The sequence below is a fragment of the Legionella sp. km772 genome (genome assembly GCF_003989735.1).
Taxonomy (GTDB): domain Bacteria; phylum Pseudomonadota; class Gammaproteobacteria; order Legionellales; family Legionellaceae; genus Legionella.
In genome coordinates this window covers 1-42,226 of record NZ_RZGQ01000009.1, presented here as the reverse complement: position 1 = coordinate 42,226, position 42,226 = coordinate 1, and the positions used below count along the sequence as shown (strand labels likewise).

Genomic DNA, 42,226 nt, shown 5'->3' with positions numbered 1-42,226 from the left:
GGAAAATCAAATAATCACTATAAAGATCAAGCATATCCATTTAATTCCCTCCCTAAAATTAAGGGCGGAATTCTAATGCTTTTTAGTCAAACTACAAGTTTATGTGCGTAACATGAGTTATTAAAAAATAGTCTATAGTTTAAATAGTCGACTCTCTGCACAAATAAAAGATCAACTGTATTTAGCTAAAAATTAAAATTGAGTGCTTGTAGGTGGCAGTAAGAGTCAGCGTCAAAAAAGAGGGTGAAGCAATTTAAACTATGCTTATTGCGTAAGAGGGAATATCCAATATTCGTTTTACATTCAGCTGTATTAATGGATTTTATACAAAGGAATGGCGATTAGGATGAAAAAAACATTATTTTATAAATTTGGGGCGCTCATCTATCCAATACGATGGCTTATTATCGTTCTCTGGTTTTTAATTCTTTTTGCCTGCCTTCCCCTATTGCCGCATATAATTGCTCCATTTAAAACTACTGGATTTATTGCTGAACATTCTGAAAGTGCAAAAGCCGAGCAAGAGCTCAACAAAAGCCTCAATTATGACCACCATAATCAGTTAATGATTATGTATACCAGTAAAAACTTAAAAGCGACTAGTAAGCAATTTAATAAAAGAATTAATGATTCACTGAAAGACTTAAAAAATTTTTCTTTACCTTATGAGCTGCTACTCCCTAGTGCAAACAGCAAACAGATATCCAAAGATAAACATACCGCCTACGTCGTGGTTATTGTTAAAAGCTTAGAGGCCCTGCATGGTGAGCGGTTAAAGGAATTAAAATCATTGATTACCATTCCTCCTGACATGACTGTCCAAATAGGAGGGGAGCCCATTTTTGTTGAAGATGTCAATCAACAAACGCAAATAGACCTCTATAAAGCCGATATGATTGCAACGCCGGTTGCCATTGTTACCCTGCTTTTTGTATTCGGCTCTGTAGTGGCCGCTTTCCTGCCCATTTTTTTAGGCGGCGGCTGTGCATTAATGATTTTAAGTTCACTTTATATCATTGGCCATGCTTTCACTTTGTCGATTTTTACCATCAATATTGCCCTGCTTTTAGGCTTATGCCTTAGTTTGGATTATGCGTTGTTTATCATTAGCCGCTTTAGAGATGAATTAGTCAAACAAAAAACCATTATCGATGCCTTAGCTGCCACCCAAGCAACGGCAGGCAAGGCTATTTTTTTTAGTGGCCTGGCGGTCTTTGTAAGCCTTAGTGCATTGTATTTCTTTCCTATCAATATTTTATTTTCGGTTGCTGTAGGAGGCATGATGGCAGTATTTGTGGCGGTAGTCACCGCCCTTGTGTTTTTACCGGCAATTCTTGCGGTATTACAACAGCGAATAAATTTATTGGCGGTAAAAATTCCTCATCCTTTTAAACATTTTAGATTTTGGCGATGGATGGCCGAGCGGGTCGTCAAACGACCCTTGGTATTTTTTATTCCTATCTTCATCTTTTTACTGGTATTGGGTTATCCCTTTCTTTCGGCTGAATTTGGCTTGTCTGATTATAAAATATTCCCAGAGCAGTCAAAAAGCCGGGCTTTTTTTGACACTTATGAACAAAAGTTTAACGGCCAGGAGCTAAACCCCATCCTCCTGCTCGTTAAAACCGATGCGCCTCCTCTCTTAAGCAAAAAAAATATTTATAAAATCTATGATTTTACCCAAGAGATAAAAGAAAACCCTTTGGTAAAACAAGTGAATTCCATTGTCACAACGAGCCCTGAGCTTTCTCGATATCAGTATTACCGCCTGTACACGCAAAAGAAAATTAAGGATGAGGACGTAAAAAAAATGCTTGATACCACCACAAGCCAAGACAGTACCCTTCTTAATATTGTCAGCAAGTACTCGTTAAATTCCGAACAAACGAATAAATTGATCACTAACTTAGAAACCTTAACACCACCAGCAGGCATGCGGGTCTATCTAACGGGAGTACCCGTAATTAACGAGGATATTTTTGATAGTATTTGGGAAAACCTCCCTTATGCCCTATTATGGATTATGGCTTCAACTTACCTAATTCTACTAGTACTCTTGCGCTCATTATTTTTACCATTTAAAGCCATCTTAATGAATTTACTTAGCCTCTGTGCTTGTTATGGAGCCTTAGTGTTTATTTTTCAGGAGGGGCATTTAGCTGCCTGGCTTAATTTTCAACCGCAGGGTATGTTAGATCTTAGCATTTTAGTTATTATCTTTTGCGCTTTATTTGGATTTTCCATGGACTATGAAGTGTTTTTATTGTCGCGCATTAAAGAATATTACGAGGCCACCAAAAGCAATCATCGCAGTATTATTTTCGGCATAGAAAAAACCAGCCGCATTATTACTAGCGCGGCACTCATCGTAATTTTTCTATGTGGGTCTTTTTTAGTGGCCGACGTCTTGATGGTTAAAGCATTTGGTCTGGGCATTGCCGTTGCTATCTTTGTCGATGCCTTTTTAATCCGAACCCTTTTGGTTCCCTCAACGATGATTTTGCTAAAAAAATGGAATTGGTATTTACCCAGATGGTTAAATAAAATCTTACCTAAATCTACGGGCGAATAGATTAACAAAAAATTAGAAGAGGCTTTTCCCTTCCCTTATGGAGCCAAAGTTTGACCGCAATAGATTTTAGTTAAACTAAAAATCAATATCGTGGGCAAGCAAACGCCGATTAGCACGAAAATAATTAAGCGGCGACAGTGCTAATAGATCGGATAGTTTTTCCATATAAATACAGGCAAAACGATCTACTTGGTAAGCAAAATAACTTTCTTCAGCACCCGCTCTAAAAATTCGTTCCCACTTTGGATTGTAAAAAGCACTCTGCTCTTTTAATAACTTAGATATCTCTACATCTAAGGCAGTAAGCTGGGACTGTAAATTATAAATTTCTCCATCGTAGGCAGTTGAATGTTCATCAATACCCCGTGTGCATAAAGCAACATATTGCTGTTCTAAGCCTTTTTTGACATCCATGGCTTCGGCAATACTTTTTTCAATCGGCATAGCCTGAACCTGAGCTGCGATTTCTTGGCCAAGCTCTTCAACCACTAAAGCCGTGCGCCAATTACAGTCTTTCTTCAAGCGTAAGATATCACCATAAATATGATCACCAATGTATAAAATTTCATCCCCGCGAATATTCAATGACTCAGTAAATTTTTTCGCATTTCCACCTTGATAAACTCCAGGTCCAATAGGACCCTCTGCATTAGTCATTAAACCCGTCTCTGGATTTACCGATAAGAAACGCAGGTTATCATAAAAAAATCGGGGTTTATTGGCTAAAGTAACGACGTATTCGAACAGATCCTGCCATGACTCGCCTTTATCGAGAAAGGGAGTAATGGCATAATCTAACAGCAATTTAGTGTAGGAATATTCTGAATTAGTTAAAATAAATATTTTCTTTCCATGGCGAAGGTAATGTTTCAACCCATCCACCACTGCTTTTTCTTTTATGACATATTTTTTTAAATTTTTGGCAATAATCTGTTTTAAACTCCCATCGGAATGGACTTTGTCCACACAATATTGCACATCGGCTGCGATGGTTTGATAACTAGGCATTCTAATCCCTAACTCATCTTTTAAGTCGACTAATTGACTATATAAAACACAAAAAGAAATAGAAAAGGAGGTATCAATAGGCATGTAATTCGGATCGCCTAAGTCTACATAAATACTGCGGTAAAAATTTTGTTGATCGCTAAAACTAATTGATTTAGTCCCATGATAGCTTTGTCGAATGGCTCCATAACGACTTAGTTTTAAAATATTGCCATTTTTGGTATCAATTACGAGACCACGAATTGCATCATGGTAATTAAATTTAAATGATTTAATTTGCTCAGGATAGTTTTTTAACTGTACTAAACGCTCGGTAATGAGCTGATAAACTAAAGCTTCAAACTGTTCGGAATTATAACGAATCAAGGTGTGATCCATATCTACACCGATTAATTTTATTTTCCTCATATTCAAAATACGGTTTACAAATACTTTTTGCGTATCCATGAGCGCTTACCTGTCTTATTGATGCGTTTTTTTCTCGATCTTCACACAACGGAGCTCTTGTTCCGAAGCCACTAAAATTTTATCCGCCCGGCGATGAGCAAAGAGACCATTTTCTACCACCCCAGGAATAATATTAATGCTGTTTTCCAGCTCAAGGAGTGAGTGCATGGGCAAATTAAATACATCCAGAATAATATTACCATTATCGGTTATAAAGCCCTCTCGATATTCTGGATCACCACCTAATAAAACAAGTTGTCTTGCCACAAAACTTCGTGCCATCGGGATCACTTCTACGGCCAGAGGAAAATCACCTAAATGGGTGACCATTTTTGACTCATCCACAATGCAGATGAATTGTTCCGCCACATTCGCTACAATTTTCTCACGGGTTAAAGCACCACCCCCACCTTTAATCATCTGGCCTTGGGCATCCACTTCATCAGCACCATCGATATATAAAGCAAGTTCTGCAGTAGCATTTAAATCGATGACCGGAATACCCGCTGCCTTTAATAAGGCTTCAGTAGCCCGTGAACTAGCAACACAAGCATCAATGCGATGTTTTATTTGCGCAAGTTCTTGAATCAAACAATTCACGGTAGAACCAGTACCAATGCCCAAAGTCATATTATCTTCAACATACTGAAGTGCTGCTTTAGCTGCTTTAATCTTTAATTCCTGCATCATCCTGCCTTCTGTCTTTGCCGAACCACTTCATATAAAGAAACACCAGTGGCTACAGATACGTTCAAGCTTTCCACCGTTCCTAGCATGGGTAAAGAAAAAAGACCATCGCAATGCTCGCGAGTAAGTCGCCTTAAACCCTCTGCTTCGGCACCCATTACAATGGCCAGCGGTCCACTACAATCAGTCTGATATAGACTAGCCCTTGCTTCACCTGCTGCGCCATAAATCCACACCCCTTGCTCTTTTAAGGTATCCATTGCCCGTGCTAAATTAGTAACGCGCACTAAGGGCACCGACTCTGCAGCACCACAGGCAACTTTACTCACAACTGGGGTGATGCTTGCACTCTTATCTTTAGGGATCACTAAGAAATCCACCCCGGTTGCATCCGCAGAACGTAAGCAAGCCCCTAAATTATGGGGATCAGTAATACCATCTAAGATTAGAATTAAGACAGGGGTCTTGCTTGCTTCTAAAAGAGGGATGAGATGCCCCTCATTATATTCGGGCAATGCAGAGGCTTCGGCCACTATTCCTTGATGATTATAACCAGCGAAGCGCTGATTCATTTTTTGTATAGCCATAGGCTCTATAGGAATCGCCGCTTGCTTTGCCTGATTAACTAGATCGTGGACGCGCTTATCATCCCGCTCTTGGCTGAGATAAATTTTAAATATCTTGCGATGAGGGTTATCTAATAAGGCCGCTACCGCATGTACTCCATAAACAAAATGCTCACTCATTCTTTATATTTTCTTCTACCGGTTCAAAATCAATTTTGCGTTCATCAAGATCGACTCGCGCTACTAAAACGGTCATTCTATCGCCTAAATGATAGACATTGCCCCCACGAGTACCCACTAATCGATGCTTGCTAGCGTCATAATTATAATAATCATTTTTCAAGGAAGTGATATGCACTAAACCTTCAACATAGACTTCATCGAGTTCAACAAAAATACCAAAGCTTGTGACAGCCGAAATTCGTCCAGTGAAAACCTGTCCTAATTTATCCTGCATGTACTCACATTTTAACCAAGCCACTACCTCTCGTGTCGCATCATCAGCGCGACGCTCTGTCATGGATGTATGCTTGCCAAGGCGATTCATATCATCATGAGTGTAACTAAATTCATAGACGGGTTTATTATCCAGTAAATGTCCTAAGGCGCGATGAATTAATAAATCCGGATAACGCCTAATTGGCGAGGTAAAATGGGTATAGGCAGAGTAGGCTAGACCAAAATGCCCCTCATTGGCTTCAATATATTGGGCTTGTTTTAAAGAACGTAACATCACCGTTTCAATAAGGTGTTTCTCAGGTCTATCGCCGATGGAATTCATAGTGCGTTGGAAGTCTTTAGGCCCAGGCTTTTTACCCCCACCTAATTGCAAACCTAACTCCCCTAAAAATTGGCGTAGAGCAGTAATTTTATCTTCTTCAGGCGCCGCATGAACACGGTACAAAGTAGGAATCTCAGCTTTTTGTAAAAAGCGCGCCGTGGCAACATTAGCAGCTAACATGCATTCTTCAATAAGCTTATGAGCATCATTGCGTATTACAGGAACAATACATTTAATTTTTTTATTTTCATCAAATTCAATACGTGTTTCTGTAGTTTCAAAATCCATTGCCCCCCGCTCTTTACGCGTCGTCAGCAAGACTTGATACAGGCTATAAAGCGCCTCCAAAGAGGGCCACAGATCTTGATAGGCTGGGTCAATTTTTCCTGCAGCCAACCAAGCCCCAACTTGGGTGTAAGTCAGGCGTGCCTGGGAATGAATCACCGCGCGGTAAAATCGGGAGCGGGAAATTTTTCCTTCCGCACTAATGGATAGCTCTGCAACCATACAGAGGCGATCCACCTTAGGATTTAATGAGCACAGGCCATTAGATAAAGCCTCTGGCAGCATCGGCACTACTTTGCCTGGAAAATAAACGGAATTACCACGCCGCGCCGCTTCTTTATCGAGAGCCGAATCTTGAGCAACATAATGGCTCACATCAGCAATCGCTACATATAATTGAAAACCACCTTTGGGTTTAGTGTAGCAATACACCGCATCATCAAAATCTTTGGCATCATCGCCATCAATGGTAACAAAGCCTAAGGAACGTAAATCCGTGCGTCCTTTGATTTGTGACTCAGTGACTTGTTGAGGAATTTTTCCCACTTCGCTAAGGACATCACTAGGCCATTCAAAAGGAATGCCATGGGCATGTATAGCTACTTGAATCTCCATACCGGGAGCCATATGCTCGCCTAAGACATGCATTATTTTACCCACAGCTTGGGCATGTTTACTGGGAAAAGCAATAAGCTCCACCAAGACCATTTGCCCATTTTTAGCATTGCCGATTAATTCCTGGGGAATTGAAATATCTTGGGTTAAACGTTTGCTATCGGGGATAACGAAGCTTATACCATGCTCACTGAAAAAACGACCCACAACCGTTGCATTAGCGTGCTCTAAAACCTCATGGATTTTACCTTCTGGCCGCCCGCGGCGATCCATACCGCTTTGATAAGCAAGGACCAGATCACCATGCATTACCGTTTTCATTTCCTTGGCCGAAAGCAGCATGTCTTCCCCGCCGTCATCAGGAATAAAAAAACCATAGCCGTCAGGATGGCCTTGTACTGAGCCACGCCGTAAATTAATTTTTTGTAAAAGGCAAAACCGTCCTTTCCTGTCCTGCATGATTTGGCCATCGCGCAACATCGCCTTTAAGCGAAATCCTAGCGACTCCTTTCTGCTCTCTTGCTCTAAGTTTAATTGATCAAATAATTTATTGCGTGACATAGGTTTACCATAATCGTTAAGTACCTCCATGATGTACTCACGACTCGGAATTGGATCCGCATATTTTTCACTTTCTCTTTTATAAAAAGGATCTTTTGACTTTTTACTCACCCATCACCACGCATTAATTATTGATTGCTTTAATATTATATATCTTGTTCTACCACTTATCGTTGCTAGTGGCAAGACAGATACTTTTATCTTCTTATTTATCCAGCCTTTAAAAACACTATTTATTGGCTGGCAATACAAATCCTCGTCCGCCGATTGCGGCTGTGAGCTCAGCTAAAGGTAGATCCTCGCCGGCCCAGAAGGTACCCTGGCTATTTTCGGGAAATTTTGCCCCCTTCCATTGGCAAACTGCAATAGCCCCTTCACAGGGAATTTCCTGCTCATGGCCTGGCTTGGACTCAATACAACTGACGACAAAAGAGGGTTTATCCACCGCTAATGCCGACCAATGATCTGCTTGGATACGGCTTGTCCATCCAGCACTCGCACTAGGATCAGTGACGGGATGGGTTAGCCATAAATCACTTTTAGACAGATTATGAATGAACACCACTTTTGGCTTTTTAGCCTTCAAAGTCACTGAGTCCCCTTGTACTGCTACTGCCTCACAACCAGCAGGTAAAGTCGCTTCCGCATAACTAATAAAAGGAAGTAAGCCCAAATAAAGACAAATTAAAAATCGCATTTTTTCTCCACAGAAAATGAACTACGAACCATTAAAATTACATTAGAAAGAACTACTTACTATGATTATATGAAGCTTCTATACGCAAACGATAGAATGACGAGCTTTTAAGAATTATACATGCGCCTCCAGTTGTTTACTAGCAACCTCCGGTAAAATATGAGGTGCGGAATTCGCTGGTGCAAATAGAGTTTGCTTTATTTTTCCGAAGAATTCTCTCTCGTTTTTATTAAGGGCACTACGTATAACCTCAGACAATAAAACAGAAAACGCTGAAGCGCGGTCCACCTGGACTGGCTTTTCCTCCACTTGCCACTGCGGATGTTTTATCTGGGGCTTGGCGAAATACAGAGGGGAAATATAATGATCTGCCTCATCCGCAAAGACAAGCAGCCCTGAACGGGTGGCGGGCCATCGCACTCCATAATGCCATAACCGGCTACACCACTTGATAAGCTTATGGTGTAAAGAAGGACTGTTTATCCGTCCTTGTAATTGAGCCTCGAGCCTAGACTCCAGCTCTACCTTATTTAAACGAAGTTTTAACGATTCATCTTGGCACAGCGGTAATAAAATACCTACGCTGTGGTTGACCAGTTGATAATTACCCGTTTTTCCCCAATAACTTAATAATTGAATGTGTCCATCCATATCAACCCTACCTAGGCCTGATTTTTGCTGGGTATAGTAACGCGTCAAATGAGCAAAAAGAGCTGCATTCAAATAGTGGGGATTATTAAAAATAAATTTTTGCAAACTATCAAAAATAACCGCAGCAATACTACGCTCTGCGAAATCAGATAAAAGCGCGGCTAAGGGGTAGATTAAGGTCGGTTTGTCTGCATAAGTTATAAAATAATGGCCAAGTAACTGCTCAAGGGCCGCACTCGGTCCCTGATAATACAGTAAATAAACCCCAAGGACAGGAATAGGAGGTAGAAGTTTAGTTGCCCCTCTTGCACCAGCTTCATCAGGAACAGTAAATAATGTACATAAATAACTTTTTTGCGCTGCGGAACTAGCTTTAGTAAAGTCATCGGCTAAGCGTATCAATAGGTGGCGAGGTATTGAATAAGTAATTAACCTGTTGAATTGCCCCTCGCTGTTAAAAAATAATTTAGTATAACCCGTCGCTGCACAGTAAAAGAGCAGAAAGCCTAATAGTTTAAAACCCAATGAACTATGCTTATCCCAAAGATTATTTTCACTTAAATGACGTTCTATAAATAATGCCAGAACGGCTAATTCCTCATCACCCCAGAGGGATGTAGCACCGAACAAGCGCTGGTGTTGACTGTGGAGGAAGATTAAAGCGAAGCGGTAGTAAGGGTTGTTATCCCAAGATGAAGTTTGATTTAATGTTTTGAGTAAGAATACTAAGTGTTGTTTATTAAAATAAGTACAGAGCTTGGCCAAGAGATTAAATTTTAATTGTTGAATCGCAAGCGTTTGATCATCTTGGCCAAACTTATCTAATAACACACTCACCCCTTTGGCGGTATTTATTAAGGTGAATAATAGAGTATTCCATGACTCGCCCGCTAATTCATCTTCATAGACCCCAGCCAATGTCTCGATGAGCAATAATTCTTGCCCAAACTCTTGCCCAAAACGGGCGAAAAGCGTTAAGCCGTCTAAAAACCAAGGTTGTTCATGGAAGCTGGTTAAATAGGTGCGCAAGACAACCGCTGGGGACTGTTGCTTTAAAAATCGGGCGAAATGGCTCCCATAGTTCCCTAAAAGTAAGCGATCCCGACATTTATCATGAAGGAAAAGAGCATGAAAAAAAACAAGGCCTTGGTTAGGATCCGGGATCTTAAGCCATAAGGAAAAAATATCTTTGCTGTCTAAATGGCGAATTAAAGAGCTTAAGCAAGCTGCATCAGCCAGCTTATCTAAACCATAACTGTGGTATAAAGCAAGCGCGCGTAAGTCCTTTTTTAAAGGAACCCCATAGGGATGATGGGTTTGCAGTTTTTCAAGCTCATACGCGATAGGCCTTTTTTTAAAATCTTGGACTAGGTTTGCTGGTTCATTATGAGAATTATCTTGCTTCACCTCATTGTGGGCAATAGCCTCAGCAAGCTTATTTAATGCTTCTTCAATACGAGATCGCAGAGGAAAGCCGGCGTGGGAATGCAGGATGAGTAAAATATCGCGGTAGGCTTGTTGCGATTTAGGCTCGCACCAAAAGAGATCCTCCATTCCAAGCTTCAGCAAATTCGATAAGTCGAAAGCGCTTAAATGGCTAATTACCGTCTGTTGCTCGGCTGACTTAAGATTTTTCAGCAGTTGGCTAAGTAGCCGGATGAATTCGGTATTAGTGGCCCGCACCACACTCTTACTCAATTGTCTTAAGTAGGTAGTAATAAATTGATTTAAACCTAAAGGTGGCAGCGTCAAGGGGTATTCTTCGCAAAAATCTGCTAGCTCTTGCAAAGACGCATCCGTATCAGTTTTGGTAACGGTCAATAGTTGAAAACCCAAGGTGAATAAAATTTGCGCTTCTTGCATAGAAGTTTTTAATTCTTCTAACCAACTAAGATCGCGCAAAAAATTAATACATTCTCTCCGCTTAAGTTCGGATAGGCATTCATCTCTTCCCGTAACCACTGTTATTAATGAAGTCCACTGCGGGCTTAGACCTAAGCCCTGGAGAGCTTCTAAGACGGGCATTGAACTATTTCTCAACACATCGATAAGGCTCTGTGGTTGTTCGAGTATCTGATTTATTAAGGGTTTGGCACTACAAAAGCGGCGCAAGAGAGGCTTTATTTTCTCAAGTAGGTCTTGATGCACTACCGGTGTTTCTGGCGTCGATATTCTGGAAAAAATTGCAGCCAATCCATTTGCTTCGCGTGAATTCGCTCCACCCAGAGTCTTAGAAGCATAAGGCTCACTTAAATGAAGCGGAGCAAGTAAATCAGGCCTCAACTCAAGGTGAGCTTGTTGGCCAAGTTGGAGGCTAATAGTCTCAATCAACAACTTCATTCCGACATCCCTAAAACAAACATCTAATTTTCCTAAACCAAAACACCACCGAGGTTAAATAAACCTGGTTAAAAATACTATACAGTGAATTAAGTTCATGAAACAATATACTCTTAGTAAGATTTTCCACTTAAAAGAATCAAAAGGTCATAGATGCATATTTGGGTCGACGCTGACGCTTGTCCGAAATTAATTAAAGAAATCTTATTTCGCGCAGCAATGAGAACCAACACCCCACTTACCCTTGTTGCCAATAGTTATCTTAGCTACCCAAGCTCTCCTTTGATTAAATCCGTTAAAGTAGAGTCAGGCTTTGACAAGGCCGATTGCTACATAGTAGAGCATTTGCATCCTAAAGATTTAGTCATTACTGGGGATATTCCCCTGGCAGCGGATGCAATCGCCGCAGGCGCTTTTGTTATTAACCCTCGTGGCGAGGTATATACTGCAAATGACATTAAACAGCGTTTAAATTTAAGGGATATGAATGAGCAATTGCGCTCTTCAGGAATGAAAGTGGGTGGTCCTCCTAGCTTATCGGTTAAAGAAAAAACCGCTTTTGCTAATGCCTTAGACAAATGCCTTGCCAAAAAATTACTCTAATTACCCCGCAAACCCATTTATTATTGACTATCCACTGTTGTCAAATTTTGACAAATTGCTGTTTACTTTCTAAATTTAACACAACAACTTGTAAATTATTTGCATTAGCTTACCTAAGGATATGGTATGAAACTCTTCGTTTTCCTTATGCTCTTTTTAAACGCTGTTTATGGTTTTTCCAAGGATCTGCGCGTCGGAGTCATTACAGGAGCCCCTCCCTTTTCTGAAATGTCCGATGATGGTAAGCAACCTTATTTCTTTGGTTTTAGTATTGATATGATGAATACTATGTGCAAGTTGATAAAGATGCATTGCGTCTTTAGTCCTTTAACGCTTAGCAATCAGTTTTCAACACTCGAACAAAGAAAAATTGATGTGGTTCTTTTGGCATCACCTTATCAATTATCCCAATTAAGCGAGTATGCGGTGAGTCTTCCTTATCTGGTTAGTAGGTTTCAATTCGTCACGACTCTGGATAGCCCCATTCCCAAAGGAAGTGAGATCAAAAACTATAAAATTGGTGCACTTAAAACGACCTATTATGATTTATTAATGAGCAGTCCCTACCACAAGGACAATACCATCCTTTCTTTTGATACCATAGCCAATCTAGTTAGCGCATTAATTGAGCACAAAGTGGATATTATTGCCCTCAATAGCGCTATTGCCTTTTATTACATTAATAATAATACCTATGGAATAAAAACGATCAGCAAAGAAATTACCTTAGGGGATGGTTATGGCATTATTGCGCTACCAGATAATGAGCAGATAATTAAAGAAATCAATCAAGCTATTTTGACTATGCAAGCTGATGGAACTTATTTAAGCATCTATAACAAATATTATAATGGGATGTAATTTGGATTAAATCATATCTTACGCTCTCTAGTTGCGCTAAAATAAGCCTTTTGCTTTGAGATAAACCTATGAGTATTGATTTCAATCCCAATTTTATAACTAAACTTCATAAAGAAGCTATTGAGCGCTGGAAGGCCACAGGAATTAACTACCAACATAGCGGTATTTATCAACTAGCAGAAGAAAACCACGCTTTTAATTATCAACTTTGGCATGCTGAGGATCGAGCCAGGCGGGATGATATGGGCGCTGAATACGTATACCTTGCTAAACGGGAAATCGATGGCTTCAACCAACAGAGAAATAATCGTATGGAAGCCATGGACGAATGGTTTTTCAACTACCTCAAACCCGCCGGACCGCATTTATGTCCAGTGCATTCAGAAACCCCAGGCATGATGATCGATAGGCTGTCTATTCTTTCGTTGAAGTCTTATCATATGAGGTTACAAACCCTACGCTCCGATGCCAGTGAAGAGCACAAAAATAGTTGTGCCAAAAAGTTAGAAACCATTGATCAACAACTCGAACAATTAAGCCGTTGTTTAGGAGAGTTTGTGGATGAAGTAGAACAGAAAATACGGACGTTTAGAGTGTACCATCAATTTAAAATGTATAATGATCCTAACCTAAACCCAGAATTGTATTCGACTCAGAAGTAGCAAGGGCATTTAGTTCATTAACACTCTGAGCACGACTTAATGCTTTATCTTTGGAGCCAAAAAAACCAAAAAGTGGTAGTAGACGACCTGAATTCTTTGGGGAATCATTCCGTGTAACAACGTGGATTGACTCCCCTTCCCCTTTGGTTTTGCTAGGCCCCGAGTGAATTACCGTCTTATCTGTTTGCTCCTCAATAAGATCATTAGTTCGCACAGGAACTTCCGCGGCCGAAACTAGATCCTTATTGCTATCTAAAGCGGCTCGGCCAAACCCACGAGCCAAAGCTCTTAAGGCCAAGATAAAACCAAACAACAAAGCGCTTAAGGCACCCAAGACATACATGACTGGAGTGTCATGATAATGGCCATCTTCGCCCATTTCTTGTAAAGGGTTCCCAGCAAAATCTACAAATTTCTGCCCTTTACTTAAGCCTGAAAAGAAGGAGCGGAATACTTCGAACCATTCCTGGAAAAAATGAACCGGTGCTGATTCAACCGATAAGCCATTTTTAAGGGACGCATTTAATTGTTCAACCGTTAATAAGCGTGATTCCGTTGAGCTTAGGCCGAGCTGTCCTTTCATTGCTAAAAGCATTTGATAGGAGCTATCATCGCTAGCATTTTGCTTTTTAGTATGCTGGGCGTTAACCCATAAAGCATGACCTATGAACCCTGCGATAAGGGCAAGCCCAATAAACACCGTCGCTACAACTACTGCGGGAGGGAAGGCTATCCCTATCATAGTTAAAATAGCACTCGTTAAAAATAAAACACTTGAAAGGGCCCCGTAAGCATAAAGGCCGTGCTTCAAGCCCGTTAGCATACTGGATAAAAGACCGGTACTTGATTGCAGCCGCAGTAATTGGCGTTGAGTCTCGAAATGGTCTATTAACTTAGCCAGATCCGTTTTAAGACCTGCAATTTTTAATAAGTCTTCCGCCGTTTTATTCGTTTTTGCTTCCAGTAAAAGCAACTGCGCATAAAGGGTTTGGATTTGTTTGGTATCAATAGCTAGTAAGCATTTAGTTTGGGTAATCATGAGCTTTTGCTGAAACTCATATTCTTCATAAACCCGGGTAACAATACAAGCCAACGTATAAAAAACGCATAAGCTTGCCATGGCTATCAGTAATTGGGGCGCAAAAACACTTAAAGTCAAAACCCCTACGTATAAATATAAGCCGTCAATCACCCCACCCATCGCTGCACTAACAAAGCCTAAATATCGCTCAGTATCTGTTTGGTATTGAATGGCTCCATGTTCTTGGTAAAAATTATCTAATCCTTCTTTGGTTAAGGAAGGAAGTTTAGCCAAGGCTAGAAATAATTTCCTATTGTTAACCATCATATCTTTACGCGCTTCTCGCAAATGGCGTATTAAATAGCGGTTAGCCGCGCCTACCACCCCTAAAGCAAGCCCTACTGGTAAAACAAGCATGCTCGCGTCGGTGATCCCTAAGAGGTTCATTGCGGCAACCGTGCTACGCCAGCCTTTATAAGCATTTTTTAAGCCCTTCAATACATCGCGAAAATAGGGCCAAGCGTCGGCAATCCATTTTTTATAATTATCTTCTTTTTCCTTATCGAAATGGCAGGCTAAAAAAGAGAAACTCACTAAGAAGAGCGATTCTAGAGTAATGCCCGCAATACCGGCAGGACTCAGCATTAATTCATGCATTTCATCAGTGGTGCCCGCAAAGTAGACATCAAAGAAATACTTGAACATACTATAAGAGGAGCTTAGGGAATCAAGGACAGAGTAGGCATAATAAACGTGGCGCCCTTTATCAAGTTCTTCAGCAAGAATTCTTGATTGCGCGTCAATACGGCCAGCAAGTGCTAAAATGAAGACTAAATCTTTAGGATTTAAAGCATTATCATCATTCTTAAGAGACATGGGCATGAAACCGTCAGCTTAGATGCGACGTATTGTATTTATTCTTAACTCAAATGTCAATTAATTTTTCAGCTTGAATTAAAAAGATACAAAACCATGCGGGAATCTGTAAGTATACCACAACAATTTTAAAATTTAGGTTTATTTTTGTAAAAATATTTAGCTAAATAGTACAATAGACTGTGACTAAAGCCTCAAACCTGCTACGATATCGCCCAAAGTTAATGGTGTATCGAGCATAATGAGGATTTAATGAGATTAATATGGGCTTTTTTTGTTTTGATTTCACTCTGGATTGACCCACTTATGGCAAGAAATGCAGTACATAATTTTGGTTTTGTGGAAAAAGCGACTTTAGTGGATAAAGAACTCACCTTATCGGCAAAATTAGATACAGGTGCAAAATCGGCATCATTAAATGCAACCCATATTACTGAAATTGATATTGATGGCGTGCCTTATCTTCGTTTTACTGTTCCCACTAAAGAAAAAGACTATGTTTTTGAATGCCGTTATATTGGGAAAGTAAAAATAAAAGTCCGTGCTAATGAAGCGAATCCCAGTGCGGTCGCCTCAGCACCGATTAAACGCCCCGTAGTGCTACTTAACGTCCAATTAGGGGATCAAATTAAGGCCATTCGAGTTAATTTAACGAACCGCAAACGCTTTATTTACCCTTTATTGCTAGGTAGAGATGCAATCATTGCTTTCAATGGCGCAGTAGATCCTGCCTTAACTTTTACTTTATCTAAGAGTCGTAACCAGAATGAAAAGTAATACACGCCATGTATATGGACTGATTTTCACGCTTTTACTATTAGGCTCAGGAATCTTTCTATACCGCCACCTTGTTTTGGATGTACCACTTACGGATACCGAAACTATTAATAGCTGGATGGTAGAATCAAACTTACGCTTTATAGCGGATGGTAATGCCCCTATCAAAGCAAGCTTTAATATCCCCTATCTCCCCCCTCATTTCGCTATTCTGGATGAATATTTTGTGTCCCGGAGTTATGGTGTAACCACTAATTTAAATGGCAATAATCGTGAAACCATCTGGTCGATAAGAAGAGCTAATGGAGCACAATCACTCTATTATCGCGCGATTTTCCGCCAAACTGAAAGTGATGAATCAGCATTACCAAAACCTACTACGATCAAAACTCAAGCGCTTGAAGAAAATCAACGTTCTGCAGTAGAAACTATCATCAGCCAAGTCCGTTCCGCCTCTGCAGACATTCAGACTTTTGCCCAAAGTACGATAAAAGAACTGAATAAAAAAGACGGTAATGCTAAGTTACTGACGGGAAATGAGTTTTCTGATGAAAACCTGGTCGATGCCGCCATTTTAATTCTAAATCAATCAAAGATTTTTGCTTTATCAGTTAAGGGCATTTATTTAGATGAGCAAAGCAAAGCAGAATTAAAGCCTTTTTTAGCTGTCTTTAACGGCAAACGTTGGATTTACATTAATCCAAGAACAGGAAGCGCAGGCTTGCCCAAAGACTTCCTTATTTGGCAATATGGCAATGAGCCTTTATTTAGCGTCTCAGGAGGCAGCAAGCCCTTATTTAATTTAACCGTCTCGCCCACACCAATTAATGCTCTAAGTGTCGCTAAATCTCGCGGTATTGAAGCCGACTCACAATTATTGCGTTTTTCACTCCTGCAACTACCCGTTAATGTCCAAGAAACGTATAAAATTTTACTTACTGTTCCTATCGGTGCTTTTATTATTTTACTCTTACGTAATTTTGTGGGCATTAAAACCTTCGGTACCTTTATGCCAGTGCTCATTGCACTTGCGTTTAGAGAAACCCACGTGATATGGGGCATTAGTTTATTTGTCATTATCGTATCGTTTGGATTATTAGCCCGCTTTTATTTAGATCAATTGAAGCTCTTGTTAGTCCCGCGTTTAGCAGCCATTCTTACCGTGGTAATTTTGTTAATGATCTTTATTAGCGTAGTCAGCCAAAGCCTTGGCTTAGATTCAGGCTTATCAGTGGCCTTATTCCCAATGGTGATTCTAACTATGACTATTGAGCGGATGTGTATTACCTGGGATGAGCGCGGCGCATCAGAAGCATTAAAGTCTGGCGCGGGAAGTTTAGTTGCCGCCGTCATTTCTTACTGGGCAATGAGCATTGAAGAATTGCAATATCTAGTTTTTGCTTTCCCTGAATTATTGCTAATACTGTTAGCGATTATTCTTTGGTTTGGTCAGTACCGCGGCTACCGCCTCTTCGAATTAAAACGTTTTAAAGCACTTGCGCGAGCTGAAGCATGATTAAGCTGTTTCGTCGATTAAAAAAACAGGGCGTCTTGAGTATTAATCAACGCAATACCGATTTTGTATTGCGTTATAACCCCCGGAAATTATTTCCTTTAGTGGATGATAAATTAAAAACGAAACGCTTAGCGCTTAAGGCGGGAATAGCCGTCCCGCCGTTATATGACATTATCGAAACTGAGCAACAAATAAAAACCTTAGCGGAGCGGTTAGCACCTTATGATGATTTTGTTATTAAACCAGCCCGTGGCTCTGGAGGTGATGGGATTTTAGTATTTAAAGATAAAGTCTATGGTCGCTATCGGCAAATCAATGGTAAATTAACAACGCATCAAGAACTGACTTACCATCTCTCTTGTTTATTATCAGGCGCCTACAGTTTAGGCGGCTCTTCTGATTATGCGATTATTGAAAAGCGCGTTGTTGTCGATCCAGTTTTTGCGGAAGTGAGCTATGAGGGCATTCCGGATATCCGAATTATTACTTTATTAGGCTATCCTGCCATGGCAATGGTTCGCTTACCTACACGTCAATCGGGAGGGAAAGCCAATTTACACCAAGGTGCTATTGGCGTAGGGGTGGATTTATCAACCGGCAAAACTCTTGGTGGTGTATTCCAAAATGATACGATTGATTATCATCCGGATACCTTAAATTCGATTGTCGGGATCGAAGTGCCCTATTGGAATAAAATCTTAGAAATTGCCTCAAGTTGTTATGAGCTAACTGGCTTAGGTTACTTAGGGGTAGATATTGTCTTAGATAAAGAACAAGGCCCCCTGATGTTAGAGCTTAATGCTCGTCCCGGCTTAAATATCCAAATTGCTAATCGCGAAGGTGGTTTAAAACGCTACCGAATTATTGAAGAACGCTTTAAGGATTTTGGCACTGAATCTTCAGCAGAGAAAGTACACTTCAGTCGAACCCAGTTTGCCCGCTGAAGGCGATTCATTTTTTAGCACAAGCCGCCACAAGAATTTTTACTTAAGCGTAGGGTCTTAATTTCAAAGTTTGGAGCCTTAATTTTAGCTTAATATTCAGAGGTTATAATGCCGCGCTTGTCTTTAATCAGACCTACTTATAGAGATGTAACATGCCTAATTTTTTTGACCATAGATCGCTTGATGATAAATATAATCGCTTAAGCACGCAGACGATTAAGCACTATCCGGGGCCTAATAAATATAGACGCTTATTGCTGGATAAAATAGAAGCATTAAAGCTGTTGGAAAAGGAATATCCTCATAAAAAATCAATCCAACACGCCTTTGCGGTTTTAGATAATAGTTCAACCAAAAATTTTAAGGGGCTCAAGGTAAAAATTGCGCAATTACAAAAAGCAGCGCGAGAAGATAGCATGGAGTTTAGCTTTATAAAAAGCTGTATCTCTTTACTATTTTTACCTATTTTTCTGCCCTTACTAATATTGGAAATTATTGCCGCCATCGCCGCGGCCTACGAATTTATGATTCTCATGCAAATTGCTTTATTAGCAACAGCCATTTCCTTAACCTTGGCATTTTTACCTCCCTTAATGTTATTGGCGACTATACCTGCTGCCGTATTGGTGAGCCATTTATTAAGTGAGTTCTTTATTGATGGGCTCTTAGAACAGATCGCTTATGAAATTAGTGCGAGCTTTAACAGTTTATTTTATGTACAAAATGAGCCTTTGCAACAAGGATTAAATGAAGTAATCGAGGTGGTAAAACAAACGCAATATCAATGCGAAGATTCTGGAGTTAAGCGCTTGTTCCGCACGATTTACCAGCAATTAACTAATTGTTTTAATAATGAAGATTTCGACGAAGGGGAACAACTAAACTTGGTCTATGGATAAAAAACCGGTCTAATTCGCCTAGCTAGGTTAAGGAAAACGTCTAAGGACTAATGGGGCTATTCACCGGCCGCATGTTGGATAAACAAACGCTTAAGCGGGGTGAGCTGATTACAAAGGGTTAGTCCTAATCCGCGTAAAGCACTTACTGGTTGTGATGAAAAAGAAAAAAGTCGTTTAAAGCCTTCCATAAGCAGGATAGTTTCCCAAACTGCGGCTTTGCGTTCACGTTGGTAGGCGGCTAAAACTTTAGCTGAGGTAAGCGCCTTTTTATTTTCTTTTAGATGGCGATAACAAAGGGCAACATCAGCCAAGCCGATATTTAAACCTAGACCAGCTAAGGGGTGAATAGTATGGGCTGCATCGCCTAAAAGTAACCACTGTTTACCCACATAATTTTGCGCATGGCGCATTGCTAAAGGAAATTGGTGCCGGGTACTAATTAGCTTTATCTTACCTAGCTTATTAGTAAAGGCTTTAGTTAGGGCTTGGTTAAATTCTTCCTCATCAAGCTTCATTAAGGATTCCGCATCTTGCGTATCAATAGACCAGACGATAGAGCACTGGTTTTGATCCACTAAGGGGAGCAATGCGAGTGGGCCATTAGGATGAAATACTTGATAGGCCGTATGCAGATGCTTCTGTTCGGTCTGAACCGTGGCCACAATGGCTTGTTGTTGATAGGACCAATTAGTCAGCTTTACCCCAAGCTTATCCCGTGTTGGGGAGCGTGCCCCTTCAGCAATAATCAATAATTGACCTTGCCAGCTATGGCTTTCATTGCTTACTTGAATTTGTGACTCGTTATACTGAACCTCTCTAAGCGTTGATTGGGGAAATAAGCTAATTAATTGATGGTGTTTAATTTGGGCGAGCAAAGCATTTTTTAAGGCTGTTTCTTCAATAATATGTCCCAAATGAGCTGCCGCCACCTGACGAGAATCAAAATCAATTGCTGCACCGTTAAGCCCATCCCACACCGACATGTGTCTATAAGGGGAAAGCCTGGATGAATCCAGATGCTGCCAAACGCCTAACTGCGTTAATAAATTTTGCGACGCTTTGTTAATGGCATAGACACGAATATCGCTGGTAACCGTATTACTGGGCTCTAAATTTCCTGCATCAATTAAAGCCACTCGATAACCGCATTGGGCCATTGCCAGCGCAGCACTTAACCCAACAACACCTCCACCGGTGATCAAGACCTCAAATTGTTGATTCATACTTGTCTCGCTTATCTAAAGCAATTTGACACACTAAATCAGGAATAACACCGCTATAACCCTGGGCATACCGTGATAAACATTGTTTAAGAAAATTGCTATTATCTAAAAGAATCAAGCCCAGATCACGAGCAAGGCCTACTCCTGGAATACGGCTAGTAAATAGTTTAATTAACCCATTAGTAAAATTAATAATGGCTCTTTGATCACTTTGCCGTAGCTTGTAATATTGATCGAGCATTTTTTTATTTAAGCCATATTCGACGATGCATTGAGCTAAGGTCGCTACATCCCGCAGGCCTAAATTAAAGCCTTGACCCGCTACGGGGTGTAAAGTATGCGCGGCATTTCCCACAAAGACTAGAGGCCATTTTACCTGTTGCTGCATCAGCAATTGTTGTAAGGGATAAGAAAAGCGGGTGCCAACTTTAACGAAACGTCCTAAACGATAACCAAAGGCCTGTTGTAATTGCGCTAAAAATTCCTGCTCATTGACTGCCAATAATTTTTTTGCTTGTTGAGGTGAGCAAGCCCAAACTAGGGACATCCTTTCGCCTTGCATAGGTAACATGGCAATTGGCCCTTCTTTAGTAAATCGCTCAAAAGCCTGATGCATATGCTTCTTAGTTAAGCCAATATTAGCGACAATAGCTTGTTGTTGGTATTTTTTAATACTCGCGGAGAGTTTACACAATGAGCGTACGGTTGAGTCGGTCCCATCAGCCGCAACAATTAATCCTGCCTTCACTGTATGTTCACCAGTGGGTGTCTGAAATCTAGCTTCGTGGGTGACTGGATCTAGATGAATCAAGGTAGCGGGCGTTAACACTTGCTTATTATCTAATAATTGATGCAGGGCGCGATTGATATATTGCATTTCGACTACATAGCCTAAAGGTTTATTAGGCTCGGCGTGCAGTCGGGAACTACCAAAACGATGTTGATCAGAGACATGAATTAAATGAATCGGGGTAGCTTCTTTATGCAATAGCTCCCAAACCCCGAGCATCGATAAGATATCGACACTCGCTGGTGATAGGGCTAAAGAGCGTGCATCAAAATCGGGATTAATCTTGTCCTCAAAGGATTTACGCTCGATTAACAGACAACTAAAGCCAAGACCCCGGAGAGCGAGCATTAAGCTTGCACCGGTTAAACCTCCCCCAATAATCAATATATCCACTTGCTGATTAGTCACGCATTAATGCCTCAATCTCGGCTATAGCAACGGGTAATCCGGCAGATAATACTTCATGACCTGTAGGGGTAACTAAAATGTCATCCTCAATGCGAACTCCGATATCCCACCAACATTTATCAACATTAGGAATGTCTTTGCTAATATATAAACCTGGTTCTACGGTCAAGACCATCCCAGCTTCCAGCGGCCGCCATTCATTGTTAATTTTATATTGACCGGCATCATGGACATCTAAACCTAACCAATGTCCTGAATTGTGCATATAAAAAGGTTTGTAGGCTTCTTTAGCAATTAACTCATCAACCTCACCGTGTAAAATCCCTAAGTCACAAAGCCCGGCAGTTAATATACGAATCATTGTAACTTGGACACTATTCCAAGCTAAGCCTGGTTTAATCGCCGCAATACCTGCCTGTTGCGCCTGAAGTACTAGCTCATAAATAGCAGCTTGTTCTTTAGTAAACTGACCATTGATGGGAAAGGTTCGCGTAATATCGGCAGCATAATTTTCATATTCGCCACCGGCGTCAATAAGGACTAAATCCCCTGAACGTAAAGGCTTATTATTATCGGTGTAATGCAAAATACAAGCATTTTCGCCCCCACCTACAATGGGATCATAGGCGACACTTCGGCATCCTTGCTGGCTAAAGACATAAATTAATTCTGCTTCAAGTTCATATTCATGGTGTACTTTAGTGCATACTCGCATGGCACGTTTATGGGCTTCTACAGAAATCGCTGCCGCCCGCCGCATTAGGGCAATTTCAGCCTCACTTTTGAATAAGCGCATTTCACCTAAAAGAGGCTGCAAATCATTGAGGTTATCTGGCGCCTTCGCACCTCGTCTTACTTGAGCTTTAACAGCCTTTAAAGCATTCATCAATTCTTGTTCTAAGAGAGCATCTTTCCCAAAAGAATAATATAGCTTCTCTTTACCTATTAGTAATTTAGCTAACTCAGCTTTAAGCTCGTTAAGCGGGTATGCAGCATCCATCTTTAGTTGGCTTCGAGCCCCCTCTTGGCCTAAACGCTTACCAGTCCATTGTTCTTCGGCAGGATTTCGAGGTCGATTGAATAAGATGCTTTGACTATGGGGCTCGGCAGTAACAATGAGCAACGCATCAGGCTCGTTAAAACCAGTTAAATAATAAAAATCACTATCCTGACGAAAACGGTAATGCGCATCACCGTTTCGATGCACCTCTTTTGCTGCAGCAATCACCGCCATACTGTTGTTAGGTAGTTGTTGTGCTAATTTTTTTCGTCTTGCTTGATATTCTTGTTGGCTAATCATAGAAATCCTTTCTTTTAATGAGCAGTTCCCGAATGACCATCTTTACGTTTATTCATCATTAAATCGCCATGCAAACGAATTACCGCCATGCGTGCATATTCAGTGACTTCCATCAACGCACGCTCATCATCTTCGTCTACCTCTAAAGAATCATAATCTAATTCTGCAAACTCAACGAGATGCTGTAAGGCGTCCTGGGCATCCTCTTCATACAAATGATCACCATCTACACCGGCTAGAGTTAATCCTTGGGTAAAGCCTTCACACCATTGACTAAACGCTTTTGCCCGTTCGCGAAGCGGATTTTCCTCTTTTGGCAGTAGCAAGGCAAACTCTAAATCATAGCTACTTATTTGTTGTTGGCTAATGGAAAATACTGAAAATAAAGACAGTAAAGCATGGCGACTTTCAGGACTCTTTTTATTTTGTAGCAAGGCGCGGATATATGACTCGCCTTGGCGATCGGCGCCAGCACACAGATAACCACAGAGTAAACCGTGTAATTCACTTGCCGATATTTGCAGCATTAATGCGGCAATCGACTCCACAAAAGCCTGATAATCAGGTAAGTGTAAGGTATCATGGTCGGAGGACATCATATAAAACTCATTTACAAAGTGACTAATGATAACTAATTTATAACGGTGCTTCTACAATTGCGCAGAGAAAAAAAGGACCCATTTAAATAATAGTCCTATTTCGCCTAAACTGCTTTAGAGAAAAGCTCATTACACGCCATTTAAAAGGGATTAGATATCTGACATCCTAAGCCAAAACAGCCCATACTACTGGGTGCAGGTTGGGTGCACGTGACCGATGAAAAAGTAATGGATGAAGTGGTCACCGCTGTCGCTGTGGTCGTACAAACTTGCCCGCTTGCAGGGGAGCTGACCCTAATAACCGCCCCCGTATAAATTAAAAATTGCGGCCAAGGGGTAACCGATTCAATATTAGGCGAGGTACCTGCATTAGCCGGAATTGCCGCAATAATATTGGGATGATTTGCACTAGGATAGCTAATGTTCACATTAAATGCAGCTTGTGGGGACGGGGGGATAGTCCCATTAATGGTTAATAAGGTGCCCTTGGTAAAACCTTGGCAACCAGCGGCCGATGTCAGGGTATTATTGGGTACCATTCCTGCTGCTTTTTGCACACAATTAGCATTAAAAAGTCCATAAAACTGTTCGGCGCTTGGACCTGACTTGGCAGGTTCATCATAGGCCTCAAAGGCAAGAACCCCGATATTATACCCGGAAGAAGCAACAAAATTAGAGCTGTTGGCTTTATATAGCGCTTGAAAATAGTTAGCCGCATTGGCAACCGAAGGTAAACAAGGTCCGGGCGTATTACAGGCATATCCAGCCGTACTACCAGAAGTTGACCAACCCGTCTCAGCAGCCATTAAAACTTTAGGAGAAACGTAAAAGGACTGCCCGGAGGCATAAGGTAAGGCTGGCGGGGTTGTCGAGCCTACTACTTGAATGTAATCCCAGGCTAAGGTATTGATAAGCTGGACACTTGTACTTAAGGGTGTGCCCCAGACCGCAGTGGCGCCAGGAGTAACCCCCCACTGGAAAGGATAAGGATCAAAAGCTAAGGGCGCATCAGGAGAATAAGCACTAATTAAAGTGCCCATGTCCGTAGCAATTGCAGAAGAAGGGGTAACCAAATTACCGCTTACTACTGCCGAGCCTACCGGGATGCTAGAGGCACCATTTGCAGCGAGTGTGGTTTGTAAGGCCGACACTGCGCTAGTTAAATAATTAATATTAGAAGTACCATTACAAGGTGGTACGGAGTCCCCAGCACTGCAATAATTTTCATGGCCTGCAAAAACCAGGATCACCGTCTCATTAAATACCGTACTGCCCACTTCATTAATGATGCTCGTTAAGGTCTGTTGCGCACAAGGGATATAATTTTGCGCCCCAAAAGGACAATTCTGGTAGTTAGTATCGGTAGGGAGCTGCGGGATGACGGCCTCATAAATTACCTTCATCCCTAAAGCATTAGCTTGTTTAATAATATCAATCCATGAGTAAGGCTCGGTTTGATAAGAACGAACCGTACTAAAGCCCGCATTTTGTAATTGTTGCAATTCGGCATACACATTCGTTGCACTAGGGTTATTAGTCGCTGAAGAGGTGGTTGTTCCGGTAAAAAAAACGTCATGCGAATTGAATAAGTAGGTAGAGGAATAATGATTCGGGTTATAATCTACACCTATTAATTTATTAAATGAAGGGGATTGCACCGTGGTAGTAGAGAGCAATTTATTCGAGCTCACCGCACCAATTAATTGCGCGGATAAATGAATTGTCCCCTCAGTAGCTGAATTGAATTGCCCCTTAATGAAACATCCCGCCCCCTTAGTTAAACTTCCTACCTTACCTGTTGGAATACAAGTATTCCTGGTAATTGTAAAATTGGGGTGGCTAGGATCATTATTTTGGCTTATCAGTTGGGTAAAACGGATGGTTACAGGACTGAGGTTTTTAAAACTAAAAATGACCGTATAGTAAGTATTTGGGAAAGTAGTACTGGGGAGGGGGGTCGCTGAAGGATAGTCGACTGTACCATAAAGTGCGGCGGGTTTTGCCACCGCAAGCGTGGTTAATGCCGGTTTTACTTGGACTGTATTATTATCATATCCACCATAGCTCACCATAATGCTTTTTCTGCCCGGGGTTGTGGCGGCCAAGGTTATTTTAAAGGTACATTTTTCCTTAGGTTTTAACTTTTTACCCGAACACTGATCCTCATAACTAAACTCCGCAGCCTTCGCGGTGCAAGGAGAGACTGGACAAAGTTTGGCGTTTACCCGAAAAGACTTGGTAAAGGTCCAAGGAAGGTTATTAGTAAACGTATAGGTAGCTGAAACCGAGCCCCCTAAGGAGGAAACCTCCGCTGGAAAAGGGCTGTTTAAGGTATGAAGAATAGGATTAGCGGCATAGGCACTACTAAGTATTAACCCTAAAATGCTCATTACTCCAAATTTTTTCATACTCACTCCACTTCCTAGAAAGCCATTAGCCAAAATGATAGGTAATGCCGGCATTAAGCCTGTTTATTTTATAGTTTTTAATGTGTAAATAATTTTCAGACCAGCCAGCAACCCCATTGCTAGACCGGAAACTTCCTAAGTATTGATAGTTATAGGCTAGAGAAACAGACCATAGTTTAGCTAAGGCATAATCAACACCAAGCCCAAAGTTGTAAGCAAGATCATTTTGAGTATGCGTGCCAAAACCAGGGCTATTCCGGGCTAAAATGCCCGGGAAAGCCGTTTCATAGGTCGCCCTAGTGCGATTCATGGCCCAACCAATTCCAACATTAATAAAAGGACTTAAAGAATGATAGGCAACAAGGGTAAGCTTGGTATAAAGAGATAGGAGATCGGCGGAGGTTTCCCAACTATGGCTGTAATTGGCAAACTGTGGCAGCGTGTATTGGGTTATGGTGCCCTTAATAGTGCTGGGAAAAAAATGCTCGTATTGTAAGCCTAAGGCAGCAGTGGGAACCCAATAACGGTGGGCGCGCCATTCACTCCCTAGTGTTAATCCTACCGCCCCACCAGCATTATCGGTGAGTGAATAATAATCATAATGATAGGGAGAAGGTGCGCCGTTATAGACCGAAACTCGCTCAGGAACACTGGCCCAAAATGCGCTCCCCAGAGCGCCTAGATACCAATTAGAGCCTTTTAGGGCCTCCATCTTCCCGGCAAAAACCGCGGAATAGCTAGTTAAAAAACTTACAAGAGCAACGCCACCCAGTGTTTTTAAAAATTCACCCACGTCCTTGAATCCTTCCCATTTACCCTAAACAGCTACTCTACTTAGTTTGAATTATTTATTCAATGCTTATAAATTGCATTTCCAACTGCTCTGTTGGTAAGAAAATGGCCTAATTATTTGCTGAGACTCTGCAAAATTGGTACTATTTATCTAGACAGATGCTCCAATCAAGGCATAAGAATGACTAATATTAAGACCTGTACAATAAAAATAATGAATAAATCCTATCAAATTAAATGCCCAGAAAGTGAAGAGGCTAGTCTTCTCCTTGCTGCAGCAAAACTCAATGAAAAGATAGCCAGTCATAAAAGTAAATTTAAATATTTAGACAATATGCAAACTTTACTACTTGCCGCTTTGGATATCGGACATGAGTTAATCATTTGCAAAAGTGAACAAGAACAACAGCGTCATCAAGTGAATCAATTCATCAGTTCATTAGAAAGTAAAATAAATAAAACGGTCGGCGGCGATATTTATAATATTCCTGCCACAGATTAATGAGTAAAATAGGTATAGAATAAAAAAAATTAGCATTCAAAAGGGATTTTTATGAGACGACAATGGTACCTAGGATTTGGAGTAGTTCTTCTAGTTTTTTTAGCCATATTTGTTATGCTGCAGGACCTCAGATGGTTTTTTCTTTTTTTTATCCCCATTGTTCTCTTATGGATTTATGATCTACTCCAAAGAAAACATACGATCTTACGTAATTTTCCCGTATTAGGTCATGTTCGTTATTTTTTAGAATTTTTGCGCCCTGAAATTCAGCAATATTTCATCGCCACTGATGAAAGTGAACTTCCATTTAATCGAGAAAGCCGCTCCTTAGTCTATCAGCGGGCAAAAAATGTTCGTGATACTATTCCCTTTGGTACTGAGCGCGATATTTCCAGTGTGGGCTATACCTGGGCCTTGCATTCCTTAACCCCTAAATATGCCTCCGAAGTTGAAAGCCGTATTTGGGTAGGTGGTCCTGATTGCACTCAACCCTATAGTGCCTCCTTATTGAATATTTCCGCCATGAGTTTTGGCGCACTATCCCCCAAAGCGATTATGGCTATGAATAAAGGGGCGCAAATTGGTGGCTTTGCTCATAACACGGGTGAGGGTGGCTTAAGTCCTTATCATTTGCAAGGCGGTGATATTATTTTCCAAATAGGTACCGCCTATTTTGGCTGCCGCGATAATGAAGGCCGCTTCAGTGAAGAGGAATTTAAAATAGAAGCCTTGCGGCCTGAAGTGAAAATGATCGAGCTTAAGTTATCCCAAGGCGCCAAACCCTCACACGGTGGTATCCTTCCCGCAGCTAAACTCACTGAAGAAATAGCCCGGGTCCGTAAGGTTCCTATGGGTAAAGATGTTTTATCTCCCATTGCTCACTCAGCCTTTGACACGCCAATTGGCTTACTCGAGTTTATCAAAAAACTGCGGGATCTTTCAGGTGGCAAGCCAACCGGCTTTAAATTATGTTTAGGTCGTCGCGATGAATTTTTATCTATCTGTAAGGCTATGTTAAAAACGAAGATCTTACCGGATTTCATTACCGTGGATGGCGCAGAAGGCGGAACAGGAGCCGCTCCAGTTGAATATACTAATTTCATTGGCACCCCCTTAGAAGCAGGCTTGGTCTATGTACACAATGCCTTAGTGGGTATTAATGTAAGGAATAAAATCCGTATCATTTGTAGCGGTAAAGTGACTAATGGTTTTGACATGCTTTTTAATATTGCCTTAGGCGCTGATATGTGTAATTCCGCCCGCGGAATGATGCTCGCCACGGGGTGCATCCAAAGTAAACAATGTAACGCCAACACCTGTCCTACAGGGGTAACCACCCAAAGTAAGCGTCTGCAATATGGTCTGGTAGTGGATGAGAAAAAAATTAATGTGGCTAACTTCCATAAAAATACCATGAAAAGCTTTCAAGAAATGGTTGGGGCTTTAGGCTTAAATGATCCTGCCGATCTAAAACCCTTCCATATCATGCGAAGAGTGGCGGTTAATCAAGTTAAACCCTTTAATAAAATTTATGATTATCTAGAGCCTGGGCAATTATTGACGGACAACATTCCAGAAAGCTACAAACAAGATTGGAGTTATGCGACTGCCGATGAATTTCCAAAGTAAGCTGCTGTACTAGTTTTATTTGAAAATAAAATGCTATAATGTAATTAACCCGATGGCGAGTGATTTTCGAACCAATACTCACTGCCAGGAGAGCATCCTGTAATTGGCGTTGTGCATGCCCACCTTGAAGTGGGAAGCCTGAACCAATTCATCCGCTCCCCACTTGAACCTCAGGGTTCAAAATCGATGACTATCGGGTTATACCTTCAAGAGTTGTTCTTTTAATAATAAATACTCATCCCTTACTTTGGCTGCCAATTCGAATTCCATATTTTTCGCATGCTGATACATTTGCTTTTCCAAAATGTTAATTTTTTTGCTTAACTCTTGCGGTGATAAATGCATATAGGCTGGCATTTTTTCTGCAACTTTAGTTTTTGGTTTACCAAAAGAGGAGGCCTCCATAATATCGGTCACCGATTTCTCAATTCCTTTTGGCGTAATTCCATGCGCAGCATTAAAGGCTTTCTGTTTCTCGCGTCGTCGCTCTGTTTCATCCAAAGCTCTTTGCATAGAACCCGTAATTCTATCAGCATAGAGAATCGCTCGCCCTTTAACATTGCGCGCCGCCCGGCCAATAGTCTGAATTAGGGAACGATCCGAACGTAAAAAACCTTCTTTATCGGCGTCTAAAATAGCAACTAAAGCTACCTCGGGCATATCTAAACCTTCGCGCAGCAAATTAATTCCCACTAAGACATCAAAAACACCCAAGCGGAGATCTCTAATAATTTCCATACGTTCCACGGTGTCTACATCCGAATGCAAATAACGTACTTTAATCCCGTGCTCCATTAAATAATCGGTTAGATCTTCTGCCATGCGTTTGGTTAAGGTGGTGACTAAAACCCGCGCATCTTCTTTAATCACCAGATTAATTTCGGACAATAGATCATCCACCTGGGTGCGCACTGGCCTTATTTCTACTTCAGGGTCAATAAGCCCCGTGGGCCGGACTACTTGTTCTGCAACATTATCGGCATGCGCTTGTTCATAAGCCCCGGGAGTCGCTGAAATATAAATGGTTTGCGGTGAGCGTCCTTCAAACTCTTCAAAACGTAAAGGCCTATTATCTAAGGCGGAAGGGAGGCGAAAACCATAATTCACTAAATTTTCTTTCCGCGCCCGATCTCCACGGTACATCCCACCTATTTGGGGTACGGTCACATGGGATTCATCAATGATTAGCAAGGCTTCCGGAGGTAAATAATCAAATAAGGTCGGCGGAGCCTCCCCTTGATTGCGCCGAGATAGATAACGCGAGTAATTTTCTATGCCGGAGCAATAACCTAACTCCAACATCATTTCAACATCAAAATAGGTCCGTTGTTCTAAGCGTTGGGCCTCGACTAACTTATTTTGCGCCTTAAATTCAATCAAACGTTGCTCTAACTCCTCTTTAACTAAATCAATAGTTTCCAAAATTCGATCGCGCGGTGTTACATAATGGGTTTTAGGAAAAATTGTAACCCGGGGTAGACGTTGTAAAATTTCGCCAGTTAAGGGATCAAAACGGGCCAGGTTTTCAACTTCATCATCAAAGAGCTCGACCCTAATGGCCTCGGTTTCTGAATCCGCTGGAAAAATGTCGATTACATCCCCATGGACTCTAAATTGGCCACGCTCAAGCGCCATGGTACTGCGTTTGTATTGCATTTCAGCAAGACGCGTTAAAATTTTACGCTGCCCGGTGTGTTCTCCACGTGAAAGATGTAATACCATACGTAAATAAGAATCAGGATCGCCTAGACCATAAATAGCAGAAACCGTGGCCACAATAATCGCATCTTTACGTTCGATTAAGGCTTTGGTTGCCGATAAACGCATTTGCTCAATATGCTCATTTATAGACGAATCTTTTTCGATAAAGGTGTCAGAAGCAGGCACATAGGCTTCAGGCTGATAATAGTCATAATAGGAAACAAAATATTCGACCGCATTATCAGGAAAAAAAGCTTTAAATTCACCGTAAAGCTGTGCCGCAAGAGTTTTATTGGGCGCCATAATTAAGGTCGGCCTTTTCATCTCTTGAATGACATGCGCGATGGTGAAGGTTTTACCTGAGCCTGTAACACCCAGTAAAGTCTGTTTAGCTAAACCAGATTTTAAGCCATCCAATAAGGAGGCAATTGCGTTGGGTTGATCACCGGCTGGCGCAAAATTTGAGTAAATTTTAAATATATTTTTCATGTCCTATATTATAGGCTAAATCACAGGAGTTCATAGATGGATATCGCCTTAGCGAAGCGTATACAAAAAATAAAGCCTTCTCCCACCCTAGCTGTGGCCGCAAAAGCAACCCAAATGCGCGCCCAAGGCTTAGATATTATTAATCTTGGCACTGGAGAGCCTGATTTTGATACGCCCCAACATATTAAACTGGCGGCTATTCAAGCTATTGAAAGCGGCTACACTAAGTATACCGCGGTAGATGGCATTCCAGAACTAAAAGAAGCAATAAAAAATAAATTCCAGCGCGATAATGGTTTGGCTTACGAATTAAATCAAATTTTAGTATCGGTAGGCGGCAAACAGAGTTGCTACAACTTATGCCAGGCCTTATTAAATCCTGGTGATGAAGTAATTATTCCTGCCCCTTATTGGGTCTCTTACCCCGATATGGTTTTATTAGCAGAAGGCACGCCAGTCATTATAGATACGACTCCGGCTCAGCGCTATAAAATTACCGCCCAGCAATTAGAACAAGCAATTACTCCTAAAACGCGGATGATCTTCTTAAACAGTCCCTCAAACCCCTCAGGAGTTGCCTATACCCTCGCTGAATTACAAGCTTTAGGTGCTGTCCTCAAGAAACATCCTAATATTCTTATTGCAACCGATGATATGTATGAGCATATTTTATGGAGCCAAGCTTTTTGCAATATTCTTAATGCCTGCCCTGAGTTATATCCACAAACCATCGTTTTAAATGGGGTTTCAAAAGCCTACGCCATGACTGGCTGGCGCATTGGTTATGCTGCAGGCCCTGCTCCCTTAATCAATGCAATGAAGACCATTCAATCGCAATCAACCTCAAATCCTTGCTCCATTGCCCAACGCGCCGCCGTTGCTGCCTTAAATGGTAGTTCTGACAGTGTCCAAGAAATGGTTAGCGCTTTCCATCAACGCCACGATTATGTCGCCGATCGCCTCTTGAGTATTCCAGGCATTGAAGTAATTCCAGCAGACGGTACTTTTTATATCTTCCCCAGCGTGCAAAGCTTCATTGAAAAACGAGGCTATGCGAATGATATGGAATTTTCCGAAAAGCTCTTACAAGAAGTAGGTCTCGCTTTAGTGCCAGGTTCTGCCTTCGGCAACGAGGGTTGCATCCGTCTTTCTTTTGCAACCGGAATAGACACATTGAAAGATGCATTAAACCGCTTACAACGTTTTTGTAATTAATTACAAAAAATATTGAAAATATACTTGACCCCAACTCGGAATCGTTTTAAGATTCCGACCTCTTCCCCGGTAGCTCAGTCGGTAGAGCGGATGACTGTTAATCATTAGGTCACAAGTTCGAGTCTTGTCCGGGGAGCCAGTTTTCAAAAGTAGCTGATTTTTCTATATTAAGTACGTCAACATCTTGTGTTTGTTCTGTTAATTTCATAATTAAATCAAAAGGTTGCCTTAGTTCAACCTGTAGTTCTTGATGTGCCCAAGAAGAGTTCGATACTAGAAATTGCAGTAATCGACGTTTTTCTATTGGAACTTGCTGAATAAAGAGGCTATAAGCATTCCGTGCGAGTTCGATCAATTGAATCCCTTCTAGTAGATAATGTTGGCTTGCATTCTGATGTTTCTGAATATTGCTTAGTAATACGGATTGCTCCTCACGCCATTTACTCGACATTGATTCAAAAAAATCTCCTAGAATTTTTCCATCCAGCTTATCGATGTACATCGCCTGAATACGTGATTCTAATTTTTGATATTCTGCTTGTAAGCGTGTTATTGCCTCATCATGAAATTGCCGAACATCTTGATTGCTTTGTAATAAAGCTTCTTTAATCCACTCTAAGGCTTCAGGTGTAAATTGTAGCTTCTTAACAATGCTACTGAATTTTTCTTCCAGTACCTCTTCTCGGACATAAGGTTCTGGGCATTTGCCTTTATGGCCGGTGCAGTGGTAATAAATATACTTCCCTTTCTTAATTTCGCCTACCAAACCGCTATGGCAGTGGCCGCAAGTAATCAATCCGCTGAATGCAAATTGATGCTTAGTGCTTTTAGTGCGCACGCTGTAACGTCCAGATAAGATTTGTTGGCATTGCTCCCATAGCTCAGCGTCAACAAGTGGTTGATGATTTCCCTTGTGAACTTTCTGGTTCCATTCAAACTCACCCATATAAATACGGTTGCGGAGAATCTTTTGAATGGTTGATTTATTAACAGGGTTCTTACTTTTACGAAAAATCATCCCTGATTCTTTTGCCATCTTAGATAGTTCTTTGATGCTGTATTTTCCAGAGCCATACCATTCATAAAGTTGTACAATAAATTGAGCATTCTCTTTGTCGGGAATAATGATCTTTTTCCCATCATCACCAGTAACATTCAAATAGCCAAGGGGTGCAAAGGAAGGCCAAATCCCTTGCTCTGCTTTTTCATTCATACCTTTACGTGTTTCTTCAGATAGGTTATCAATATAGTTTTTGGCCATCAATACACGAATACCGTGCATAAATTTCTCAGTTGACCGTGAGCTTTCTGACAATACTTCATTTTCTTTTACAAAATGTACTTCAAGATCTAATTCTTCAATGGTGACCCAATCTTTTAAGTTGCGATATAAGCGGTCTGTTTTTTCAACTAGTAATGTTTTAATGGTGGGATTGGCGGTGAGAAAATTCATCATATCTGCAAAGCCTACACGCCCTGATTGCTTTGCTGTCTCTATATCTTGAAACTCTTTAGCAACAAGGAATTGATTCTCTATAGCGTAGGTACGTAATAACTTTTGTTGAGCAGGAATAGAAAACCCTTCTTTTTCTTGTTCTTTGGAGGAAACGCGTGTGTAAAGTACACAATTTTTTTGAGAATATGACATAAGTTCACCTAAAGTACCTAAACCACCTAAAGCAAGGTGACCGATTGAAGAAGCTGATCTATACCAAAATACTTAACCCTTTATCTGCAATAAGGTTTAATAATTTCAATGCGGGGCCTGTGGGGTGCTTTTCTCCAGTTTCCCATTTTTTAATTGTTGACGCGCTGGCATTTAAATATTCAGCGAATACAGGCTGGCTTAATTTTTCTCTCAGTCGAAGTTGTTTAATTTCTCTCGGCGTTAAATCACGAACTGTAGGTAAACACATCACATCAAAAGTATGCATTGTTTCAATATTCATTAGCCCAGAGTCGTAAAGGCTTTTAGCTGTCTCGTGGACAGTATCTAGAATATCGCTGTGCTTTTCTTTCTTCTTTGGAGATTTAATGGCTTTGTTCATCATGTACCTCAATTAGATCGCCTGTTTCAACCGCATTATCAATTTCATTATCATTGCGCCCTAAAAAGAACTCAGCTAAGCCTTTTAAAGCTATTTCTTCTTTTTGAGTGATATTCCCTCGTTCATTTTTTGGGAACCCATACAGAAAAATTGCCTTATCTTTTATCTTGAAAGCCACAATGGTTCTTGCACCACTGCTTTTGCCACGATTACCCAAGGCAATGCGCTTTTTGTAAATATTCCCACCTAAATTCGCTTCAAAAGAGCCTTGCGCTATTTCTTTTGCTGCATTAAATAGAGCGCTATCATCTAAGCCCATTTCTTTGGCCCGTCGACTAAATAACTTTGTTTTAAAAACTCTCATACTGTACCTCTTATTAGTATACCACTTTGTGGTACTTTTTCAACCTAAACCTAAATTTGCTGATTAGGCAAAGCCTCCAATTCCTTCAACTTGTAATAAACACTCAAAATTCTCTCAAATTTCCTGTCTAAATGAATTTCATAACGCATTAAAGGTAACAGTGTGTATTCTTTGGCAAGGTTTTGTTTCACATCATGTGATGAAAAGGAGTCTTTATCTTGCTCAATGTAAATGGTTTGCTCGGCTTTTTTAAGTCGCTTCTTTCTCCAGATGACACCAGCCATTTCTTCAATCAAATGGCTGGCAATGAGCGTCTGAGGCTTCAGATCAGCATGTAGCGAATCTAACAGTGCACTATACTCTTCTGTACTTTCCCAGGGTAAAACCATATAGCGGGATAAAATACCATGCTTGGTTGCGTTAAATGCTGAGAGTTCATAATTATTTGCTTTGACTATGTCAAGATTTTGGCTCATAAATACTCCTTCTAGGTTAATGAATGGTATCGTCTTAGCCGCGTATAATGCGCCAAACGTCACGACGAAATTTTCCTTCTAAGATTTGTCCTTCTTGAATTCGGACCAGCCAACCGTGTTCTTCAAGCAATTCAATTAATGGAATAGCCTTCTTTTTACTGTTAACGATTGAAAGCCCCCGCTGGTAAACATCCGGTAAAGAAATACAATTATGTTCCCAACTTTGATGCATCCAATGTAATAAGCGTTCTGCGAGCAGGATTTGCTTATCAACATTACCCTCCTCACACATTCTTACCGCTTCGGAGGCATAATATTTTGCTATTGCGATACCATTTTCCATATTTATACTATTTACTTCAGCGGCAAGCGGATCTTGGGTAACCACTAAGACTGTTGCCAAGCGCGCAGCATGCTCTCCTAGTTTGTTAGCCAGCCCTTTAATTAATTCATATTGTCTACCTGGCAGTAATTCTGCTTCCACAAAATTTGCATAATCAACCCATTTCACTTTGGCCTCTGGAGATAATGCTATGACTCGTGGCGATAGCTCATTTTTTGTGTCGGCTTTTAAAGGCATTGGTGCTGCTAACAAGTCATGAATTAATTGATTGTAGCGTGTGAGTTTTTGATCACTTTCTGGGGAAGGCTCCTTATAAAATCTTGTACCTGATAAACTAGCGGGTGCTGCAACCAAAACCCTTGATAATACACCCTGATCAGCAAGCAATTGATCCGTTAAAAAAATACGTGCAACACCCGGTTGAATCATTAAATGCATACACACTCGACGGCCAGGGAGGATAATAACACCATCACCGCCACGCACACGTTTAATATCCGTACCATCCCATAATTCAGAAAATGCAGCGGCCGTTTTTAATTTATTTTCTTCTCGCATGCCATGCCCGCCAATAAATTGGCCACCTTCAGCGGAGAAAATGCCAATACGCGGTTGTCCATGAACCAGGTAGCGGCATAAGCCTTCAAACGTCGGTTCTGAGCAGGTTAGCATGGGAGATAATGGTTGTGCTTTGGGGGCGCAAAGGGCACTTAAAGCGGCTTGTTTGGCCTCTTGAGAAGAATAACGTTTCATATCCTTTAAGATTTGCGTTTGTTGTGCTTGCCATGCTGCATACTCTATATCCCATTGATGTTTTTCTATGATGTAGTTTTGAGTTAATTGTTCCTCAAATAAATGAATTGGCGCTAATGCCAGACTATCAGTAGACGTTTTTCTCTCTCCACTTTCTGCAATAGTAATAAAATAATTGGAAATCGGTTTCACTAAACCCATTGGGAGTTTTACATCAGCTAATCCTTGAGCCGCTAAAGTAACAGCAGCTAAAACAGATTGAGCACAGATAGCGATTGGTGCTTGCGTTTTGTCATAGATAGCCAGTACAGAATTTCTTAGAACATTAGGTAATGCATCCATCGGAAATTCGGTCGGATTTCCTGTAGGGCGACGCAATGAACGAGGCGGATCATATTGTATTTCAGAGGCTTGTTCTAAACATTCATTTAAAGCGGCAGTGGCTAAAGTCATGATGCCACCCCCATTAATACGTCGTTAAAGTCACAGGCTTTAGGGGGTAGAGCAATTTTTACCTTTCGTCCCATTAATACCCAAAGATTAGCAGCCTGAATTGCTGCTTTTATTCCCGTTGGGTCATGGTCTGCAGCGATAATGATGGTTTTTACAGTAGTCTCATCAGGCAAGCATAAATTTTTAATACCGCCAGCAGATAATGCAGCCCAAACTGTAGCGTTAGGCTGAACTTGTAGCACACTTAAAGCGCTTTCAATTCCTTCTGCGATAATTAATAGTTCAGATAAGGGACTTAATCGAACAGCACCACCAGAAGCCTTTCCTAACATCATTTTATTAATATCAGCAGAGGCTTTTTTTGCAGTAATCGGATCTAAATAGGTTCGATGAATTCCCATTAATTTTTGATCAGGCCATTTAAGAATAGCACCTACCATACAGGGGAAAAATTGTTTAGAGGGCGCATGATACAGTGACGGATGAAATCGAAGCGTTTTGGGAACAGTTAAATTAAATCCTCTACCGTGTAAATAATCTTCAACCAATGTGCCATTTGCAGACTGCGCCTCTCTCCAAATCTGTTGGCAATAGGGGTTCTGTGACTTGGTATTTACTTTCGGTGCCTTAAATACCGTAGGAATTTGATATGTTACTGTAGTACCCGTAGAAGTTGATAATATTTTACCTGCTTCAGATTGGGATAGTGCATTGATATAGGCAAAATAGCTGACTGGATCACCTCCTCTATCACCTGTAGCGTAATCAACCCAAAATCCTTTTTGTAGGTTCAAACAAAATGATCCTAAAGACTGATCATTTCGACGAGGATTTAAAGCAATATAATTGCCGCCCACAACTTTACCATGAGGTACCCAAGTACGCGCATGATGTTCTAATCTAGCTAACAGCACTTGATTTACTGTTTGGAAGTTTATCATTTTTATTTCCTATCGCGGCTTGCCATTCATTCAGTACGCCAAAAAATCCTGCTGCATTGTCAACCATCACTCGACAATCTTCTTGATTGAGTGGGGTAGAAGACCATTTTTGCCAAACGGATTTGGTTTGCAACAGAAATTCAGGGCTGATAGACATGTTTGTCCGCTCTCAACCGCCGCCTTGAACTCTCATCAATAGCTGGTTGCTACTTGCTAAATTTGTTGCCTTAATCGCAAAGGTCAACAGATTGGTTACACCTCATCTTCAGGAATATGATACTGGTAACTCTTTCCGGTCTTTATGGTAATTTTGCGCTTATTTTCTTTAACTATTTCACCAATAATCTGGTATTCAAAAAATCCATGTTTTAAACCAGATTTTACTTCCGTCACTATTTGTTCTAGAGCTTTTTCAAGCGTCCTGTTTGAATGGTTGCTCATGTTTATTACCTTTTATTGTTTACTAAACAGTAAAAATTCCTTATAAAAAAATTTAACAGGCTATTCGCTGATTATCTTCACGAAATGTTAATAATCCTAAATGTTTTAAACGAATCACCGCGGCTCGTGGGGAAACGGCAAATTGTTTAGCCAATCCTTCAAATACTTCATCTAAGATTGTGTCTGTAGAAAGTTCCTTTCTCTTTAATTTAATTTTGTAGCAATATTTTTTATCAACAGCACATTTGATTAATAGTCTTTCAGCATCACGATAGAAGGTTTCAGGATAAAGCTCATAAAATGCTTTGATAAAAGGCTCTCTCGGCATTAACAGAGAAGAGGCAAAAAAATTAGCTTGCCATTCTCTATCTAAATAATCTTCATTCTTTCGACAAATGACATTTTGAGCATTTGCTGCAAGCAAGGGGGCATGCAATACATAATGACCACCTTCATGTCCTAATGTGAAATTAAAGACGCCGGTACATCGTTTGTCATTATCAGGCAAAATATCTTCGTTTATTTCAACTCGTTTTTCTGCCAGATAAAGTGCTCCTAACACTCCTGGAGCAAGACTAGCTATGCTAATAGATAACCCAAGATAGCATTCAATGATTGATTCGATATCTACAGGTCCATCTGATGTTAGGTTGAGTCCTTTATAAGCTTCAGTCCGTAGATGGGAGGCCTCTTCTTCAATTTTTTCCTTGGCTATGAAGGGTACTATCATGATTCATCGTCCTTTAAAAAATCATTTCCTTTAGTTAATAATTTATCCATCTGTTCTTTTGTGAGCTTTGGTGCAAGCCTTAAAAAATCTGCGACCTGCTTAGGATGTTTATTTAATGCATCCCCTAAGCTAGTAGGTATGCGTTTTGCCAAAGCAATCATTTCATCAACGTCTAACTTTAGTATCTGCGCTATTTTTTCTATCCGCTCTACAGAAGGAGGATCATGCTCATCTCGTTCCACTTGCGAAATATAAGTTGGGCTTACACCAACCATTTCTGCAAATTTTCTTAATGTGATTTTTTCCCGCATCCTCGCTTCCCTCAATGTATCTCCAAAGGTCATTTGTTGATCATCCTCCCTATCTAACAGGATCTGATTATCCGCTCAAAAAATTATTTTGTAAACTGTTTAGTAAACAATACGTATCATTGAATGAAATACTTTTTGCTTTTGCAAGGGATCATGATAAATTCGGTCACATTGGGCTTTATCCTTTAATCTTATCAAGTGAAACAAAATGAAAATTAAGAATGTTATTTTTGATGTTGGAAATGTCATTGTTCGTTGGTCGCCAACACACATAGTTGAAAAAACATTTCCTGAGTATAATTCTCATCAGCATCAATTTTTTATTGAGGAAATATTCAAAAGTGATACTTGGATAAAGCTGAATTTAGGACACATAAGTGAAGAGGATGCTAAATTAAAATTTATTTCTAAAATTGATTTGCTGGATCAAAAAAGTGCAGACATTCTTTTTGATCATATAAAATTGACTCAAGAACTGATACCAGGCACTACGAATATTATAAAAATACTCCACAAAAATGGTTATCGTCTATTTGCTTTGACAGACAATGTAAAAGAAATTGTTGTCCATCTACAAAATAGATATGATTTTTGGAAATATTTTACTCATACAACCGTCTCCGCTCACATTGGTTTAATGAAACCTAATAAAGAAATTTTTGATTATACAATACAAAAAAACAATCTCTTACCTAATGAAACGGTGTTTATTGATGATCATCTACCTAATACTATGGCAGCTGCCTCATTTGGTTTACATACGATTTTATTTTCGGATTCTATCTCTTGTTTAGAAGAGTTGGGGCGGCTTGGGGTCAATATTCATGACGAATAGCATTAACTGGCTTAAATGGATTTCTGAAATTCAAGCAATCGCACAGTCTGGACTCACATACTCTAACAATGAATTTGATAAAGAAAGATATTTTCGGCTTAAGGAAATTATTGCTGAACTGGCAGCGCATTGTTCAGAAAATCAATTAAGCGACATCGTCAATATATTTTCATTAGAAAAAGGTTATGCAACTCCCAAAATTGATGTCAGATCATTCATTCTCAAAGAGAATAAACTATTACTTGTAAAAGAACGATCTGATAATTTATGGACTTTACCTGGGGGATGGGCTGATGTTAATGAATCTCCGTCTGAGGCTGTCATAAGAGAAACCAGAGAAGAAACAGGTTATAATGTTTCCGCAATCAAATTGCTAGCTTTGTGGGATAAACTTAAGCATGATCACCCACCACAATGGCCTCATGCATATAAGTGCTTTTTTTACTGTGAAATAATTTCTGGCGAACCAACTGAGAATTTAGAGATTTCAGAACTGTGTTTTTTTGATTTAAATAGTCTCCCGCCACTCTCAACACATCGGGTTACTACAAAACAGCTGGCTCGGCTGTATGATCTAGTAATTAATCCACAATTTACGCAGTTTGACTAAAAACAGGGAAAATGAGCTATACACTATGAATGTTACCCCACTCTATCAAATAGCAACCCGCATTCTACGTAAGTGCCAATGTTGGCTCGGTATATCAACTTTAGGGGCTCGAGCTATTATTCTCAATGAAAATAACCAAGTATTATTGGTGAAGCATACTTACCAACCCCATTGGTATATTCCAGGGGGTGGCGTAAAGAAAGGAGAATCAATCAAAGCCGCTCTTTTAAGAGAATTAAAAGAAGAAGTTGGATTAACCACTTTAGAAAACCCTATACTGTTCGGGATTTATCATCACTATTATTTAAAAGTAAACGATTATCCAGTGGTATACGTTGTTAAAAAGTTTTCCCTTACTAAAACCTTCTCTCCAGAAATTGAGAATACTGGATGGTTTGATTATACAGCTCTGCCTGAAATGACAAGTCCAGGAACAAAAAGACGATTAACCGAATACTTCACCAATCAAGCACCCTCTGAGAGGTGGTAAATAATACTTTTAACCTCGAAAGTTTAGTTACTTTAGGCGCTTTAGGTGAACTAATCAGAAATTCTCATGATTTTATTGAAAAACCATGTTTTGAGCTTTATTCCCCCAACCAAAATATTTAATAATTTCACTTGATGGAGCCATGAAAAAAGTTCTAAGATCGTCCACGAGGGGGAGCCAATCCTAGCCTGGGTTTTGGCGGAATCAAAAATCACATCAAACTCACCGTGGGGCATTGGTGGGGCACTTAGAAATAACAAATCACAACAAACAACAATTAATCTAATCAACTCTTGATAAAAAGTTTTTCTTAATGAAACTTATAGTCATAACAAGATTCACATAAAAATATATCCTTATCTAAATGAGCCATATGCTCTTCTGGTTGCTCTATGCCACAGTCAAAGCATTTTTGAAAAAAATCATGGTGGGAGCAAAGCAAACAAAGATAACAATGACCCTTGTCACTTTCCAATGAAACTAAAGACTCATAACCACACTCATTACATATCTTATCTTCCCCAATATTAATATCAAAATAATTATCCTTATGAACCATAATTTCATTAACATTAGCCAAAATACCCGTGAATTGAAGAGAGTCTGTTTTTAATAAGGCAATGAAGTCTTCTTTTTGCACTAAGACATTGGCCATACACAACTTCTCAGGAAGTAAAATATTTATAAATATAAATGCTTTCAAAATATCAGTAATAATCCTTGTATCAAATTCACCTTGATAGTGAAATAAACTATTTCTGAGATTAGAAATAAAATCAATTTCATCATCTATGATCGTTGAATCGATTTTTACTGAAAAGGCCTTAAGAATATTTGCCTCAAATTTAAGATGATTTTTTTTAATGAGATCATTTATATCAGAACTATGATATAGGCGCGGATTTTTAGACGAAAAAAAGGTATTTTTAAGAGCTATTCTTCTAATATAAGAGGGGAATAGAATGACCAAAAAGCGAAATTATTACACTGCATCAAAAAAATCAAA

39 protein-coding genes, 1 tRNA gene and 1 other RNA gene are annotated in these 42,226 nt (G+C 40.3%); 16 read left to right on the top strand and 25 right to left on the bottom strand.

Annotated elements, in window-relative coordinates; genetic code table 11:
* The first annotated feature begins 346 nt into the window (after nt 1-346).
* Nucleotides 347-2,572 carry an MMPL family transporter gene (locus tag ELY15_RS02195; RefSeq protein WP_233586488.1) on the top strand — a complete coding sequence of 742 codons (2,226 nt, stop codon included), beginning with the start codon at nt 347-349 and terminating at the stop codon, nt 2,570-2,572.
* Nucleotides 2,573-2,647: 75 nt separating this feature from the next.
* Here the strand turns inward: ELY15_RS02195 and ELY15_RS02190 are convergent, their stop codons facing one another.
* The 6 genes from ELY15_RS02190 to ELY15_RS02165 all read right to left on the bottom strand — a co-directional run bounded on the left by ELY15_RS02190 (nt 2,648) and on the right by ELY15_RS02165 (nt 11,210).
* Nucleotides 2,648-4,027 (bottom strand): HAD-IG family 5'-nucleotidase, encoded by a 1,380-nt coding sequence (locus tag ELY15_RS02190; RefSeq protein WP_127098026.1) that lies wholly within the window; start codon nt 4,025-4,027, stop codon nt 2,648-2,650.
* Nucleotides 4,028-4,042: 15 nt separating this feature from the next.
* Nucleotides 4,043-4,714, bottom strand: a complete 672-nt coding sequence (rpiA, locus tag ELY15_RS02185; protein WP_127098029.1) for a ribose-5-phosphate isomerase RpiA — start codon at nt 4,712-4,714, stop codon at nt 4,043-4,045.
* Entirely contained in the window at nt 4,714-5,460 is a 747-nt protein-coding gene (gene rlmB / locus ELY15_RS02180) for a 23S rRNA (guanosine(2251)-2'-O)-methyltransferase RlmB (RefSeq protein WP_127098025.1), read from the bottom strand. Before rlmB ends, rpiA begins: the two co-directional genes overlap by 1 nt.
* The gene (gene rnr / locus ELY15_RS02175) at nt 5,453-7,633 is read right to left on the bottom strand and encodes a ribonuclease R (protein WP_127098024.1); all 2,181 of its coding nucleotides are present in this window, start codon (nt 7,631-7,633) and stop codon (nt 5,453-5,455) included. The genes rlmB and rnr overlap by 8 nt, the downstream gene beginning before the upstream one ends.
* 118 nt (nt 7,634-7,751) lie before the next feature.
* Complete coding sequence (locus tag ELY15_RS02170) at nt 7,752-8,219, bottom strand: hypothetical protein (RefSeq protein WP_127098023.1); 468 nt, start codon at nt 8,217-8,219, stop codon at nt 7,752-7,754.
* A gap of 114 nt (nt 8,220-8,333) precedes the next feature.
* Nucleotides 8,334-11,210 (bottom strand): hypothetical protein, encoded by a 2,877-nt coding sequence (locus ELY15_RS02165; RefSeq protein ID WP_127098022.1) that lies wholly within the window; start codon nt 11,208-11,210, stop codon nt 8,334-8,336.
* Nucleotides 11,211-11,363: 153 nt separating this feature from the next.
* Between ELY15_RS02165 and ELY15_RS02160 the strand changes: the two genes are divergently transcribed.
* From ELY15_RS02160 to ELY15_RS02150, 3 genes are all read left to right on the top strand, one after another.
* Nucleotides 11,364-11,813, top strand: coding sequence for a YaiI/YqxD family protein (locus ELY15_RS02160; protein ID WP_127098021.1), 450 nt, complete (start codon nt 11,364-11,366; stop codon nt 11,811-11,813).
* Nucleotides 11,814-11,939: 126 nt separating this feature from the next.
* A complete protein-coding gene (locus tag ELY15_RS02155) occupies nt 11,940-12,674 on the top strand; it encodes a transporter substrate-binding domain-containing protein (RefSeq protein WP_127098020.1) in 735 nt (244 codons plus the stop codon).
* 68 nt (nt 12,675-12,742) lie between these two features.
* Nucleotides 12,743-13,336 (top strand): DUF4254 domain-containing protein, encoded by a 594-nt coding sequence (locus ELY15_RS02150; RefSeq protein WP_127098019.1) that lies wholly within the window; start codon nt 12,743-12,745, stop codon nt 13,334-13,336.
* Here ELY15_RS02150 and ELY15_RS02145 read toward each other — a convergent pair.
* Nucleotides 13,299-15,233, bottom strand: coding sequence for a hypothetical protein (locus ELY15_RS02145; protein WP_127098018.1), 1,935 nt, complete (start codon nt 15,231-15,233; stop codon nt 13,299-13,301). The genes ELY15_RS02150 and ELY15_RS02145 overlap by 38 nt on opposite strands.
* A 252-nt stretch (nt 15,234-15,485) precedes the next feature.
* On the opposite strand from ELY15_RS02145, the gene ELY15_RS02140 reads away from it, so the two are divergent.
* From ELY15_RS02140 to ELY15_RS02125, 4 genes are all read left to right on the top strand, one after another.
* Nucleotides 15,486-16,010 (top strand): RimK/LysX family protein, encoded by a 525-nt coding sequence (locus ELY15_RS02140; RefSeq protein WP_127098017.1) that lies wholly within the window; start codon nt 15,486-15,488, stop codon nt 16,008-16,010.
* On the top strand, nt 16,000-17,526 hold the full coding sequence (locus ELY15_RS02135) for an inactive transglutaminase family protein (protein WP_127098016.1): 1,527 nt from the start codon (nt 16,000-16,002) through the stop codon (nt 17,524-17,526). Before ELY15_RS02140 ends, ELY15_RS02135 begins: the two co-directional genes overlap by 11 nt.
* Complete coding sequence (locus tag ELY15_RS02130; protein ID WP_127098015.1) at nt 17,523-18,470, top strand: alpha-L-glutamate ligase-like protein; 948 nt, start codon at nt 17,523-17,525, stop codon at nt 18,468-18,470. The genes ELY15_RS02135 and ELY15_RS02130 overlap by 4 nt, the downstream gene beginning before the upstream one ends.
* A gap of 152 nt (nt 18,471-18,622) precedes the next feature.
* Nucleotides 18,623-19,369: a hypothetical protein gene (locus ELY15_RS02125; protein ID WP_127098014.1), complete on the top strand. Its 747-nt coding sequence runs from the start codon at nt 18,623-18,625 to the stop codon at nt 19,367-19,369.
* Between the two features lie 56 nt (nt 19,370-19,425).
* On the opposite strand, the gene ELY15_RS02120 is transcribed toward ELY15_RS02125, so the two are convergent.
* The 6 genes from ELY15_RS02120 to ELY15_RS02095 all read right to left on the bottom strand — a co-directional run bounded on the left by ELY15_RS02120 (nt 19,426) and on the right by ELY15_RS02095 (nt 26,890).
* A complete protein-coding gene (locus ELY15_RS02120) occupies nt 19,426-20,592 on the bottom strand; it encodes a UbiH/UbiF/VisC/COQ6 family ubiquinone biosynthesis hydroxylase (RefSeq protein ID WP_127098013.1) in 1,167 nt (388 codons plus the stop codon).
* Nucleotides 20,576-21,790, bottom strand: a complete 1,215-nt coding sequence (ubiH, locus tag ELY15_RS02115) for a 2-octaprenyl-6-methoxyphenyl hydroxylase (RefSeq protein WP_127098012.1) — start codon at nt 21,788-21,790, stop codon at nt 20,576-20,578. The genes ELY15_RS02120 and ubiH overlap by 17 nt, the downstream gene beginning before the upstream one ends.
* Nucleotides 21,783-23,090, bottom strand: coding sequence for a Xaa-Pro aminopeptidase (gene pepP, locus ELY15_RS02110; RefSeq protein WP_127098011.1), 1,308 nt, complete (start codon nt 23,088-23,090; stop codon nt 21,783-21,785). Before pepP ends, ubiH begins: the two co-directional genes overlap by 8 nt.
* 14 nt (nt 23,091-23,104) lie before the next feature.
* A complete protein-coding gene (locus ELY15_RS02105; RefSeq protein WP_127098028.1) occupies nt 23,105-23,686 on the bottom strand; it encodes a UPF0149 family protein in 582 nt (193 codons plus the stop codon).
* Between the two features lie 143 nt (nt 23,687-23,829).
* A complete protein-coding gene (locus tag ELY15_RS02100; RefSeq protein ID WP_127098010.1) occupies nt 23,830-26,097 on the bottom strand; it encodes a hypothetical protein in 2,268 nt (755 codons plus the stop codon).
* A 25-nt stretch (nt 26,098-26,122) separates the two neighbouring features.
* Nucleotides 26,123-26,890, bottom strand: a complete 768-nt coding sequence (locus tag ELY15_RS02095; RefSeq protein WP_127098009.1) for an outer membrane protein — start codon at nt 26,888-26,890, stop codon at nt 26,123-26,125.
* Nucleotides 26,891-27,070: 180 nt separating this feature from the next.
* Here ELY15_RS02095 and ELY15_RS02090 point away from each other — a divergent pair, with 180 nt between their 5' ends.
* The 3 genes from ELY15_RS02090 to ssrS all read left to right on the top strand — a co-directional run bounded on the left by ELY15_RS02090 (nt 27,071) and on the right by ssrS (nt 29,224).
* A complete protein-coding gene (locus ELY15_RS02090; RefSeq protein WP_127098008.1) occupies nt 27,071-27,391 on the top strand; it encodes a cell division protein ZapA in 321 nt (106 codons plus the stop codon).
* Between the two features lie 51 nt (nt 27,392-27,442).
* The gene (locus ELY15_RS02085) at nt 27,443-29,020 is read left to right on the top strand and encodes an FMN-binding glutamate synthase family protein (RefSeq protein ID WP_127098007.1); all 1,578 of its coding nucleotides are present in this window, start codon (nt 27,443-27,445) and stop codon (nt 29,018-29,020) included.
* A 43-nt stretch (nt 29,021-29,063) separates the two neighbouring features.
* Nucleotides 29,064-29,224, top strand: a non-coding RNA gene (gene ssrS, locus ELY15_RS02080) — 6S RNA.
* Here the strand turns inward: ssrS and uvrB are convergent.
* Nucleotides 29,219-31,210 (bottom strand): excinuclease ABC subunit UvrB, encoded by a 1,992-nt coding sequence (gene uvrB, locus ELY15_RS02075; protein ID WP_127098006.1) that lies wholly within the window; start codon nt 31,208-31,210, stop codon nt 29,219-29,221. The two genes, ssrS and uvrB, sit on opposite strands and share 6 nt — an antisense overlap.
* A gap of 36 nt (nt 31,211-31,246) precedes the next feature.
* Here uvrB and ELY15_RS02070 point away from each other — a divergent pair, with 36 nt between their 5' ends.
* Together ELY15_RS02070 and ELY15_RS02065 are read left to right on the top strand one after the other, a co-directional pair.
* Complete coding sequence (locus ELY15_RS02070) at nt 31,247-32,425, top strand: pyridoxal phosphate-dependent aminotransferase (protein ID WP_127098005.1); 1,179 nt, start codon at nt 31,247-31,249, stop codon at nt 32,423-32,425.
* Nucleotides 32,426-32,488: 63 nt separating this feature from the next.
* Nucleotides 32,489-32,564 (top strand) — tRNA-Asn (locus ELY15_RS02065).
* On the opposite strand, the gene ELY15_RS02060 is transcribed toward ELY15_RS02065, so the two are convergent.
* From ELY15_RS02060 to ELY15_RS02015, 10 genes are all read right to left on the bottom strand, one after another.
* A complete protein-coding gene (locus ELY15_RS02060) occupies nt 32,535-34,073 on the bottom strand; it encodes a recombinase family protein (protein ID WP_127098004.1) in 1,539 nt (512 codons plus the stop codon). The two genes, ELY15_RS02065 and ELY15_RS02060, sit on opposite strands and share 30 nt — an antisense overlap.
* Before the next feature lie 58 nt (nt 34,074-34,131).
* Nucleotides 34,132-34,476: a DNA-binding transcriptional regulator gene (locus tag ELY15_RS02055; RefSeq protein WP_233586486.1), complete on the bottom strand. Its 345-nt coding sequence runs from the start codon at nt 34,474-34,476 to the stop codon at nt 34,132-34,134.
* Complete coding sequence (locus tag ELY15_RS02050) at nt 34,457-34,837, bottom strand: type II toxin-antitoxin system RelE/ParE family toxin (protein WP_127098002.1); 381 nt, start codon at nt 34,835-34,837, stop codon at nt 34,457-34,459. Before ELY15_RS02050 ends, ELY15_RS02055 begins: the two co-directional genes overlap by 20 nt.
* 50 nt (nt 34,838-34,887) lie before the next feature.
* Nucleotides 34,888-35,313, bottom strand: a complete 426-nt coding sequence (locus ELY15_RS02045) for a hypothetical protein (RefSeq protein WP_127098001.1) — start codon at nt 35,311-35,313, stop codon at nt 34,888-34,890.
* A gap of 34 nt (nt 35,314-35,347) precedes the next feature.
* Entirely contained in the window at nt 35,348-36,862 is a 1,515-nt protein-coding gene (locus ELY15_RS02040; protein WP_127098000.1) for a YfjI family protein, read from the bottom strand.
* The gene (locus tag ELY15_RS02035; RefSeq protein WP_127097999.1) at nt 36,859-37,803 is read right to left on the bottom strand and encodes a toprim domain-containing protein; all 945 of its coding nucleotides are present in this window, start codon (nt 37,801-37,803) and stop codon (nt 36,859-36,861) included. Before ELY15_RS02035 ends, ELY15_RS02040 begins: the two co-directional genes overlap by 4 nt.
* Nucleotides 37,763-37,960: a hypothetical protein gene (locus ELY15_RS02030; RefSeq protein ID WP_127097998.1), complete on the bottom strand. Its 198-nt coding sequence runs from the start codon at nt 37,958-37,960 to the stop codon at nt 37,763-37,765. Before ELY15_RS02030 ends, ELY15_RS02035 begins: the two co-directional genes overlap by 41 nt.
* A 95-nt stretch (nt 37,961-38,055) precedes the next feature.
* Nucleotides 38,056-38,244, bottom strand: a complete 189-nt coding sequence (locus ELY15_RS02025) for a hypothetical protein (RefSeq protein ID WP_127097997.1) — start codon at nt 38,242-38,244, stop codon at nt 38,056-38,058.
* Between the two features lie 52 nt (nt 38,245-38,296).
* The gene (locus ELY15_RS02020; RefSeq protein ID WP_127097996.1) at nt 38,297-38,974 is read right to left on the bottom strand and encodes an ImmA/IrrE family metallo-endopeptidase; all 678 of its coding nucleotides are present in this window, start codon (nt 38,972-38,974) and stop codon (nt 38,297-38,299) included.
* Entirely contained in the window at nt 38,971-39,318 is a 348-nt protein-coding gene (locus ELY15_RS02015; RefSeq protein WP_127097995.1) for a helix-turn-helix domain-containing protein, read from the bottom strand. The genes ELY15_RS02020 and ELY15_RS02015 overlap by 4 nt, the downstream gene beginning before the upstream one ends.
* 175 nt (nt 39,319-39,493) lie before the next feature.
* On the opposite strand from ELY15_RS02015, the gene ELY15_RS02010 reads away from it, so the two are divergent.
* The 3 genes from ELY15_RS02010 to ELY15_RS02000 are packed head-to-tail and all read left to right on the top strand — an operon-like array spanning nt 39,494 to nt 41,220.
* Nucleotides 39,494-40,120: an HAD family phosphatase gene (locus tag ELY15_RS02010; RefSeq protein ID WP_127097994.1), complete on the top strand. Its 627-nt coding sequence runs from the start codon at nt 39,494-39,496 to the stop codon at nt 40,118-40,120.
* On the top strand, nt 40,110-40,730 hold the full coding sequence (locus tag ELY15_RS02005; protein WP_127097993.1) for an NUDIX hydrolase: 621 nt from the start codon (nt 40,110-40,112) through the stop codon (nt 40,728-40,730). Before ELY15_RS02010 ends, ELY15_RS02005 begins: the two co-directional genes overlap by 11 nt.
* A gap of 25 nt (nt 40,731-40,755) precedes the next feature.
* On the top strand, nt 40,756-41,220 hold the full coding sequence (locus ELY15_RS02000) for an NUDIX domain-containing protein (RefSeq protein WP_127097992.1): 465 nt from the start codon (nt 40,756-40,758) through the stop codon (nt 41,218-41,220).
* A gap of 310 nt (nt 41,221-41,530) precedes the next feature.
* Here ELY15_RS02000 and ELY15_RS01995 read toward each other — a convergent pair whose 3' ends face one another.
* The gene (locus ELY15_RS01995) at nt 41,531-42,190 is read right to left on the bottom strand and encodes a hypothetical protein (protein WP_127097991.1); all 660 of its coding nucleotides are present in this window, start codon (nt 42,188-42,190) and stop codon (nt 41,531-41,533) included.
* Nucleotides 42,191-42,226: the final 36 nt, after the last annotated feature.

Excerpts from the sequence above, each read along its gene's own strand:
- ELY15_RS02195 (WP_233586488.1), top strand. The coding sequence starts at position 347 with ATGAAAAAAACATTATTTTATAAATTTGGGGCGCTCATCTATCCAATA.
- ELY15_RS02190 (WP_127098026.1), bottom strand. The coding sequence starts at position 4,027 with ATGGATACGCAAAAAGTATTTGTAAACCGTATTTTGAATATGAGGAAA.
- rpiA (WP_127098029.1), bottom strand. The coding sequence starts at position 4,714 with ATGCAGGAATTAAAGATTAAAGCAGCTAAAGCAGCACTTCAGTATGTT.
- rlmB (WP_127098025.1), bottom strand. The coding sequence starts at position 5,460 with ATGAGTGAGCATTTTGTTTATGGAGTACATGCGGTAGCGGCCTTATTA.
- ELY15_RS02170 (WP_127098023.1), bottom strand. The coding sequence starts at position 8,219 with ATGCGATTTTTAATTTGTCTTTATTTGGGCTTACTTCCTTTTATTAGT.
- ELY15_RS02165 (WP_127098022.1), bottom strand. The coding sequence starts at position 11,210 with ATGAAGTTGTTGATTGAGACTATTAGCCTCCAACTTGGCCAACAAGCT.
- ELY15_RS02160 (WP_127098021.1), top strand. The coding sequence starts at position 11,364 with ATGCATATTTGGGTCGACGCTGACGCTTGTCCGAAATTAATTAAAGAA.
- ELY15_RS02155 (WP_127098020.1), top strand. The coding sequence starts at position 11,940 with ATGAAACTCTTCGTTTTCCTTATGCTCTTTTTAAACGCTGTTTATGGT.
- ELY15_RS02150 (WP_127098019.1), top strand. The coding sequence starts at position 12,743 with ATGAGTATTGATTTCAATCCCAATTTTATAACTAAACTTCATAAAGAA.
- ELY15_RS02145 (WP_127098018.1), bottom strand. The coding sequence starts at position 15,233 with ATGTCTCTTAAGAATGATGATAATGCTTTAAATCCTAAAGATTTAGTC.
- ELY15_RS02140 (WP_127098017.1), top strand. The coding sequence starts at position 15,486 with ATGAGATTAATATGGGCTTTTTTTGTTTTGATTTCACTCTGGATTGAC.
- ELY15_RS02135 (WP_127098016.1), top strand. The coding sequence starts at position 16,000 with ATGAAAAGTAATACACGCCATGTATATGGACTGATTTTCACGCTTTTA.
- ELY15_RS02130 (WP_127098015.1), top strand. The coding sequence starts at position 17,523 with ATGATTAAGCTGTTTCGTCGATTAAAAAAACAGGGCGTCTTGAGTATT.
- ELY15_RS02125 (WP_127098014.1), top strand. The coding sequence starts at position 18,623 with ATGCCTAATTTTTTTGACCATAGATCGCTTGATGATAAATATAATCGC.
- ELY15_RS02120 (WP_127098013.1), bottom strand. The coding sequence starts at position 20,592 with ATGAATCAACAATTTGAGGTCTTGATCACCGGTGGAGGTGTTGTTGGG.
- pepP (WP_127098011.1), bottom strand. The coding sequence starts at position 23,090 with ATGATTAGCCAACAAGAATATCAAGCAAGACGAAAAAAATTAGCACAA.
- ELY15_RS02105 (WP_127098028.1), bottom strand. The coding sequence starts at position 23,686 with ATGTCCTCCGACCATGATACCTTACACTTACCTGATTATCAGGCTTTT.
- ELY15_RS02100 (WP_127098010.1), bottom strand. The coding sequence starts at position 26,097 with ATGAAAAAATTTGGAGTAATGAGCATTTTAGGGTTAATACTTAGTAGT.
- ELY15_RS02090 (WP_127098008.1), top strand. The coding sequence starts at position 27,071 with ATGACTAATATTAAGACCTGTACAATAAAAATAATGAATAAATCCTAT.
- ELY15_RS02085 (WP_127098007.1), top strand. The coding sequence starts at position 27,443 with ATGAGACGACAATGGTACCTAGGATTTGGAGTAGTTCTTCTAGTTTTT.
- uvrB (WP_127098006.1), bottom strand. The coding sequence starts at position 31,210 with ATGAAAAATATATTTAAAATTTACTCAAATTTTGCGCCAGCCGGTGAT.
- ELY15_RS02070 (WP_127098005.1), top strand. The coding sequence starts at position 31,247 with ATGGATATCGCCTTAGCGAAGCGTATACAAAAAATAAAGCCTTCTCCC.
- ELY15_RS02060 (WP_127098004.1), bottom strand. The coding sequence starts at position 34,073 with ATGTCATATTCTCAAAAAAATTGTGTACTTTACACACGCGTTTCCTCC.
- ELY15_RS02055 (WP_233586486.1), bottom strand. The coding sequence starts at position 34,476 with ATGATGAACAAAGCCATTAAATCTCCAAAGAAGAAAGAAAAGCACAGC.
- ELY15_RS02050 (WP_127098002.1), bottom strand. The coding sequence starts at position 34,837 with ATGAGAGTTTTTAAAACAAAGTTATTTAGTCGACGGGCCAAAGAAATG.
- ELY15_RS02045 (WP_127098001.1), bottom strand. The coding sequence starts at position 35,313 with ATGAGCCAAAATCTTGACATAGTCAAAGCAAATAATTATGAACTCTCA.
- ELY15_RS02040 (WP_127098000.1), bottom strand. The coding sequence starts at position 36,862 with ATGACTTTAGCCACTGCCGCTTTAAATGAATGTTTAGAACAAGCCTCT.
- ELY15_RS02035 (WP_127097999.1), bottom strand. The coding sequence starts at position 37,803 with ATGATAAACTTCCAAACAGTAAATCAAGTGCTGTTAGCTAGATTAGAA.
- ELY15_RS02030 (WP_127097998.1), bottom strand. The coding sequence starts at position 37,960 with ATGTCTATCAGCCCTGAATTTCTGTTGCAAACCAAATCCGTTTGGCAA.
- ELY15_RS02025 (WP_127097997.1), bottom strand. The coding sequence starts at position 38,244 with ATGAGCAACCATTCAAACAGGACGCTTGAAAAAGCTCTAGAACAAATA.
- ELY15_RS02020 (WP_127097996.1), bottom strand. The coding sequence starts at position 38,974 with ATGATAGTACCCTTCATAGCCAAGGAAAAAATTGAAGAAGAGGCCTCC.
- ELY15_RS02015 (WP_127097995.1), bottom strand. The coding sequence starts at position 39,318 with ATGACCTTTGGAGATACATTGAGGGAAGCGAGGATGCGGGAAAAAATC.
- ELY15_RS02010 (WP_127097994.1), top strand. The coding sequence starts at position 39,494 with ATGAAAATTAAGAATGTTATTTTTGATGTTGGAAATGTCATTGTTCGT.
- ELY15_RS02005 (WP_127097993.1), top strand. The coding sequence starts at position 40,110 with ATGACGAATAGCATTAACTGGCTTAAATGGATTTCTGAAATTCAAGCA.
- ELY15_RS02000 (WP_127097992.1), top strand. The coding sequence starts at position 40,756 with ATGAATGTTACCCCACTCTATCAAATAGCAACCCGCATTCTACGTAAG.